46 protein-coding genes and 1 tRNA gene (1 of these 47 running past the window's edge) are annotated in these 57,671 nt (G+C 63.8%); 12 read left to right on the forward strand and 35 right to left on the reverse strand.

Annotated elements, in window-relative coordinates; genetic code table 11:
* Positions 1-636 precede the first annotated feature (636 nt).
* From Q4G22_RS08885 to trpS, 11 genes are all read right to left on the reverse strand, one after another.
* Positions 637-713, reverse strand: a tRNA-Arg gene (locus Q4G22_RS08885).
* 52 nt (positions 714-765) lie between these two features.
* Positions 766-1,977 carry an aminotransferase class V-fold PLP-dependent enzyme gene (locus tag Q4G22_RS08890; protein WP_303385551.1) on the reverse strand — a complete coding sequence of 404 codons (1,212 nt, stop codon included), beginning with the start codon at positions 1,975-1,977 and terminating at the stop codon, positions 766-768.
* Positions 1,974-2,558: a Yip1 family protein gene (locus Q4G22_RS08895; RefSeq protein ID WP_303385552.1), complete on the reverse strand. Its 585-nt coding sequence runs from the start codon at positions 2,556-2,558 to the stop codon at positions 1,974-1,976. The genes Q4G22_RS08890 and Q4G22_RS08895 overlap by 4 nt, the downstream gene beginning before the upstream one ends.
* A complete protein-coding gene (locus tag Q4G22_RS08900; protein WP_303385553.1) occupies positions 2,548-3,093 on the reverse strand; it encodes a hypothetical protein in 546 nt (181 codons plus the stop codon). The genes Q4G22_RS08895 and Q4G22_RS08900 overlap by 11 nt, the downstream gene beginning before the upstream one ends.
* Positions 3,063-4,400: a SufD family Fe-S cluster assembly protein gene (locus tag Q4G22_RS08905; protein WP_303385554.1), complete on the reverse strand. Its 1,338-nt coding sequence runs from the start codon at positions 4,398-4,400 to the stop codon at positions 3,063-3,065. Before Q4G22_RS08905 ends, Q4G22_RS08900 begins: the two co-directional genes overlap by 31 nt.
* Positions 4,400-5,155: a Fe-S cluster assembly ATPase SufC gene (gene sufC, locus Q4G22_RS08910; RefSeq protein ID WP_303385646.1), complete on the reverse strand. Its 756-nt coding sequence runs from the start codon at positions 5,153-5,155 to the stop codon at positions 4,400-4,402. Before sufC ends, Q4G22_RS08905 begins: the two co-directional genes overlap by 1 nt.
* Positions 5,156-5,170: 15 nt before the next feature.
* A complete protein-coding gene (locus tag Q4G22_RS08915) occupies positions 5,171-5,548 on the reverse strand; it encodes a hypothetical protein (RefSeq protein ID WP_303385555.1) in 378 nt (125 codons plus the stop codon).
* On the reverse strand, positions 5,545-7,062 hold the full coding sequence (gene sufB / locus Q4G22_RS08920) for a Fe-S cluster assembly protein SufB (protein WP_303385556.1): 1,518 nt from the start codon (positions 7,060-7,062) through the stop codon (positions 5,545-5,547). Before sufB ends, Q4G22_RS08915 begins: the two co-directional genes overlap by 4 nt.
* 25 nt (positions 7,063-7,087) lie before the next feature.
* Entirely contained in the window at positions 7,088-8,134 is a 1,047-nt protein-coding gene (locus tag Q4G22_RS08925; protein ID WP_303385557.1) for a cysteine desulfurase family protein, read from the reverse strand.
* Positions 8,131-9,366, reverse strand: a complete 1,236-nt coding sequence (gene coaBC, locus Q4G22_RS08930) for a bifunctional phosphopantothenoylcysteine decarboxylase/phosphopantothenate--cysteine ligase CoaBC (protein ID WP_303385558.1) — start codon at positions 9,364-9,366, stop codon at positions 8,131-8,133. Before coaBC ends, Q4G22_RS08925 begins: the two co-directional genes overlap by 4 nt.
* Before the next feature lie 310 nt (positions 9,367-9,676).
* A complete protein-coding gene (gene trpS / locus Q4G22_RS08935; protein ID WP_303385559.1) occupies positions 9,677-10,699 on the reverse strand; it encodes a tryptophan--tRNA ligase in 1,023 nt (340 codons plus the stop codon).
* 74 nt (positions 10,700-10,773) lie between these two features.
* Between trpS and Q4G22_RS08940 the strand changes: the two genes are divergently transcribed.
* Positions 10,774-11,469, forward strand: a complete 696-nt coding sequence (locus Q4G22_RS08940) for a rhomboid family intramembrane serine protease (protein ID WP_303385560.1) — start codon at positions 10,774-10,776, stop codon at positions 11,467-11,469.
* On the opposite strand, the gene murJ is transcribed toward Q4G22_RS08940, so the two are convergent.
* Genes murJ through Q4G22_RS08955 form a run of 3 tightly spaced genes read right to left on the reverse strand, consistent with a single transcriptional unit; the run spans position 11,470 to position 17,018 of the window.
* Positions 11,470-13,002, reverse strand: coding sequence for a murein biosynthesis integral membrane protein MurJ (gene murJ, locus Q4G22_RS08945; RefSeq protein ID WP_303385561.1), 1,533 nt, complete (start codon positions 13,000-13,002; stop codon positions 11,470-11,472).
* A gap of 21 nt (positions 13,003-13,023) precedes the next feature.
* Positions 13,024-15,780 carry a [protein-PII] uridylyltransferase gene (locus tag Q4G22_RS08950; RefSeq protein WP_303385562.1) on the reverse strand — a complete coding sequence of 919 codons (2,757 nt, stop codon included), beginning with the start codon at positions 15,778-15,780 and terminating at the stop codon, positions 13,024-13,026.
* Between the two features lie 32 nt (positions 15,781-15,812).
* Positions 15,813-17,018 carry a penicillin-binding protein activator gene (locus tag Q4G22_RS08955; RefSeq protein WP_303385563.1) on the reverse strand — a complete coding sequence of 402 codons (1,206 nt, stop codon included), beginning with the start codon at positions 17,016-17,018 and terminating at the stop codon, positions 15,813-15,815.
* Between the two features lie 107 nt (positions 17,019-17,125).
* Here Q4G22_RS08955 and rsmI point away from each other — a divergent pair, with 107 nt between their 5' ends.
* The 3 genes from rsmI (at position 17,126) to gshB (ending at position 19,446) form a co-directional block, all read left to right on the forward strand.
* Entirely contained in the window at positions 17,126-18,025 is a 900-nt protein-coding gene (rsmI, locus tag Q4G22_RS08960; RefSeq protein ID WP_303385564.1) for a 16S rRNA (cytidine(1402)-2'-O)-methyltransferase, read from the forward strand.
* Positions 18,022-18,432, forward strand: a complete 411-nt coding sequence (locus tag Q4G22_RS08965; RefSeq protein ID WP_303385565.1) for a YraN family protein — start codon at positions 18,022-18,024, stop codon at positions 18,430-18,432. The genes rsmI and Q4G22_RS08965 overlap by 4 nt, the downstream gene beginning before the upstream one ends.
* A 66-nt stretch (positions 18,433-18,498) precedes the next feature.
* Positions 18,499-19,446, forward strand: a complete 948-nt coding sequence (gene gshB, locus Q4G22_RS08970) for a glutathione synthase (protein ID WP_303385566.1) — start codon at positions 18,499-18,501, stop codon at positions 19,444-19,446.
* 183 nt (positions 19,447-19,629) lie between these two features.
* Here the strand turns inward: gshB and Q4G22_RS08975 are convergent, their stop codons facing one another.
* From Q4G22_RS08975 to Q4G22_RS09000, 6 genes are all read right to left on the reverse strand, one after another.
* Positions 19,630-21,144 (reverse strand): YifB family Mg chelatase-like AAA ATPase, encoded by a 1,515-nt coding sequence (locus Q4G22_RS08975; RefSeq protein ID WP_303385567.1) that lies wholly within the window; start codon positions 21,142-21,144, stop codon positions 19,630-19,632.
* Positions 21,145-21,277: 133 nt separating this feature from the next.
* Positions 21,278-21,862: a d(CMP) kinase gene (locus Q4G22_RS08980; protein ID WP_303385568.1), complete on the reverse strand. Its 585-nt coding sequence runs from the start codon at positions 21,860-21,862 to the stop codon at positions 21,278-21,280.
* 1 nt (position 21,863) lies between these two features.
* The gene (locus Q4G22_RS08985) at positions 21,864-23,036 is read right to left on the reverse strand and encodes an FAD-binding oxidoreductase (RefSeq protein ID WP_303385569.1); all 1,173 of its coding nucleotides are present in this window, start codon (positions 23,034-23,036) and stop codon (positions 21,864-21,866) included.
* A gap of 121 nt (positions 23,037-23,157) precedes the next feature.
* Positions 23,158-24,036, reverse strand: a complete 879-nt coding sequence (gene tsf / locus Q4G22_RS08990) for a translation elongation factor Ts (RefSeq protein ID WP_303385570.1) — start codon at positions 24,034-24,036, stop codon at positions 23,158-23,160.
* 85 nt (positions 24,037-24,121) lie between these two features.
* Positions 24,122-24,901 carry a 30S ribosomal protein S2 gene (gene rpsB, locus Q4G22_RS08995; RefSeq protein WP_303385571.1) on the reverse strand — a complete coding sequence of 260 codons (780 nt, stop codon included), beginning with the start codon at positions 24,899-24,901 and terminating at the stop codon, positions 24,122-24,124.
* A gap of 155 nt (positions 24,902-25,056) precedes the next feature.
* Positions 25,057-25,716, reverse strand: a complete 660-nt coding sequence (locus tag Q4G22_RS09000; protein ID WP_303385572.1) for a class I SAM-dependent methyltransferase — start codon at positions 25,714-25,716, stop codon at positions 25,057-25,059.
* 83 nt (positions 25,717-25,799) lie between these two features.
* Here Q4G22_RS09000 and Q4G22_RS09005 point away from each other — a divergent pair, with 83 nt between their 5' ends.
* Complete coding sequence (locus Q4G22_RS09005; protein WP_303385573.1) at positions 25,800-26,690, forward strand: LysR family transcriptional regulator; 891 nt, start codon at positions 25,800-25,802, stop codon at positions 26,688-26,690.
* Positions 26,691-26,711: 21 nt separating this feature from the next.
* Here Q4G22_RS09005 and Q4G22_RS09010 read toward each other — a convergent pair whose 3' ends face one another.
* The gene (locus Q4G22_RS09010) at positions 26,712-28,256 is read right to left on the reverse strand and encodes a trimethylamine methyltransferase family protein (RefSeq protein WP_303385574.1); all 1,545 of its coding nucleotides are present in this window, start codon (positions 28,254-28,256) and stop codon (positions 26,712-26,714) included.
* Between the two features lie 156 nt (positions 28,257-28,412).
* Between Q4G22_RS09010 and Q4G22_RS09015 the strand changes: the two genes are divergently transcribed.
* Both Q4G22_RS09015 and Q4G22_RS09020 read left to right on the forward strand, forming a co-directional pair.
* Positions 28,413-29,054 carry a bifunctional 4-hydroxy-2-oxoglutarate aldolase/2-dehydro-3-deoxy-phosphogluconate aldolase gene (locus Q4G22_RS09015; protein WP_303364551.1) on the forward strand — a complete coding sequence of 214 codons (642 nt, stop codon included), beginning with the start codon at positions 28,413-28,415 and terminating at the stop codon, positions 29,052-29,054.
* 1 nt (position 29,055) lies between these two features.
* Positions 29,056-30,246, forward strand: a complete 1,191-nt coding sequence (locus Q4G22_RS09020; protein WP_303385575.1) for an MFS transporter — start codon at positions 29,056-29,058, stop codon at positions 30,244-30,246.
* 85 nt (positions 30,247-30,331) lie between these two features.
* Here Q4G22_RS09020 and Q4G22_RS09025 read toward each other — a convergent pair whose 3' ends face one another.
* Positions 30,332-33,433: an efflux RND transporter permease subunit gene (locus tag Q4G22_RS09025; RefSeq protein ID WP_303385576.1), complete on the reverse strand. Its 3,102-nt coding sequence runs from the start codon at positions 33,431-33,433 to the stop codon at positions 30,332-30,334.
* Positions 33,430-34,635 carry an efflux RND transporter periplasmic adaptor subunit gene (locus tag Q4G22_RS09030; protein ID WP_303385577.1) on the reverse strand — a complete coding sequence of 402 codons (1,206 nt, stop codon included), beginning with the start codon at positions 34,633-34,635 and terminating at the stop codon, positions 33,430-33,432. The genes Q4G22_RS09025 and Q4G22_RS09030 overlap by 4 nt, the downstream gene beginning before the upstream one ends.
* Before the next feature lie 111 nt (positions 34,636-34,746).
* On the opposite strand from Q4G22_RS09030, the gene Q4G22_RS09035 reads away from it, so the two are divergent.
* On the forward strand, positions 34,747-35,274 hold the full coding sequence (locus Q4G22_RS09035) for a TetR/AcrR family transcriptional regulator (protein WP_303385578.1): 528 nt from the start codon (positions 34,747-34,749) through the stop codon (positions 35,272-35,274).
* A gap of 105 nt (positions 35,275-35,379) precedes the next feature.
* Here Q4G22_RS09035 and pcaF read toward each other — a convergent pair whose 3' ends face one another.
* The 6 genes from pcaF to Q4G22_RS09065 are packed head-to-tail and all read right to left on the reverse strand — an operon-like array spanning position 35,380 to position 43,069.
* A complete protein-coding gene (pcaF, locus tag Q4G22_RS09040; protein WP_303385579.1) occupies positions 35,380-36,582 on the reverse strand; it encodes a 3-oxoadipyl-CoA thiolase in 1,203 nt (400 codons plus the stop codon).
* The gene (locus tag Q4G22_RS09045) at positions 36,579-38,642 is read right to left on the reverse strand and encodes a 3-hydroxyacyl-CoA dehydrogenase NAD-binding domain-containing protein (RefSeq protein WP_303385580.1); all 2,064 of its coding nucleotides are present in this window, start codon (positions 38,640-38,642) and stop codon (positions 36,579-36,581) included. The genes pcaF and Q4G22_RS09045 overlap by 4 nt, the downstream gene beginning before the upstream one ends.
* Entirely contained in the window at positions 38,639-40,288 is a 1,650-nt protein-coding gene (aliA, locus tag Q4G22_RS09050) for a cyclohexanecarboxylate-CoA ligase (RefSeq protein ID WP_303385581.1), read from the reverse strand. The genes Q4G22_RS09045 and aliA overlap by 4 nt, the downstream gene beginning before the upstream one ends.
* Positions 40,289-40,317: 29 nt before the next feature.
* Positions 40,318-41,475: an acyl-CoA dehydrogenase family protein gene (locus Q4G22_RS09055; RefSeq protein WP_303385582.1), complete on the reverse strand. Its 1,158-nt coding sequence runs from the start codon at positions 41,473-41,475 to the stop codon at positions 40,318-40,320.
* A 31-nt stretch (positions 41,476-41,506) separates the two neighbouring features.
* Positions 41,507-42,289, reverse strand: a complete 783-nt coding sequence (badI, locus tag Q4G22_RS09060; RefSeq protein WP_303385583.1) for a 2-ketocyclohexanecarboxyl-CoA hydrolase — start codon at positions 42,287-42,289, stop codon at positions 41,507-41,509.
* 9 nt (positions 42,290-42,298) lie between these two features.
* On the reverse strand, positions 42,299-43,069 hold the full coding sequence (locus Q4G22_RS09065; protein ID WP_303385584.1) for an SDR family NAD(P)-dependent oxidoreductase: 771 nt from the start codon (positions 43,067-43,069) through the stop codon (positions 42,299-42,301).
* Between the two features lie 173 nt (positions 43,070-43,242).
* Between Q4G22_RS09065 and Q4G22_RS09070 the strand changes: the two genes are divergently transcribed.
* Complete coding sequence (locus Q4G22_RS09070) at positions 43,243-43,737, forward strand: MarR family winged helix-turn-helix transcriptional regulator (RefSeq protein ID WP_303385585.1); 495 nt, start codon at positions 43,243-43,245, stop codon at positions 43,735-43,737.
* Positions 43,738-43,756: 19 nt separating this feature from the next.
* On the opposite strand, the gene Q4G22_RS09075 is transcribed toward Q4G22_RS09070, so the two are convergent.
* Entirely contained in the window at positions 43,757-44,917 is a 1,161-nt protein-coding gene (locus Q4G22_RS09075) for an acyl-CoA dehydrogenase family protein (RefSeq protein ID WP_303385586.1), read from the reverse strand.
* Between the two features lie 424 nt (positions 44,918-45,341).
* Here Q4G22_RS09075 and Q4G22_RS09080 point away from each other — a divergent pair, with 424 nt between their 5' ends.
* From Q4G22_RS09080 to Q4G22_RS09090, 3 genes are read left to right on the forward strand one after another with little or no spacing between them, the layout of a single operon-like run.
* Positions 45,342-46,487, forward strand: coding sequence for a DUF563 domain-containing protein (locus tag Q4G22_RS09080; RefSeq protein WP_303385587.1), 1,146 nt, complete (start codon positions 45,342-45,344; stop codon positions 46,485-46,487).
* A gap of 42 nt (positions 46,488-46,529) precedes the next feature.
* Complete coding sequence (locus Q4G22_RS09085; protein WP_303385588.1) at positions 46,530-48,500, forward strand: glycosyltransferase family 2 protein; 1,971 nt, start codon at positions 46,530-46,532, stop codon at positions 48,498-48,500.
* Positions 48,497-50,305: a glycosyltransferase family 32 protein gene (locus Q4G22_RS09090; RefSeq protein ID WP_303385589.1), complete on the forward strand. Its 1,809-nt coding sequence runs from the start codon at positions 48,497-48,499 to the stop codon at positions 50,303-50,305. The genes Q4G22_RS09085 and Q4G22_RS09090 overlap by 4 nt, the downstream gene beginning before the upstream one ends.
* 39 nt (positions 50,306-50,344) lie before the next feature.
* On the opposite strand, the gene Q4G22_RS09095 is transcribed toward Q4G22_RS09090, so the two are convergent.
* The 5 genes from Q4G22_RS09095 to Q4G22_RS09115 all read right to left on the reverse strand — a co-directional run.
* Positions 50,345-54,205 carry a G8 domain-containing protein gene (locus Q4G22_RS09095; protein ID WP_303385590.1) on the reverse strand — a complete coding sequence of 1,287 codons (3,861 nt, stop codon included), beginning with the start codon at positions 54,203-54,205 and terminating at the stop codon, positions 50,345-50,347.
* A gap of 336 nt (positions 54,206-54,541) precedes the next feature.
* Positions 54,542-54,871, reverse strand: coding sequence for a thiosulfate oxidation carrier complex protein SoxZ (gene soxZ, locus Q4G22_RS09100; protein WP_303385591.1), 330 nt, complete (start codon positions 54,869-54,871; stop codon positions 54,542-54,544).
* A 9-nt stretch (positions 54,872-54,880) separates the two neighbouring features.
* A complete protein-coding gene (locus Q4G22_RS09105; protein WP_303385592.1) occupies positions 54,881-55,375 on the reverse strand; it encodes a thiosulfate oxidation carrier protein SoxY in 495 nt (164 codons plus the stop codon).
* Complete coding sequence (locus Q4G22_RS09110; protein ID WP_303385593.1) at positions 55,359-56,687, reverse strand: FAD-dependent oxidoreductase; 1,329 nt, start codon at positions 56,685-56,687, stop codon at positions 55,359-55,361. Before Q4G22_RS09110 ends, Q4G22_RS09105 begins: the two co-directional genes overlap by 17 nt.
* A gap of 1 nt (position 56,688) precedes the next feature.
* On the reverse strand, positions 56,689-57,671 hold the 3' portion of the coding sequence (locus Q4G22_RS09115; protein WP_303385594.1) for a YeeE/YedE family protein. 19 nt of this gene lie beyond the right edge of the window; the window shows 983 of its 1,002 coding nt (coding positions 20-1,002); the start codon falls outside the window, past its right edge; it ends in the stop codon at positions 56,689-56,691.

A 57,671-nucleotide genomic window follows, 5' to 3' on the forward strand; every position in this document is an offset into this window, starting at 1 on the left:
ATCGGCAAAACCGCCCGCATATCCCTTCAATAAAAACATCAATGTCAAAAAGCAGCGGAAAAACCTAACCGTCTCGCCAACTTCTTGGCGAAAACAGCCGCATCCCTCCTGATTGTTTGCCCGACGATCTCTCATCGAAGCGGAAGCCCTACCTAAGACCCTTGCAACGTTTCGTCAAGAACTAATCTCAACTTTTTTGCTGCGCCGCGTTTTTTAACTTGGCAGGTCCTTCAGAGCACCGTTCCCGCAGTCTCAGGCTTGCCTGACTTCCGGTTCCGAACCTTGACTGCGTTGCCGCCGTCTCGGTGGAGGGGTATCTAGGCCCGGCGAACCGCCCCGGCAAGAGGAAATTCCCCAAAGCCCTGAAATTTTCGTGCAACCATATATTAAATAACGATTTTTTTGTGACGCCGCCAGCGGGGAATAGCACTGCAAAGCCAGCCATCCTTAGAATCGGGCCGAATCTGCGCTGAGCCTACGAAAAAGGTAGCTGCGATTCTCGATCCAACTCACTGTTAGGCGTTCGAATCGACCGCCGGGACAATTCGGCCTCGTCATGCCGCAGTTATCCCGTCAAACGGGTCACAACCCCTGCGCCCGAAACAGGTCACGACACAAATTGGCAAAAAGGGAATTTGGCGCACCCGACACGATTCGAACGTGTGGCCTTTGCCTTCGGAGGGCAACGCTCTATCCAGCTGAGCTACGGGTGCGTGGCCGTCCAGATAGCAGCCGCAGGACGATTTCGCAATGGTGAAACCGTCCTCAGGCAAAGAGTTCGCGGCAAAAGGTCAGGCCGTCGATCAGCGCGTCTACCTCGGACCGGGTGTTATACATCGCAAAAGAGGCGCGGGCCGATGCGGTGACGCCATAGAACTCCATCAGCGGCATGGCGCAATGGCTGCCGGCGCGCACGGCAATGCCGCGCTTGTCCAGAATCGTGGACAGGTCATGCGCATGGGCACCCTGCATGGTCATGGAAAAGATCGCACCCTTGTCGGGGGCATCGCCCTGAACCGTCAGCCAGTTCAGCGACCGCAGCCGGTTGCGGGCGTAATCGCGCAGATCGCGTTCATGCGCGGCGATCCGATCCATCCCGATGCCCATCAGATAGTCCAGTGCCGCCCCCAGACCGATCTGATTGACGATACCCGGTGTCCCCGCCTCGAATCGCAGCGGCGGATCGGCATAATCCACCGCCTCGCGCGTCACGGTGCGAATCATGTCGCCGCCCCCCAGAAAGGGCCGCATCTCGGCCTGACGGTCGCGGCTGATCCACATCGCGCCGGACCCCGAAGGCCCATACAGCTTGTGCCCGGTGATCGCATAGAAATCGACGCCAAGCGCGGCCACATCCACCGGCATATGCACCGCCGCCTGACTGCCGTCGGCCAGCACCGGCACATCCGTGCCGCGTGCGATCGCCGCCACATCGACCACGGTTCCGGTGACATTCGACATATGCGTGACCGCGATCAGCCGGGTCTTGGGGCCGACCGCCGCCAGCACCTTTTCGGGCGGCAGGCTGCCATCGGGTTCAGGCTCGACCCATTTCAGCACCCCCCCCTGACGTTCGCGCAGGAAATGCCAGGGCACGATATTGGCGTGATGTTCCAGCACCGACAGGACGATCTCGTCCCCCGCCTGCAACCGCGGCGCGGCCCAGGCATAGGACACCAGATTGATCCCCTCGGTCGCGCCCGAGGTCATGATGATCTCATCCTCATGCGCGGCGTTCAGAAAACGCGCGATGATGCCGCGCACCCGTTCGTAATTTTCGGTCGCAAGGTTCGACAGAAAATGCAGCCCGCGATGGACGTTGGCGTATTCGCCCTCATAAGCGCGGGTGATGGCATCGATCACCACCCTCGGCTTTTGCGCGCTGGCGCCGTTGTCCAGATACACCAGAGGCCGCCCGTTCACCTGCCGCGACAGGATCGGGAAATCGGCGCGGATACGTTCGATGTCATAGCTCATGCGGGAACCGGAAGAAGACCAAGCGAGGACAGAACGACGGCCATCACCATGCCCGCCGCCAGAAACGTCATAATCATGCCAAGCGCCACCTTGGCTGCACTGTCGAATCCGTGCAGCGCCTTGGTGAACTGCACCATCAGCCAGACAAATATCCCCGCCGCCACCAGCCACATCAGCGAGGCGATGATCGGGAACAGCAACATCAGCACGACCTGCGCGGTCTGGACCACCAGCAGGATGAACTCGATCCAGGTCATCAGCAGCAGCGCATCAGGGAATGTGCCGGTGCCGCCGAACGACCGGCCGACCGCCGCCATCAGAAACGCGGCCAGACTCAGCACCGCGAATTGCACCCCGGCCACCATCAGCGGCTGCGCCACCGCGTCGTTCATGCCGGTATCGACCGACACCGGAAACAGCATCGAGGCGCCCCAGGTCAGCAGCGCCGACAGACTGACCACCAGCGCCAGCGCCATCCAGCGCGCAGGCATCGGCAGGTTCAGCGACCGCAGCGCCTGCACCGCGCGCGCCGGGTTACGAAAGGTCAGCAGCGCCAGCGCCTGAAGATCGTCAAATCTCATTGTCCACACGTCCACCAAGGGCGGAAAGACCAGCCCCCCAGATCACCAGAAAACCGATGCCCGCAACGGCATGGGCGATGCTCAGCGCCGGGCCGGGGCCGACGAACCCCTGCACCAGCCCGGCCAGCAGCATGGCAGGCACAACCGCCAGCAGCGCCCAGAACAAGGCCAGCCGCGAATGGCGGCCATCAACGGGACAACGGGTCATCCGCGACAGCAGCGCCACCAGCGCCGCCAGCCCATAGGCCAACAGCGGCATGATGAACATGACCCCCATCAAGGCCCCGCCCATCCGCGCCTCGAACGAAACCGACGGGTCCAGAAACGCATCGCGCGCCCGTGCGGGCGCCTGCGCGATCAGAAAAAACAGCAGCGCCACCATCAGCACGCCCAGCAGGGTGCGGTCGGGCATATCGGCAAGGCCCCGCACCACACGGCGCGGCGCCCACCAGCTTTGCACCACACGCGGCACGATGCCGCGCGGTGCCGGGGATGTGCTGGCTGTCACCGGGTGGCGGCGTGCTGCGTCAGCCACGCCTCCAGCCGGTCGCTGATCTGGCCGCGCAGGGTGTCGTCCTCGATCTCGTCCAGCGCATCGGCAAGGAAAGACAGCACCAGAAACACAATGGCCCGGTCACGCGGCACCCCGCGCGAGCGGAGATAGAACATCGCATCCTCATCCAGCGCGCCGGTGGTGGACCCATGGCTGCATTTCACGTCATCGGCATAGATTTCCAGTTCCGGCTTGGCCAGAAACTGACTGTCCTCGTCCAGCAGCAGGGCTTGGCTGATCTGATAGCCATCGGTCTTTTGCGCGCCGGGGCGCACCAGAATCTTGCCCTGAAACACGCCGCGCGCGCCGTTCTTCAGCACCTTCTTGAATACCTGACGGCTTTCGCAACGTTCGGCGGCATGGGTGATGAACACGGTGTCGTCGTGGTGAAAATTCCCCGTCGCCCCATCGCCAAGGGCCGCGCCGGCGATATGGGCCACCGCATCATCGCCCTGAATGTCGATCACGCCTTCCTGCCGCATCAGATCGCCATTGACCGACAAGGCAAAGCTTTTGAACACGGCTTCACGGGCGACGCGGGCGAACAGATGGCTGATGCCCAGCTTGTGCTGCGCCGCTCGTTTAGAGGAAATCAGATGCAGCCGCCCGGTTTCGGCCAGATCGGCCTCGATCACGCCATTGCTGCGCGCCCCGGTCTCGCCGGTTTCCAGCAGGGTCAGCTCGGCCCCCGGTTCGACCCGCACGACATGGTGCCACATCACATCGGCGCCGGGATCGCGGCGGCGGTGCAGAATGTGGATCGGGCGGGCGGGGCGACCAGTGACGCGGATCAGCACGCCTTCGGTCGCGCAGGCCGTGTTCAGCGCCGCAAAGGGCCGCGCCACCGGCACCTGCCCGGCCTGTTCCAGCGTGCCGAACAGCCCCGCCGCCCAGTGACCGGCATCATCCGCCACGGCTGACAGCAGATCGATCTGCACCCCGTCCAGTTCCGGCGCATCCGATGCCGCCGCATCAAAGACGCCATCGACAAAGACCAGCCGCAGCCGGTCCAGATCAGAAAACAGCGGTGCATCCGCGCCGTCAGCGTTCGTCGCCAGCGGCGCAGGCACCGCCGAATTGAACCGCGCCGGATCGGTATAGCGCCAGTATTCATCGCGTGGTTTCGGCAGACCCATGGCGCGCAGCCGGGTCAGCGCATCGGCCCGCGCAGCCGCGGCCAGACGGCCCGCCGCCGGCACCAGCCCGGCCAGCCGGTCGCCCGATGCCGCCCCGCCCTGCCCCTGCACGGCGGGCGCAACCTCGGCCGTTTTGACGGACACCCCGGCCATTACTGCGCCTCCGCCAGCAGGTCGGCGTAACCGTTCTGCTCCACCTCAAGCGCCAGTTCGGGACCGCCGGTCTTGATGATCCGGCCATCGGCCATGATATGCACGACATCGGGTTTGATGTGATCCAGCAGGCGCTGATAATGGGTGATGACCAGAAACGCGCGATCGGGCGAACGCAGCGCGTTCACGCCATCAGACACCAGCCGCATCGCATCGACATCAAGCCCGGAATCCGTTTCATCCATGATGCACATGCGCGGTTCCAGCATGGCCATCTGCAAGATTTCGTTGCGTTTTTTCTCGCCGCCGGAAAAGCCGACATTGACCGGGCGTTTCAGCATATCCGCGTCGATCTGCAAATCCTTGGCCTTGGCCCGCACGATTTTCAGAAACTCGCCCGCCGACAATTCATCCTGCCCCCGCGCCTTGCGCTGCGCGTTCACAGCCGTGCGCAGAAAGGTCATATTGCCGACGCCGGGAATTTCGACCGGATATTGAAACGCCAGAAACAGCCCGGCGGCGGCGCGCTCTTCGGGGTCCATCTCCAGCAGGTCGGTGCCGTCCATCGTGGCGCTGCCTTCGGTCACTTCATAACCATCGCGGCCCGACAGCACATAGGACAACGTGGACTTGCCCGAGCCGTTCGGCCCCATGATCGCATGGACCTCACCAGCGGGCACCTCAAGCGTCAGACCTTTCAGGATCTGCTTGTCCTCGTCTTCCAGCTTGACGTGCAGGTTGTTGATTTTCAGCATGTTTGTCATCTCACATCAGCAGCTAGTCGTGCGTGTTTCAGAAAGTAGGAATTGATCATCAGGTAGGAAGCGTTCTTCTGTCTCCTGATCGATCCCACAAAAGACGCGCCCTTCGTCCCATCCCGTTACCAAATCAGTGTTCGTACTAATTTGTACGCGAACCGGTGCGCACGGCGTGTTTCGCCATATCCATTCCTCAATGGGATCATCTGCTAGTTCGCTGTCTTCGCCTTGCTTGTAAATCCAGCCTGGATCGCCAAGGAGAGATACTACCTCACAGCGAGTAGTGTTCAGGGAGAGCCATCCAGCCTGTTTGGAAAGGTCGGTTTGCGGCTCCAACGCGAGGCCTGCTCCCGGAAGCAAAATGCCAGCAAAGAAGATACTGCGCATCATCCCACCGATCCTTCCAGCGAGATGGCCACTAAAGACTGGGCCTCCATCGCAAATTCCATCGGCAGGGCCTGCAAAACCTCGCGGCAGAAGCCGTTGACGACCAAGGCCACGGCCTCTTCCTCGTCCATGCCGCGCTGGCGGCAATAGAACAGTTGGTCGTCATCGACCTTGCTTGTCGTCGCCTCGTGTTCGACGCGGCTGGAGGTGTTCTTGACCTCGATATAAGGCACGGTATGCGCGCCGCATTTGTCGCCGATCAGCAGGCTGTCGCATTGGGTATAGTTACGGCTGTTCTTGGCGCGCGGGTGCATGGTCACCAGCCCGCGATAGGTGTTCTGCGCAAAGCCCGCCGAAATCCCCTTGGACACGATCCGCGACCGGGTGTTCTTGCCCAGATGGATCATCTTGGTGCCGGTATCGGCCTGCTGGTGATTGTTGGCGATGGCGATGGAATAGAACTCGCCGCTGCTGTCGTCACCGCGCAGGATGCAGGACGGGTATTTCCACGTGATCGCGCTGCCGGTTTCGACCTGAGTCCACATCACCTTGGCCCGCGCCTCGCGGCAATCGGCGCGTTTGGTGACAAAGTTATAGACGCCGCCCTTGCCATCCTCGTCGCCGGGGAACCAGTTCTGGACGGTGGAATATTTTACCTCGGCATCCTCAAGGATGACGATTTCCACCACTGCGGCGTGCAGCTGATTGGTGTCGCGTTTCGGCGCGGTGCAGCCTTCCAGATAGGACACATAGGCGCCGCGATCGCAGATAATCAGCGTGCGTTCAAACTGCCCGGTGTTTTCGGCGTTGATGCGGAAATAGGTGGACAGTTCCATCGGGCAGCGCACGCCGGGCGGGACGTAAACGAACGACCCGTCACTGAACACGGCGCTGTTCAGCGTGGCAAAGAAATTGTCCGACTGCGGCACCACCGAACCCAGATATTTCTGCACCAGTTCGGGATGCTCGCGGATCGCCTCGGAGATGGAACAAAAGATCACCCCGGCCTTGGCCAGTTCATCCTTGAAAGTCGTGCCAACGCTGACCGAATCGAACACCGCATCGACGGCGACCTTGCGCCCTTCGGCGGGCGCGCCCTCGGCCCCCTCGACGCCCGCCAGGATCATCTGTTCCTTCAGCGGGATGCCCAGCTTTTCATAGGTGGCCAGCAGTTTGGGGTCCACCTCGTCCAGCGATTTCGGCTTGACTTCCATCGACTTGGGACGGGCATAATAATACTGATCCTGATAGTCGATTTCAGGATAGTTCAGCATCGCCCATTTCGGTTCCACCATCGTGACCCAGCGGCGGAACGCGGCCAGACGCCAGTCCAGCATCCATTCCGGTTCGCCATTCTTTTCCGAGATCAGCCGGACGATGTCTTCGTTAATGCCCTTGGGGGCATATTCCATCTCGATCTCGGTATCCCAGCCGTATTTATAGCTGCCCATATTGGCAACGGTTTCGACCGTTTCACGGTCAACGCCCTCGCGCACATCCAGATCGGTATCAGCCATCGTATCGTTTCCTTTCGGCGGGCTGTTACCCCCGGCCATTCCTGTCGCGCCAGCGTGAATACGCTTTTTCCCAGGCATCGGCAAATCGGTTCACCTGATCCGCCGCCAAAGCCGGACTTATCGAAACGCGGATCGCCGATGAGGCGGTCTGATCGTCAAACCCCATCGCCTGCAAGCTGCCGCTGGCGCGAACCTTGCCCGATGAACAGGCCGACCCCGCCGACACGGCAAAACCCGCAAGATCCATCTGCATGACCTGCGTTTCGCCCTTCCAGCCTGATGTAAGAAGGCAGGACGTGTTCGGCAAGCGCGGACTGCCCTTTCCGGCCACGATCAGTTCAGGCGCGACCGCCGTCAGCCGCGATTCCAGCGCATCGCGCAGGGCGGCGACCTGATCCCAGACACCGGCGGCCAGATCGCGCTGCGCGGCCTCGGCGGCGGCGGCGAATCCCATGATGCCGATCAGGTTTTCGGTGCCTGCACGCCGCCCCTGTTCCTGCCCACCGCCGCGCAGAATCGCCGGCAGGTCGGTGCCTTTCTTCAGGATCAGCGCGCCAACCCCCCTTGGCCCGCCCAGCTTATGCGCACTGACAAAGCCGCAGGTGACGCCCAGCCAGTTAAAGGCCATCGGAATCTTGCCAAACGCCTGCGTCAGATCGCTGGCCCACAGCCCGTCCGGCAGATCCTGAATCACCCCGGTTTCATTGCTGGCCAGTTGCAGCGTCGATTGCGCCGGATCATCCACCGTCACACGGCCGTCGCGATCCACTGTCAGCCGTTGATCGCACCAGACCTTGACCGCCGAATGCTCCACCGGCGCACAGGCAATGCCGCGCCCGGCCAAGGCCATCGCCGCCGCCTCGGTCGTGCCGGATGTAAAGACCACATCCGCCCCCTCGGCCCCAAGTGCTGCGGCCAGCCGTTCCCGCGCGCCTTCCAGCGCCATCTTGGCCGCCCGCCCCTCGGCATGGACCGAGGACGGGTTCCCCGCCACATCCATCGCCGCGATCATCGCCGCCCGCGCCTCGTCCCGCAGCGGGGTGGTGGCGTTCCAATCCAGATAGGCCCTCATGCCAGCGCCTCGGCGATGCGGCTGGCCAGAATGCGCGCGACCGCATCCTTGCCCATGCGCGGCCATTCCTCGGCCTCGTCGGCGGTAATCAGCGTCACGCTGTTTTCCGTCCCGCCCATGATACCGGTGGCCGGGCTGACATCATTGGCCACGATCCAGTCACAGCCCTTGCGCGCCCGCTTGGCGGTGGCATGGGCGATCACGTCATGCGTTTCGGCGGCAAAGCCCACCACCAGACGCGGCCGCCCGGCCCCCAATTGACTGACCCAGGCCAGAATGTCAGGGTTTTCGGTAAATTCCAGCACCGGCAACTGGCCCGAGCCGTCCTTCTTGATCTTTTGCCCGCTGGCATTGGCTACGCGCCAATCGGCCACTGCCGCCGCCATCACTGCCGCATCGGCGGGCAGCGCCGTCTCGACCGCCTCGCGCATCTGCATCGCCGTTTCCACTCGGATCACCTCAACCCCATCCGGCGGCGGCACATCGGCGGGGCCGGTGACAAAGCTGACCTTCGCCCCCAGATCGCGCAGCGCCATCGCAATCGCCGTCCCCTGCGCCCCGCTGGACCGATTGGCGATATAGCGCACCGGGTCAATCGGCTCATGCGTGGGGCCAGAGGTGACGATGACATGCCGCCCGGCCAAAGGTCCCGCCGCGACCTTGGCTTCGGGCAACAGTTTCAGCGGGCCATCGCCCAGATGATCGCGGATCGCGCCCATAATGGCCTCTGGCTCGGCCATGCGGCCGGTGCCGAACTCGCCACAGGCCATCTCGCCATCGTCAGGACCAGCCATCAGCACACCGTCACGGCGCAGCATCGCCAGATTGCGCTGCGTCGCCGGGTGGTGCCACATCCGCACATTCATCGCAGGCGCGATCAGCACCGGCTTGTCGGTGGCCAGCAGCAGGGTCGAGGCCAGATCATCCGCCGCCCCCGTGGCCATCTTGGCCATCAGATCGGCGGTGGCCGGGGCGACCACCACCAGATCGGCATTGCGCGACAACTGGATATGGCCGATCTCGGCCTCGCGGCTGGCGTCGAACAGATCGGTCTGACATGCCTCGCCCGCCAGCACCGAAAGGGTCATCGGCGTGATGAATTCCGCCCCCGCCCGCGTCAGAACCGGGCTGACGGCCACACCCGCCTTGCGCAGCAACCGGATCAGCGCCGGAGCCTTGGCCGCGGCAATCCCGCCGCCCACGATCAAAAGCACACGCCGCCCGTTCATCACCGCCTCCGCTTGCCTGCCCGACAGATAGCCATCCCCGCGCGCCGGGGCAAGGAAACCCGCTGCTCCCGGACCACAGCCCTCGCTTGCTGTTCGCCCAAATCCGCATTTTTGGGGGCACATGGCCGGATCGCAGCCACCGTTATCCCGCGCGAACATCCCGCGTGCGGCATGTTCTGTGCACAGCCTGTGTACAGGTTGTGCACAACCTGTGCACGGGTGGTGCAGCCAAAACCCCTGCAATTACTGGCTGCATCAGGCATGGCGTTGCAAAATCACGGCGCGCAACGCCCGGCGGCGTTGCGCAACGGCTTTACCGGCGCGAGCGGATCATCCCCATGATCTCTTTCGTGCGCTCGACGATGGGCCGGGCGATGGCCTCGGCCCGCTCGGCGCCGTCGCCCAGAATGCGGTCGATCTCGGCGGGGTCGGATTTCAGCTCGGTCATCTTCGCCGTGATCGGCGACAGCACCGAAACCGCCACTTCGGCCAGCGCGGGTTTAAAAGCGCCAAAGCCCTGCCCCTCGAACCGCGCCAGCACCTGATCGCCGGTCTCACCCGACAGCGCCGCATAGATATTGACCAGATTGCGCGCCTCGGGCCGGTCTTGCAGCCCTTCCATGCTGCCAGGCAGCGGATCGGCATCGGTGCGGGCCTTGCGGATTTTCTGCGCGATGGTGTCGGCATCATCGGTCAGGTTGATGCGGCTGGCGTCCGAAGGGTCTGATTTCGACATCTTTTTCGACCCGTCGCGCAGCGACATGACGCGGGTGGCCACGCCCTCGATCAAGGGGTTCGTCATCGGAAAGAAATCGACGCCGTAATCATGGTTGAACTTGGCGGCGATGTCGCGGGTCAGCTCCAGATGCTGTTTCTGATCCTCGCCCACCGGCACGGCGGTGGCGTGATAGGTCAGAATATCGGCCGCCATCAACGCCGGATAGGCCAGCAACCCCAGCGAGGCATTCTCGCTGTTCTTGCCCGCCTTGTCCTTGAACTGGGTCATCCGATACATCCAGCCGACCCGCGCCACGGTGTTGAAAAGCCACGCCATTTCGGCATGGGCTGGCACCTGGCTTTGATTGAACAGCACCGATTGCACCGGATCGACACCCGCCGCCATGAACGCCGCCGCCGCCTCGCGCGTCTGCGCGCGCAGTGCCTCGGGGTCTTGCCAGACGGTGATGGCGTGCAGGTCGACGACGCAATAGATCGTTTCCGCCGCGCCGCCCTGATATTCGGCGAACCGTTTCAGCGCGCCCAGATAGTTGCCAAGCGTCAACCCGCCCGAGGGCTGGATGCCGGAAAAGATACGGGGGGTATGGGTCGCGCTCATGTCAGCCTGCCTTGGAATTACCGTGCCGCTGGCTTATCCGCTGCACAAAGGCTGCGCAACCAAAGGACGGCAGGATGCGTCACGAAATAAATGAATCACCCATCAACCCGTTGCCGCTGGTGGTCTGGGCACTGGTGCTGCCCATGATCGCGGCGGAACTGGTGTTCGGGCTGGCCGGGGCCGGACTGCTGGGCGGATCGGGCGGCATCGGGATGCGCAACAGCGCCATCCAGCAAACCGCCTTTATCCCCGAACTGTTTCAGCGCATGTGGGCGGTGGGGGCGGTGGACGGCAATGTCTACCGGCTGTTCAGCTATCCCTTTGTGCATGTCTCGCCGGTTCATGCGATGTTCGTGATCGTGTTCACGCTGGCGCTTGGCAATATGATCGCGGCGCAGTTCCGGCCTGCGGCGCTGATCGCGCTGTTCTTTGGCTCGGGCGCGGTGGCGGCGCTGATCTATACCGGCTTTTCCATGGCATGGCGCGGCCGGGTCGAGCCGCTGATCGGCGGTTATCCCGCCGTTTACGGGCTGGTGGGCGCGTTCACCTTTCTGATCTGGACGCGACTGGCTGAAACGGGCGGCAACCGGCTGCGCGCCTTTACCCTGATCGGGATGCTGCTGCTGTTCCAGCTTGTCTTTGGTGTGATGTTTGGCGCGGGGACGGCTTGGATCGCCGACATCACCGGGTTCTTTGTCGGGTTCGGGCTGTCATTTCTGCTGATCCACGGCGGGCTGGCCCGCGCCATGGCACTGATCCGGCAGCGATAATCAGCGCCGCCGCCGCACCGCCATGCGCAGATCGGTCAGCCGATAGGCGCCGGTGACGAAGGCCAGCGTGAAATAGATCGCCGCCCCCCCAAACACCAGCACCGCAAGGCCGGGAATGCGCCCCACGCCCTGCGCATCCAGCCAGCCGCGCATGACCCACAGCGCCGCCGCCATCAAGGCCGAGGCCAGCACGATCCGTGGCACGGTGCGCGACAGCCGCGCATCATATTGCGCCGCCTGCCCCATGGCGCGCGTTCCCCACCACAGCTGCGCCACCATCACCCAGGCGGCAATCGTGGTGCCCAGAGCGGCGGCCAGAAAGCCGAACAGCGGGATCAGCCCAAATGCGGCGACCGCATTCACCAACATCGACATCAGCGCGAAACGGAACGGCGTGCGCGTATCCTCGCGCGCGAAATACAGCGGTTGCAGGATCTTTTGCAGCACAAAGGCCGGCAAACCCAGCGCATAGACGACCAGCGCCCGTGCGGTCTGGGTGGTGTCATGGGCGGTGAACTCGCCACGCTCGAACAGGGTGCGGACCATGGGTTCGGCGATCACTGCGATGGCAAAGGCGGCGGGCAGCGTCAGGAACAGCCCGAATTCCGTCGCGCGGGAATAGGCATGCTGACCGCCCGCATCATCGCCCGCCCGCAGCCGCCGCGCCAGTTCCGGCAACAGCACCACCGCCACCGCCGCGCCGACGACGCCCAGCGGCAGTTGATACAGCCGATCGGAATAGGCCAGCCAGGCGATCGCACCGTCAAACAGGCTGCCCACCTGACGCCCGACCAGCAGGTTTATCTGCACCACCCCGCCCGCAAAGGCGGCGGGCAGGGCCACGGCGATCAGGCGGCGCATATCAGGCGTCAGCCGGGGCCTGCGCGGCACAAAGCGCCAGCCGATGCGCCGCGCCGCCCACCACACAAGGCCAAGCTGCGCCAACCCGGTCAGCGGCGTGGCCCATGCCAGCGTCAGCCCCATATCCCAGCCCTGCCAGTGACCCAGCAACATTCCGGCGATGAACAGCAGGTTCAACATCACCGGCGCCGCCGCAGCCGCCGTAAACCGGCCATGCGCGTTCAGCACACCCGAAATCATCGAGGCCAGCGAGATCAGCAGGATATAGGGAAAGGTGATCCGGCCATATTCCACAGCCAGATCAAACCGTTCGCTGCCCCAAAACCCCGCCGCCATCGCCATGACCAGCAGCGGCATCAGGATCATCGCGACAGCCGAAATCACCGCGACGACAAAGAACAGCCCTGAAAACGCGTCGCGGGCGAATGTCTGCGGGTCTTCACTCGATTCCAGCTTTTTGGCGAACAGCGGCACAAAGGCGGTGTTGAACGCCCCTTCGGCAAAAAAGCGGCGGAACATGTTGGGCAGCGAAAAGGCCACCAGAAACGCCTGCGCCACCGGGCCGGTGCCCAGCCATGCCGCCATCAGAATATCGCGCACGAAACCCGAAACCCGCGACACGAAGGTCCAGAGTCCCACCGACAGGAAACCGCGGATCAGGCCCTTGCTCATCTTATGCTCCGAAAGGGTGGGTCACTGTTCGGCCCGCTTTGCGCCGTCGGTAATGGCCTGACGCAACTTGCGTTCCAGCATCTCGCGCTTGGGGGCGCTGTGCAGTTTCAACCCGAACATGTCCTTGACATAGAAACTGTCCACAACCTGCGCGCCAAAGGTGGCAATCACCGCACTGACGATCTGAATATGGTTCGCCGCCAGCGCGCGCGTCAGATCGAACAGCAGGCCGGGCCGGTCGCGGGTATCCACCTCGATGATAGTATAAATGTCGCTGCCTTCGTTATCAAAGGTGATATGGGTCGGAAAACGGAACTCTCGTTCGCGCTTTTTCACCTTGTCTCGGCTGGCGAACACGTCGCGGGCGACGATTTCACCTTTCAGCGTGCGGTCGATGGTCTGGCGCAGACGCGGCAGGCGTTCTTCGGCAAAGGGGCGGCCCTCGGTGTCCTGCACCCAGAACACGGCGGTCGCAAAGCCGTCTTTGGTGGTATAGGTGCGCGCATCGACGATATTGGCCCCCATCAGCGACAAGGCGCCGCACAAGCGCGAAAAGATGCCCGGATGATCGGCCAGCACAAAGGCCGCGCGGGTAGCGTCGCGATCATGGTCGGGATGCAGGTCGATGCGGATCTCGTCGCTGCCGATCCCTTGCAACAGCCCGGCAAACACCGCCTGGGTTTCGGTCGGCAAACCCGGCCAATAGCTGTCGTAATGCCGCGCCAGTTCGGCGCGGATCACCTTGGGTTCCCAGCCTTTGGCGATCAGCAGGTGGCGCAGGGCGCGCTTGGCCTCGGTCTGGCGCTTGTCGCGGTTCAGTTCCTCAAGCCCGCTTTCCAGCACGATGACGGTCTGCTGATGCAGACGGCGCAGCAGATCGGCCTTCCAGTTGTTCCACGTGCCGGGACCAACACCGCGAATGTCGCAGACCGTCAGCACCAGCAGCAGATCCAGCCGCCGCCGGGTTTTCACCACCTTGGCGAAATCGCGCAATGTGCGCGGGTCGGAAATATCGCGTTTTTGCGCCACATCCGACATCAGCAAATGGTTGCGCACCAGCCATTCGACCGTCTCGACCTCTTCGGCGCTCAGACCCAGACGGGTGACGATGCGCCGGGCGATGCGGGCCCCGATGATCGAGTGATCCTCGGGGCGGCCCTTGCCGATGTCATGCAGCAGCACCGCCAGATACAGAACGCGACGGTTCACGTCGGCCTGCATGATTTCCGACGACAGCGGCAGATCGTCAGGATGTTCGCCCCGCTCGATCTCGGCCAGCGCGGCAACGCATTGGATCAAATGCTCATCGACGGTGAAGTGATGATACATGTTGAACTGCATCATCGCCACGACCGGCTCGAATTCGGGAATAAAGGCGGCCAGAACGCCCAGCTCGTTCATCCGCCGCAGGGCGCGTTCCGGGTTGCCGTGTTTCAGCAGCAGGTCGATAAAGATATGCGCCGCCTCGGGGTCGTTGCGCACCTGATCGTCGATCAGGTCCAGCCGGGCGGCAACGGCGCGCATCGCGTCGGGGTGGATCAGCAGGCCGGTGCGCAATGCCTCTTGAAACAGGCGCAGGATGTTGACCGGATCGGCAAAAAAGTTGCCCTCGTCGGCGATGGTCAGCCGTCCCATATCATCGCGGAACCCGTCGTGCAGCTTGCGGCGGCGACGGAACAGGCGGCCAAGGAAGGGGGCCTTGCGGACGTGGCTTGCCTCCAGCGCGGTCAGGAACACGCGGGTCAGTTCGCCCACCTTGGTGGCATGGCGAAAGTAATCCTGCATAAAATGTTCAACACCACGCCGCCCACCCGCATCGTGATAGCCCATGCGCCGCGCCACCTCGACCTGCATGTCGAACGACAGCACATCGACGGCCCGCCCGGCGATCAGATGCAGATGACAGCGCACAGCCCACAGAAAATCCTCGGCCTGCCAAAAGGCGCTGTGTTCGTCGCGGGTGAAAAAACCAAGATCCACCAGTTCCACGGCGCGATCAACACGGTGGATGTATTTGGCGATCCAATACAGCGTTTGCAGGTCGCGCAGCCCGCCCTTGCCCTCTTTGACATTGGGTTCCAGCACGTAACGCTGGCCGCCCTGACGGCGATGGCGTTCGGTCCGCTCGGTCAGCTTGGCCTCGACAAATTCGGGGACCGAATTGGCGAACAGCTCTGACCACAGCCGGTCGCGCAGATCTTCGGCCAGGGGGGCGAAACCCGTCACCAGCCGGTGTTCCAGCAGGGCGGTGCGAATGGTCATATCGGCCTGCCCCAGCCGCAGGCAATCATCCACGGTGCGGATCGAATGTCCGACCTTCAGCTTCATGTCCCACAACATGTAAAGCATGGATTCCACCACGCTTTCGACCCAGCCGGTCACTTTGTAGGGGGTCAGCAACAACAGGTCGATGTCCGAGGCCGGCGCCATCTCGGCCCGACCATAGCCGCCGACAGCCAGCACCGCCAGCCGCTCGGCATCCGAGGGGTTGACCTGCGGGTGCAGATGCTGCGTGGCAACGTGATGCACCGCCGTCACGATCCCGTCGGTCATGCTGGCAATGGCGCGCACGGTTTCACGCGCCGCGCGGGGATGGGTGTCGAACCCGGCGGTGATGTCGGCCATCGCATCGGCGCGCATCCGGGTCAGGAATTCAACCGTCGCGGCCCTGATCTCGCGCGCGGCGGAAATACCGGCCAGATGCGCATCCAGCCGGGGCAGCAAAACCTCGGGCGAGAACAGAGAATGCGCGCCGGGCAGGGCCGGCGCGCTTTGCACAAGGTCATTCCGTTGCAGCGGCTCAGACAAGATCAGGAACCCGAGCGTCCAAAGCCGCGCGGTGCCGGTTCAAGGATCACCACCTGCCCGCCCCGGATCGTGGCCACCGCCAGCGCACGCTGGTTGCTGCCATCGGGCAGCAGCCGGAACACGCCGTTGACACCGTTGAACCCGGCGCTGCTGGTCAGGCCGCGCGTGGTCAGCGCATCGCGGCGACCGGCCCGGACCAGTGCCGCAACCGCCGAAACGCCGTCATAGGCCAGACTGCCCAAGGCATGGGAGGGTTCGCCATACGCGGCACGGTAGCGGTTGTTGAACTGCCCCGACAGCGAGGTGTCGGGGATCGCGAACCAGCCGTTTTCCAGCGTGGGCAGCTGTAGACGCGAGGCGGGTTCATCCCAGCGGGTCAGGCCCATGAACTGCGTCACCTGCCCGGTCACACCGGCGGCGACCAGCTTTTCGGTCAGATAGGGCAGCACGGCCTGGTTGTTCGCCGTCATGAACACCGCATCCACCCGGCCCGACTGCACGGCCTGCGCGATCTGCGGCGTGACGCCATCGATCCCCTGCTGCGAGACCGGATGTGTCACCCGCCCGGCCAGCGTGGCACCGTTGCGGGCCACGGCGCGTTCGATGGCATGGGCACCGACACGCCCGGCCACGTCATTTTCCGCGACCATCAGCACCCGGCGCTTGTTCTGGCGCACGCCATAGCCGACCAGCCGGTCGGCCACATTGGCGAAGGTATTGCCCAGAACAAAGACGTTGCCACCTGCGATATCGGCATTGTTGGAAAAGCTGAGCACATTCACATCGCGGCCCTGCATGGCATTGCCGACCGCATTGGCGGATTCGGCAAACAGTGGGCCAATGATGATCTTGGCCCCCGCATCTGCGGCCTCGTTCGCGCGGGCGACGGCGGTGGCGGGATTATCGCCGTTGGTTTCATAGATGCGCAGGTCGATGGTGGCCCCCTGCGCATCATTGACCGCCATCCGGGCCGAGTTGGTCAGGCTGCGCGACAGCCAGTTCAGATCGGCATTGGCCGACCCACCCGGCACCAGCAACGCCACCGGCACCGGCTGGCGCGGGTCGATCATCTGCCCGGTGGACGGGCCGGTCAACGCCCCGGCACCCGGTTCGCAGGCGGCAAGGACAAAGGCAGAAAGCACGGCGGCACCGCGCAGAACGATCCCGCGCAGGCGTGACGCGGCGCGGTGGGGGGCAATGGCTGTCATCGCGCTGTTTTCCCTGTATGTCGGTGACTTGGAATTGGGTGTTACCCGATGCAACTTATTGCGATACCCCCGCCAAGGCAACGCGCCTCAAAGACAGGACACCCGCCATGAGCGACGATCTTTCCCCCGCCGCCACGCCGTTGGCCGCACGAATCGAAGCACCCCGGCTGGAACCGGGGCTGTATCTGGTCGCGACCCCCATCGGCGCCGCCCGCGACATGACCCTGCGGGCGCTGGATGTGCTGAACAGCGCCGATCTTCTGGCGGCCGAAGATACACGGGTGCTGCGCCATCTGATGGACATCCACGGCGTGCCGCTGCGCGGACGGCGGATTGTCGCCTATCACGACCACAACGCCGACCGGCAACGCCCGGCGATCCTGTCTGCGCTGGCCGAAGGGCGCTCGGTCGCCTACACTTCGGACGCGGGAACGCCGCTGGTGGCCGATCCGGGCTATCGCCTTGGCCGCGATGCCACCGGGGCAGGACACCGCGTCCACGCCGTCCCCGGCGCCTCGGCGGCACTGGCGGCGCTGACCGTATCGGCACTGCCATCAGATCGTTTTCTGTTCGCGGGCTTCCCCCCCACCGCCAAAGGCGCCCGCCGCGACTGGCTGGCCAGATGGGCCAGCGTGGATGCCACCATCATCCTGTTCGAAAGCCCGAGGCGCGTTAAGGAAACATTGGGAATTTTGTGCGAATCTGAACCGGATCGGGTTATGGTGATTTGCAGGGAACTGACCAAGAAATTCGAACAGGTGATGCATGGCACCGTCACGGAACTGGTGCAAATGATCCCCGACGAAGGGTTGCGCGGGGAAATCGTGCTGGTGCTGGACCGGCCTGCCCCGGTGATCGCGGGCGATGATGACATACAGGCCGCCCTGCTGGCGCGTCTGGACCGGATGTCGGTCAAGGACGCCGCCCGCGAGGTGGCCGAAGAACTGAATATGCCGCGGCGCGATGTCTATCAGATCGCGCTGTCGATCGAAAGGAACGAGGAATGACGGTTCATGTGCGCGAATTTCGGGGTGCTGGCCCGACGGTCACGCGGTCGCGGCGCGGGGCACTGGCCTGCCTGTCCGGGGCCATGGCCGAAGACAACGTAGCCACCCGATATCAGGCTGCGGGCGCCGAAATTCTGGCGCGTCGCTGGCGCGGGCGCGCGGGTGAAATCGACCTGATCGTGCAGCAGGGCGACTGCGTGATCTTTGTCGAGGTCAAGAAATCGCGCACCCACGAACTGGCTGCGCTGCGTCTGGATCGCCGCCAGATGGATCGCATCTGCGGCGCGGCGCTGGAATATTGCGGCACCCTGTCTTCAGGTTCACTGACCGAAATGCGATTTGATGTGGCGCTGGTCGATGACAGCGGGCGCATCGACGTGATCGAAAACGCCTTTGGCGAAAATTGACCCCAACGGGTGACTTGCATCGGGCGTCGCCCCGCGCGACAACCGGCCCAAACCCCGGAGGACCGCATGAGCCTTTACGTCGCCCTGCAAATGGACCCGGTCGAGCATGTCTCGATCCACGCTGACAGCACTTTCCGTATCGGGCTTGAGGCACAGGCACGCGGGCATCGGCTGTTTCAATATACTGTTGACCGGCTGATTTACGATCAGGGCCGTGTTCTGGCGCAGGGTCGCCCCGTCACCTTGCAACGCGAACGGGGCAATCACGCCCTTTTCGGCGATTGGGCCGAGGTGGACCTGACCGAATTCGATGTGGTCTGGCTGCGGCAGGACCCCCCCTTTGACATGGCCTATGTCACCTCGACCCATCTGCTGGACCGGGTGCACGGGCAAACATTGGTGGTGAACGATCCGTTCTGGGTCCGCAATTGCCCCGAAAAGCTGATGGTGCTGGATTTCCCCGATCTGACGCCGCCCACCATGATCGCCCGCGATCCCGCCGCGATCCGCCGGTTCCGCGACCGCCACGGTGACATCATCGTCAAGCCGCTTTACGGCAACGGCGGTGCCGGGGTCTTTCATCTGCGCCCCGACGACCCGAACCTTGCCGCGCTGCTGGAAACATTCGCCGGCATCAACCGTGAACCGATGATCGCCCAGAAATACCTGCCCGCCGTGGTCAAGGGCGACAAGCGCATTATTCTTGTCGATGGCGAACCCGTAGGTGCGATCAATCGCGTGCCACAAAAAGGCGAGGCACGGTCGAACATGCATGTCGGCGGCCGCGCCGAAAAAGTCGGCCTGACCGAGCGCGAACGCGAGATCTGCGCCCGCATCGGCCCGGTTCTGCGCGAAAAGGGCCTGATCTTCACCGGCATCGACGTGATCGACGGCTGGCTGACCGAAATCAACGTCACCTCGCCCACCGGCTTGCAGGAACTGGAACGCTTTGACGGCACCAACGCCTCAGCCCTGATCTGGGAGGCAATCGAACGCCGCCTTGCCAAAGGCTGAAGCGTTATCACACCGCCCAACACACGCGTCACCGCCGGCAATCACCGCAACGCATCAGCCTGCGGCCCGTGATTAAGCACACTGGTGTCCACCGCTCACACCAGCGCGCCACAGCACGAAGCATCGCAAAACGGCCACATCAACCACGCACAGCGCAGCTTGACGGCCTGTGCGTCAGACCACCTACCCCCCTGCCACGAAAGGCAGGCGATAGCTGATCGCCTCGGCCAGATGGTTGACACGCACCGCCCCGGAGCCGTCCAGATCGGCAATCGTGCGCGCTGCCCGTAAAATACGGTGATAGCCGCGCGCTGTCAGCCCCAGCTTTTCCGATGCCTTCACGATCAGATCGCGCCCCTGCGAATCGGGTTGCGCGATCTCATCCAGAATGGCGCTGCCCGCCTCGGCATTGGTGTGGATGCGCGGATTGTCCGCAAACCGCCGCGCCTGCACCGCGCGCGCCACCGCCACCCGTTCGGCCACGATGGCCGAAGTCTCTCCCCCGGACGGCAATTCCAGTTCCAGAAAACTGACCGCTGGCACCTCGATACGCAGATCAAAGCGATCCAGCAGCGGCCCCGAGATACGCCCCAAATAATCGCCGCCACAGACCGGCGCACGATTACAGGCCCGCGCCGCATCGGCCAGATAGCCGCAGCGGCAAGGGTTGGCTGCCGCCACCAGCAAAAACCGACAAGGATAGCGGATATGCGCATTGGCCCGCGCCACCACCACTTCGCCGGTCTCGATCGGCTGGCGCAGCGTTTCCAGCACCGGGCGGGCGAATTCGGGAAATTCGTCCAGAAACAGCACCCCGTTATGCGCAAGACTGATCTCACCCGGCCTGGCCCCGCGCCCGCCGCCAACAATCGCCGCCATCGAGGCCGTGTGATGCGGCTCGCGCAGGGGCGGACGGCGCGAAATCCCGCCCTCTTCCAGCACCCCGGCCAGCGAATGAATCATCGAGGTTTCCAGCGCGCCGGCAGGGTCCAACGGCGGCAACAGCCCCGGCAGACAGGCCGCCAGCATGGATTTCCCCGCGCCCGGCGGCCCGACCATCAGCAGATGGTGACGGCCAGCGGCGGCGATTTCCAGCGCGCGCTTGGCCCGCTCCTGCCCCTTGACATGCGACAAGCAGGTGCCCGAAGGGCGCTCCGCGATCATGCCCGGCTGCGCCCGCGCCAAGGGGCTGCGATCGGTCAGATGATCCACCGCCTCGCGCAGCGTCGCAGGGGCCAGAACCGGAACCGACCCGACCCATGCCGCTTCGGCCCCACAAGGCCGGGGGCAGATCAGCGCCCGGTCATCCTCGGCGGCAGCCATGGCGGCGGGCAAGGCACCGGCCACCGCCACCAGCCGCCCGTCCAGCGCCAGTTCGCCCAGGCAGACACAGCGCGCCAGTTCGTCGGCCGGAATAACCTCAAGCGCGGCCAGAACCGCCAGCGCAATCGGCAAATCGAAATGCGATCCTTCCTTGGGCAGATCGGCAGGCGACAGGTTCACCGTCACCCGCTTGTTCGGCAAGGCCACCGACAGCGCGCCAAAGGCGGCGCGCACCCGCTCGCGCGCTTCGCTGACGGCTTTGTCGGGCAGACCGACAATGGCAAAACCCGGCATCCCCGGCGAAACCGAACACTGAACCTCGACCAGACGCGCCTCGACCCCTTCGAAGGCGACGGAATAGGCGATGGCAACCATCCGCAAATCCTTTTTACGGTAATGGTTAACGCAACCCGGCTTAAAGAAAGGTTAACAACCCCGGCCCAAACCCGTCTTTCGTTGATAAATATCCCGCGGGGGTGCGGGGGCGCGAAGCCCCCGCTGCGACGCTTCAACCCAAAACAGCTCTGACGATGCGCACCGCCTGAGCCACAGCAGCCTCAATATCCATTGCGGTGGTATCCAGCACCACCGCATCAGCCGCCGGTTTCAGCGGCGCGGTGGCACGGCTGGCATCACGGGCATCGCGTTCGCGCAATTCCACCAGCATACGATCCACATCCACACCCAGTTCCACCGCCCGGCGTTCAGCGCGCACATGGTCATCGGCAACCACATACAACTTGACCGCCGCATCGGGGCAAATCACCGTGCCGATGTCGCGCCCGTCCAGCACCGCCCCCGGTTCCCGCAGGGCAAAGCGGCGCTGAAAATCAGTCAGTGCGGCGCGCACCTCGGGGATGGCAGCCACACGGCTGGCAGCCTGACCGGCGGTCGCTGAGCGCAGATCGCCGCGCGCCAGATCATCCGCGCCCAACCCCTGCGCAGCCGCAACCGGGTTACCGCCTTTGGCCCCGACCGCACGATACAGCAGCCCGGTGTCCAGATGATGAAACCCGAAATGCGCCGCAAGCGCGCGGGCGATGGTGCCCTTGCCCGATGCGGCAGGCCCGTCGATGGCGATGGTGAACGGCATGTCAGACGATATGAGCTTCAGCGAATGGTTGGCGATCCACAACCCTTTGCACACCCAGCGGCGAAAGGTCCAGCGTCTGCCAGTCGCCATGCAGAATCTGTTCGGCAATCCCGCGCCCCACCGCCGGGGCCTGTTGCAGCCCGTGCCCGGAAAAGCCGTTGGCGTGATACAGGTTCGGCACCAGCGGATTCCGCCCCAGAATCGCATTCTGATCCAGCGTATTAAAGGCATAATGCCCCACCCACCAACGCACCACCTTGGCCGCGGCAAAGCCCTCGGCACGATGATACAGCGCGGGCCAGACCTGATCTTCGAACAGATCGTGACGCGGCTCGAAATCATCGGCGGCGCAGGGGCCATCATCGGCGGGAACGGTCGCTGCGATCCAGCAGTCGTGTTCAGGCCGGGCATAGATGCCGGAATGGTCGATGAACAGCGGCGCATCAGGGTGCCGCGCGGCGGGCGCATCGACGACAAAAACCGTGCGCTTGCGCGGCTCGACCGGCAGGCGCAGCGGCAGCCCTTGCATCAGCGCGTCACAGCGGGTGCCAGCGGCGTTGACGAAATGGCTGGCCTCCAGCCGCTGGCCATCCTCCAGATGCGCCGCGGTGATCCGGTCGCCCTCGGTTTCAAACCGCACCACGCGCCCGGTGACAAAGCGCGCGCCCGCCGCCCGCGCTGCATTCCGCAACCCCGACAGCAGGCCCATATTGTCAAACCAGCCTTCATCACGAGGACCAAAGCTGGCCGCGACCACATCATCGGTGTTCATCCAGGGAAATCGCCGGGCCAGCATGGCGGCATCCCAGACCTCGGTCCCCGCCCCAAGGCTGCGCTGCATGTCGGCCAATGCAGTCAGTTGCGCCGCCCCGGTCTCGGTTCCGGTCAGAAACAGATAGCCGTTTTCACGCAACCCCAGATCGGGCACCCCGCCCTCAGGTCCGGTGCGCCCGACGAAATCGCGGATGAAATCAATGCCAAAACGGCTGATCTGCACATTCACCGGATTGGTGAACTGCGACCGGATCGAAGCGACCGACAGCGCCGTTGAGCTGAACTGATAGCTCGGGTCAGGTTCCACCACCACCACCCGCAGACCGGGCGACATCCGCGTCAGCCAAAACGCACAAGAGGCGCCCATCACCGCCCCGCCCGCAATCAGAACATCACTCATGCCATGCCTCCTTGACCGGCCATAGCAAGCCGATTCCGTCGCAGCACGCAAGCGTCCCCGACAAATAAAAAACGCCGGCCCCCAAGGGACCGGCGTCTGCATGTCAGACAGGCAAAAAGGATCAGTTGCCGCTCAGGGTCTTGGCGACCTCGGCTGCAAAATCTTCCTCTTTCTTTTCGATACCTTCGCCAACGGCCACGCGGGCAAAACCGGTGATGGTCGCGCCCGCATCCTTGGCGGCCTGTTCGACCGTCACATCGGGGTTGATGACGAATTTCTGGCCCAGCAGGGTCACTTCTTCAAAGAACTTCGCCATCCGGCCGACGATCATCTTTTCGATCACGGCATCGGGCTTGCCCGATTCGCGGGCCTGTTCGGTCAGAACCTGCTTTTCACGCTCGACCAGCGCCGGGTCCAGATCGGCCTCACCCAGCGAGGCGGGCGAGGTGGCGGCAACGTGCATGGCGATCTGCTTGCCAATGGCTTCGTCGCCACCGTCCAGGCCAACCAGCACGCCGATCTTGCCCATACCTTCGGCAGCCGCGTTGTGGACATAAGCCACAACCAGCGGCGCCTCGACCTTGGTCATGCGGCGCAGGGTCATGTTTTCGCCGATTTTGGCAATGGCGTCGGTCAGCACTTCGCTGACAGGCTTGCCGTCAACCGGCGCATTGGCCAGTTCCTCGACCGTATCCACCGACAGGGCAGCCTGCGCGATGGCACGAACCATGTTTTGGAATTCTTCGTTCTTGGCCACGAAGTCGGTTTCCGAGTTCACCTCGACCGCGACACCCTTGCCATTGGCAACGGCGACAGCCACCAGACCTTCGGCGGCGATGCGGCCCGATTTCTTGGCGGCCTTGGCCAGACCCTTGGTGCGCAGCCAGTCAACAGCGGCTTCCATGTCGCCATCGGTTTCGGTCAGCGCCTTTTTGGCGTCCATCATCCCTGCGCCGGTCGTTTCGCGCAGTTCCTTCACCATCGCAGCGGTGATAGCCATCGGTTTTCTCCTTCGGATCAAAGCGTCAGGCGGGGCTTATCCCCGCCTGATGACAATTCGGTAACGATGCGGGCGCCGGGCCGGATCAGGCTTCGGCGGTCTCGGCTTCGGCAGCGTCGTCCAGTTCCTCGACCGGGGCTTCGGCCAGCGCCCCCAGATCGACACCGGCGGCACCCATCTGCGCCGACATGCCGTCCAGCGCGGCGCGGGCGGCCAGATCGCAATATAGCGCGATGGCACGGGCGGCGTCATCGTTGCCAGGAATGATGTAATCCACACCATCGGGCGAGCAGTTGGTATCAACCACGGCCACAACCGGAATGCCCAGCTTTTTGGCTTCCAGAATGGCGAGATCTTCCTTGTTCACGTCGATGACGAACAGCAGATCCGGCAGGCCGCCCATATCGCGGATCCCGCCCAGCGAGGCTTGCAGCTTGGCCTGCTCGCGCTCAAGGCCCAGACGCTCTTTCTTGGTCAGACCCTCGGCGCCCTGCTCCATCGTTTCGTCGATGGCTTTCAGGCGGTTGATCGACTGCGACACGGTTTTCCAGTTGGTCAGCGTGCCGCCAAGCCAGCGGTGGTTCATATAGAACTGCGCCGATTTTTCGGCGGCATCAGCCACGGCTTTGGACGCCTGACGCTTGGTGCCGACGAACAGCACGCGGCCACCCTTGGCCACGGTGTCGCGGATGACCTTCAGCGCCTGATCCAGCATCGGAACGGTCTGCGTCAGGTCAAGAATGTGAATGCCGTTGCGGTCGCCATAGATATACTGACCCATGCGGGGGTTCCACCGCTGGGTCTGGTGACCGTAGTGAACGCCAGCTTCCAAAAGCTGACGCATGGAGAAATCAGGAAGCGCCATATCCATGTCCTTTCCGGTTTGCGCCTTGGCAGGGGATTCAGAGCAAACGCCCCAACCGGTGGACCATAACGGGATGTCTCCCCGTCAAGCCCGCCCCTGCCTGTGAAGTGACCGCGCCTTACACCGCCCTCGCCGCCGTGGCAAGCGAAAAACCACTAGCGCCGTCGGGCCAGAATAAAGGGGCGTATGTCACGCCCGCGAGTGCCATGCCGGGCCATCTCGATCACGTCGAATCCGGCGGCGGTGATGTCGGATCGCAAGGTATCGGCCGAAAAGAAGGTCACATGCGGCGCCTTGCCGATAGCCCGCATCAGCGGCACAGCCAGCCGGATCAGCGGGGTCATCTCGGTCAGGCACGGGGTCTTGGACATGAACAGCCCGCCCGGACGCAGCGCCCGGCGCACCGCCGCCAGAACCGCCCCCCTGTCCCGGACCAGATGCAGCACATTCATGCCATAGGCGACGTCGAACGCGCCCTCGGGCCAGCCTGCCGTCTCGGGGGCGGCCACCGCAAAAGAGACATTGCGGCAGCCTTGCATCGCGGCCTTTTCAACCGCGATGGCGATCATCTCGGCCGAGATGTCGCTGGCCTCGATCCGCCTGGCCGCATCCGCCAGCGCCAGCGCGGTGCTGCCGGTGCCACAGCCGAATTCCAGCACCCGGCCTGCGCCTGCGCCCTGCACCAGCAATTCCCGCATCCGGTCCAGCGTGCGTTCATAGCCAGCCAGATCGGCAATCGGATCGGTGGCATATTTCCGTGCCGTGCGGTCCCAAAAGCGGGTGTCGGCGCTCGTCGGGGCAAGGGAATGGGTCATCGCGGTCTCCTGTCCCGCCACAGCTAGCATATGCTGAAGAACGAGGAATTGCCGCAAATTGCAGATTTGATATTCATATACGCATGAAGAACCTGGACTGGAATCATGCCCGCGCCCTGCTGGCCACGACCGAGACCGGCTCGCTGTCAGCGGCGGCGCGAAAATTGGGGCTAAGCCAGCCCACGCTGTCGCGCCAGATCGCGGCGCTTGAGACCGATCTTGACACAACGCTTTTTGAACGGCTGGGCAAGCGGCTGGTGCTGACCGACGCCGGGACCAGCCTGTTGCCGCATCTGCATGCCATGGGCGCGGCGGCCGAGACGCTGGCGCTGGCGGCCTCCGGCCGGTCCGAGGATGTGGCGGGCCGCGTCACCATCTCGGCATCCGATGGCTATGCCGCCCATGTCCTGCCCGGCATTCTCGCCCGCATCCGGGCCGAGGCCCCGCAGATCACCATCAGCATCATTTCCAGCGACGGTCTTAGCGATCTGCGTCGGCGCGAGGCCGACATCGCCATCCGCCACCTGCGGCCACAGGGCGACGGGCTGATCGCGCGCCTGGTGCGCGACAGCACGGCGCGCTTTTATGCAGCGTCGGACTGGCTGGCGCGGCATCCGTATGTCCGCAGCCTGTCAGATCTGCGCCCCGATCATCTGGTCGGCTTCGAGGATGTCGCCGAATTCACCACCTATCTGCGCGATCTTGGCGTGGTGGCCGATGCCGCCGATCTGCGGCTGGTCTCGAAAAGCTCGGTCGTGGTCTGGGAAATGGTGCGGCGCGGGCTGGGCGTGTCGCTGATGATGGACGAAATCGCCCGCACCAGCCCCGGCATGGTGGCGATCTTTCCCGATTTCGCGCCGATCCCGGTCCCGGTCTGGCTGGTGACGCATCGCGAATTGCGCACCAGCCGCCGGATCCGTCTGGTCTTTGACATTCTGGCCGAGGAACTGCCACGCGCCGGACGCGGGACTTGACCCGACCGGATCGCCGCAACCTCACATGAACGCGTCCGGCTCTGCCGCCTTCTTGCGCGCCACGTAATCCGCCAGCGATTCCGCGACAGCCGCATCCAGATCGGGGGCCTGATATTCGCCCAGCATCCGCTGCACCTTGGTGGCGGCCAGCGTTGCGGTGTCGCGCGCGCCCTCTTCCTCCCAGGTCTCGAACGGCTTGTAATCCAGAACCCCGGTGCGCCAGAAGGCATCCTTGTAATTGGCCTGCGTATGGGCGCAGCCAAGATAATGCCCGCCCGGCCCAACCTCGCGGATGGCGTCCATTGCCAGACCGTTCTCTGATATGTCCACACCCAAAGCCAGTTTGTGCAGCGCGCCAAGCTGGTCGGCGTCCATGACATATTTCTCATAAGACGAAACCAACCCGCCCTCCAGCCAGCCGCAGGCGTGCAGCATAAAGTTCACCCCCGCCAGCAGACCGATGTTCAGCGTATTCGCCGTCTCATAGGCGGCCTGCGCATCCGGCAGCTTGGACCCGCAGAACGAGCCTGCCGACCGATACGGCAGCCCCAGCCGCCGCGCCAATTGCCCCGCGCCAAGGGTGATCTGCGCCGCTTCGGGCGTGCCAAAGGTCGGCGCGCCAGAGTTCATGTCGATGCTGGTCACAAACGCGCCAAAGATCACCGGCGCGCCGGGGCGGATCAGCTGGCTATAGGCGACGCCTGCCAGAACCTCGGCCAGAACTTGCGTCAGCGTGCCGGCCACCGTAACCGGGGCCATCGCGCCGCCGACGATAAACGGGCTGATGATCGCCGCCTGATTGGCCTTGGCATAAACCTCCAGCGCGCCCATCATCACCGCGTCAAAGGTCAACGGGCTGTTGATGTTGATCAGGCTGGTCATCACTGTGTTCTGATCGACGAAATCTGCCCCGAACAGCAGCTTGGACATCTCGACCGAATCCGCCGCCCGTTCCGGCAGCGTGACCGACCCCATATAGGGCTTGTCCGAAAGGGTCATATGAGCGTGCAGCATATCCAGATGCCGCTTGTTCACGGCCACATCGGTCGGCTCGCACACCGTGCCGCCGGAATGGTGAACCCATTTCGACATCTGCCCCAGCTTCACGAAATTGCGGAAATCGGCGATGGTGGCGTAACGCCGCCCGCCCGCCTGATCGCGCACGAAGGGCGGGCCATAGACCGGGGCCAGCACCAGATTGCGGCCGCCGATCTCGACATTCCGTTCGGGGTTGCGGGCGTGCTGGGTAAAGCTGCGCGGCGCGGTGCCGCACAGCTGACGCGCCAGCCCGCGCGGAATACGAACACGGTCGCCCTGCACATCGGCCCCAGCCTCGCGCCAGCGTTCCAGCGCCTCGGGCTGTTCGGGGAAATTCACGCCGATTTCCTGCAAGACGGTATCGGCATTCGCCTCGATAATCTCGATCGCCTCGGCGTTCAGGATGTCAAGGTTGGGGATATTGCGGCTGATAAAGCGCGCGAATTCCTGCCGCGTCGCGGTGCGTTCTGCCCGCCGTGCCGCGCCGCCGCCACCGCGCCGTGACCGGCGTTCACCCTCATCGCTCATCTGCGGTCTCCCTGTCTGCTGCCTGATCCATAGGCCGCGCGCCCTGCCCCAACCCGCGCGTTTGCGTCAAAACACCGCCACAAAACGACATCGCGCACCCTTGCACCTTTCGCCGCCTGCGTTACCCTGCCCGCGACGCAAGGAAAAGGTGGCATCATGACCCCACAAGAACAGTCGCGGAAATCCCGCGCCCTGTGCCAGATCGCGCCGGTGATCCCGGTGATCGTCATCCGCGACGCCGCCCGCGCCGAAGGTCTGGCCCGTGCGCTGGTCGCAGGCGGCACCCCCGTGCTCGAAGTGACGCTGAGATCTGATGCCGCGCTGGATGCGATCCGCGCCATGGCGGCGGTTCAGGGCGGCTATGTCGGCGCGGGCACCGTGCTGACGCCCGATGATGCAAAACGGGCGAAAGACGCAGGGGCCAGCTTTGCCGTATCGCCCGGCCTGACCGACCGGCTGATCGACGCCTGCACCGACATCGGCCTGCCGCTGCTGCCCGGCACCGCCACCGCGTCCGAGGTGATGCGCGCGATGGAGGCCGGTTACGACATGCTGAAATTCTTTCCCGCCGAAGCCATCGGCGGCGCGCCGGCGCTGAAATCCCTGGGCGGGCCGCTGCCACAGGTCAGCTTTTGCCCGACGGGCGGTATCTCGCCCAAAAATGCGGGCGATTATCTGGCGCTGCCCAATGTCATCTGCTGCGGCGGAAGCTGGCTGGCAAGCGATGCCGACATCGGCGCCGGGAACTGGGACCAGATCGAACAACGCGCCCGCGACGCCGCCGCGCTGAGAGGCTAAGATGGATCGCGCCCGCCGGAATGTCGCGGTGCTGGTCGCCGCGCAGGCGATCCTTGGCGCGCAGATGTCGATGATCTTTATCGTCGGCGGGCTGGCGGGGCAGATGCTGACGCCGAACCCCTGCATTTCCACCCTGCCGCTGTCGATGATTATTCTGGGGTCGGCCCTATCGGCGCGGCCCTTGGCGGGGTTCATGCAGCGATACGGGCGGCGCGCGGGATTCAGCCTTGCGGTTCTGGCCGGAGCCATCGGCGCGGGCATATCCGCCGCCGGGCTGTGGCTGGGATCGTTCTGGCTGTTCATGGCCGGATCGCTGTTTACCGGCATCTATATGGCGGCGCAGGGGTTTTACCGCTTTGCCGCGACCGATACCGCCTCGCCCGAATTCGCGCCCAAGGCGATTTCATGGGTGATGGCGGGCGGTCTGGCCGCCGCGATCACCGGCCCGGCGCTGGTGCGGATGACCAATGACATCACCGCCGTGCCGTTTCTGGCCACCTATGGCGCGATTATCGTGCTGAACCTGCTTGGCCCGCTGCTGTTTTCCTTTCTCGACATTCCACGCCCGCCAGCCCGAACCGCAGCCACCCCGTCGGGCCGCCCGCTGCGCGACATCCTGCGCGACCCCACCATTATCGTCGCCATGATCTGTGGCATGGTCGCCTATGCGCTGATGAATCTGGTGATGACCTCGGCCCCGCTGGCCGTCGTTGGCTGCGGCTTTGCGCCCAATGATGCCGCCAGCATCGTCAGCGTGCATGTGCTGGCGATGTTCGCGCCCAGCTTTTTCACCGGGCACCTGATCGCCCGCTTTGGCGCGCCGATGATCGTCGGGGCCGGGCTGGTGATTCTGGCCGGATCGGGCGCGGTGGCGCTGTCGGGGGTCGAGCTGTCGCATTTCTACGGATCGCTGCTGCTGCTGGGGTTGGGCTGGAACTTTGGCTATATCGGGGCCACCGCCATGCTGACCGCCGCCCACAAGCCCGAAGAACGGGCGCGAGTGCAGGGCATCAACGACTTCTTTGTCTTTGGCGGGGTGTTTCTGGCCTCGCTGTCCTCGGGTGGGCTGATGAACTGCCTTGGCGGCGATGCCCAGACGGGGTGGAGCGCGGTGAACATGGCCATGCTGCCGTTTCTGATCCTTGCCGGCGGGGCGCTGATCTGGCTGGCGCTGCGCCCGAAAGACATCTGAGCATCCCACCGCGGGCCGACCGGATATGACACCGCCGGGGCAACTGATCGCGCCCCGGCGTTGTTGCTGTTGGCGATGGCACGGGTTACTGCGCCGGGTGTTCTGCCGCCGCCTGCACCCGCTTGTGCACCTGTTCGTCGGGTTCCTCGGGCGCGGGCTTGGTGTCTTTGGGGGCGATCAGCGTGTAAACGGTCGGCACCACGAACAGCGTGAACAGCGTCCCCACGGAAATTCCGGCAAAGATCACCAGCCCCATGGCAAAGCGCGCCGCCGCACCTGCGCCATCGGCGGTCATCAACGGCACCACCCCCACCGCCGTGGCGATGGTGGTCATCAGGATCGGGCGCAGACGCAGGCGGGCCGCCTCGATCATGCCTTCCTCGCGCGACAGGCCACGTGTTTCCCGCTGCTGATTGGCGAATTCCACCAACAGGATACCATGTTTCGAGATGATGCCGATCAGCGCCAGCATGGCGATCTGGGTATAGATGTTCAGCGTTCCCAGCCCCAGATTCAGCGGCACGATCACGCCAAAGATCGCCAGCGGCACCGAGGTCAGGATGATGAACGGATCGCGCCAGCTTTCGAACTGCGCTGCCAGCACCAGATAGATCACCACCAGCGCCAGCCCAAAGGCCGCCAGAATGCCGGCACCTTCGGTTTTTTCGGTGCGCGACTGGCCGGAATAGTCGATGAAGAACCCGTCGGGCAGAATTTCAGCGGCGATGGTCTCGATCTCGGCCAGGCCGTCGCCGGTGGTGACGCCGGGCAGCGGCAGCGCCGAAATGGTGGCGGCGTTCAACTGGTTGAACTGTTCGATACTGGCGGGCGCGGCGCGGGTGGTGACCTCGATCACCGCCGACAGCGGCACCATTTCCCCGGTCAGCGACCGTATACGGAATTCGCCCAGCCGTTCAGGATTTTCCCGGTATTCGCGCGGCACCTGCATGATGACGTCATAACTGTTGCTGTCGCGGTCGAACTGGCCGATCGCCCCGCCCCCCACCAACAGCGACAGAGTTGCGCCGATCTGGCTGGCCGGGATATTCAGCGCCGCCGCCCGGTCACGGTCGATGGTGACGACAACCTGCGTGGTGTCAAAGCTCATCGAGTTCTGCACGATGATGAACCGCCCCGACGCCTGCGCGCGATTCTTGATTTCCTCGGCTATTTCATAGACCTGCGCGGCATCCGACGTGGACTGGATCACCATGGTGATCGGCAGCCCGCCCCCCGTGCCCGGCAGCGAGGGCGGGGCAAAGACAAACGCCTGCACCCCGGCCAGCGGCTCGATCCGGGCTTGCAGATCCTGCTGCACCTCGGCCTGACTGCGGTCACGCTCGGCCCAGTCCTTCAGCGCCCACAGGGCAAAGCCCGAATTGGTGCCGCCACCAAAGCCGACCACGGAAAAGCTGGCCTCGACCTCGGGCAAGCCGGTGGTCAGGTCGTTGATCTGATCCATGTAACGCGAGGTATATTCGGTCGTCGCATAAGACGGCCCCGCCACCATCGCCAACAGCGCGCCCGCGTCTTCCTCGGGGGCCAGTTCGGTCGAGGTCTTGGTGAACAGATAAGCGGTCACACCCATCAGCACGACCATAATCATGATCGTCACTGGCCGGTAATCGAACGAGCTTGCCACCCGGCGCGCATACCAGCCCTCGACCTTCAGGAAATTGCGGTCGATCCATTTCTGAAACCGCGAATGCCCGCCCGCCTTCAGGATACGCGCTGACATCATCGGTGAAATAGTCAGCGCGACGACGCTGGACAGGAACACCGCCCCGGCCAGAGCCAGCGCGAATTCCTGAAACAGCGCCCCGGTCAGCCCGCCGGTAAAGAACAGCGGCATGAACACCGCCATCAACGCCAGCGTGGTTGCGACGATGGCGGTGAACAGTTCCTTCATCGACAGAAAGCTGGCCTGCATCGGCGTCATGCCGTCATCAATATGCCGCTGGACGTTTTCCACCACCACGATGGCATCGTCCACCACAATCCCGATGGCCAGCACCAGCGCCAGCAGCGTCAGCAGGTTGATGGAATAGCCCGCCACGAACAGCAAAAACAGCGCCCCCACCAGCGACAGCGGGATGGCGGCCACTGGCATGGCCACCGACCGGATCGACCCCATGAACAGCAAGATCACCACCGAGACGATGGCGGTCGCCTCGGCGATGGTGCGCAGCACCTCGCGGATCGAGGCGGAAATCGCGTCGGTGGCGTCATACATCAGCGTCATCGTCATGCCCTGCGGCAGCGATGCCTGGATCACCGGCAACTGCGCGCGGACATTTGCCGTGGTGTCCAGCGGGTTGGCCCCCGGCGTCGGAAAGATACCGATAAAGGTGCCGGGTTCGCCGTTGAATTCGACCACCGTATCGGTGTCCTTGGCTGCCAGTTCGACGCGGGCCACATCGCGCAGCCGCACCACGCTGTCGCCGCTGCCGGTCAGCGGCATCGCCCCGAACGCATCGGGCGTTTGCAGCGTCGATTCCATGGTGATGGGATAGCTGACCAGCTCACCCTCGGTCTTGCCGGGCGCAGCCAGAAAGTTGGAACTGTTGATCGCCTGCATCACCTCGGCGGCGGTCAGGCCACGGCTGGCCAGCAGCACCGGGTCGATCCAGACCCGCATGGCATAGTTGGCGCCGCCCAGAATTTGCACCTCGGCCACGCCCTCGATGGTGGACATGCGGGGGCGGATCACCCGTTCGATATACTCCGTCAATTGCTCGGGCGTCATATGCGGGTTTTGCAGCGCCAGATACATGGTGGCGAACTGCATGCCCGTGCCCTTGACGATCGAGGGGTCTTCGGCATCCGATGGCAGTTCGCTGCGCACCTCTTGCACCTTGGACATGACCTCGGTCAGCGCCACGTCGGGATCGGCCCCCAGCCGCATGTTCACCGACACCACCGAGGCCGAGGGCCGCGACTGTGTGCTGACGTAATCCACCCCTTCGGCGGTCGAAACCGCCGCCGCGATGGGCGAGGTGACAAAGCCCTGTATCAGATCCGCCGAAGCGCCGGGATAAACCGTGGTGACAGTGACAACGGTTTCGTCCACCTCGGGGTATTCGCGGATTTGCAGGTTCGCCGCACCCATCGCGCCCAAGAGCAGCATGAACAGCGCCACCACGGTCGCCAGAACCGGCCGCTTGATAAAGATGTCGGACATGCTCATGGCGCGTCATCCCCGGCGGGCTGATCCTGCGCCGGTGTCGCGGACGGGGCGGCGGTATCTTCCGCAGAGGGGGCGGCAGGTTGGGGCGGGGTCTGGCCCTGCCCGTCGGGGGTGACAGTGTTGTCCACCCTGACCCCAGCCCCGTTCGACAGCCGGTTCTGGCCCGATGTCACCACCTGCTGCCCCACCGAAACGGCATCGCCCCTGAGCTCGATCATCCCACCCGAGCGGCGCCCCGGCTGCACAAAGATCTGCGCCACCTCTTGCGTGGCGCCACCCTCGGGCGGGTTGTCGCGGTCGCGCAGCACATAAACGTAATCGCCATAAAGGCTGGACATCACCGCCGTCTGCGGCAGCGCGATCACCCCGTCTTCGGAAGGCAGCACCACCGACACGCGCACGAACTGCCCCGGTGTCAGCGCACCATCCGCCCCGTCGATCTGCGCGCGGATCGAGACCATGCGGCTGGCGGAATCAATGCGCGGGTCGATGCCGGTGATTTCCCCGGCCAGGGGCTGCGCGTCTTCGGCGATCCGCGCCTCGATCCGCTGGCCCATGCGCAGATTTGGCAGTTCCTGTTCGGGCAGACTGAAATCGACATGCACATTGTCGATGTCCTGCAAGGTCGCTACCACCGTGCCGGGGCTGATATAGGCCCCCGGATCGACCTGTGGCAGACCGATGATGCCATCAAAGGGCGCGACCAGACGGCGTTGCTGAACCACCGCTTCGGCGCGCGCGACCTGCGCCTCTGCGGCGCGGGCATTCGCCTCGGAGGTTTCCAGGTTCGCATCCGCCGCCACACCGCGCTGCTGCAACTGCCGCGAGCGGCGCAACGTGGTCTGCGCCAGATCCAGCTGGCTGCGGCTGGCGGCCAGATCGGCGGTCTGCATCACGTCATCCAGTTGCAGCAGCAATTGCCCCTGTTCCACCCGGTCATTGGCGGCAAAGGCGACCTGCGTCACGATACCAGCGGTTTCCACTGTCAGATCAATACCTTGCGCCGCCTTGACCGTGCCGGTCGCGTCGATGCCCGGATTCCATGTCACAGGTTCGACGGTGACGGCCGTCACCGGCATCACCTGTTCGGGCAGATTGGCAAAGATATTGGTAATCATCTGATCGCGGAACATGTTGAACCAGATCAGACCACCCCCGACCAAGGCCAGCATGACAGCGGCAATGATGAATCGCAGGATCATCGGATGTCTCTCTCGTTGCGGCGCAGGCTGAAGAGTAGCTGTATCGCGCGGATTGTGCTATCGCCGGAATAACTTTACCGTCCAGACGGTATTGTCAATGCCGAGGACAAGATGGCCCGCGACCCCCGTCAGACCCGCCTGCGTATCCTGATTGCGGCCGAGGACTTGACCGGGGCGCAGGGGCCAAAGGCGGTTTCGCTGGATGCGGTGGCCGAACGCGCAGGGGTGTCCAAGGGCGGGCTGCTGTATCATTTTCCGACCAAGGCGGCGCTGATGCAGGGTCTGGTGCAGCATTATCTGGATCAGGCCGAAGCGCGGTTGGAAACCTGCACATCAGACCAACCTAATGCCATACTAGTGCAATATCTCGATAATTTCGAACAGGACTGGCAAGAGGCGCCATCAGCCAGCGGCCTGCTGGCGGCGGTGACGGAACATCCCGGCATTCTGGCCCCCGTGGCCGAATTCAACGACCGCACACTGATCCGACTGCGCGCCGGGGCCACCGATCCGCTGCTGGCGGAACTGGTCTTTCACAGCCTGAACGGGCTGTGGTCGGCGCGAATGCTGGGAATCCATTCCCCCGATGACAACCACGTGATGGCGCTGATCGCCGCGCTGCGTCAAAGGCTGATCTAGGGCCCGGCGGTCGTCTTTCGATCCCATTCATTGTGCGGCCGCAGCGGGGTCTTATGGACGATCCCCCCAGACTCCGCTGCGACGGGGAATGAACGGGTTCATAACCTACGCGCGCTCGATCAGCAGCGCCGCCCCCTGCCCCACGCCAATGCACATGGTCGCCAGCGCATATCGTCCGCCGGTTCGCACCAGTTCCAGCGCCGCGGTGCCCGCGATGCGCGCGCCCGACATGCCCAGCGGATGCCCCAGCGCAATGGCCCCGCCATTGGGGTTCACGCGCGGATCATCATCGGCCAGCCCCAACCCCCGCATCACGGCAAGGGCCTGCGCGGCGAAAGCCTCGTTCAGTTCGATCACCGACAGATCGTCCAGCGTGATCCCGGTCAGCGTCAGCAGCTTGCGCACAGCGGGCACCGGACCATAGCCCATCACGCGCGGTGCCACCCCGGCACTGGCCGCCGCCACGATGCGGGCCAAGGGGCGCAGACCATGGCGCTGCGCCGCCGCCGCGCTGGCAATCACCAGCGCCGCCGCGCCGTCATTGACCCCCGAGGCGTTGCCCGCCGTAACCGACCCGTCAGGCCGGGCAATCGGGCGCAACCCCGCCAGTTGTTCCAGCGTGGTTTCGCGCGGATGTTCGTCTTGAGTAACGATAACGGTCTGGCCCCGCCCCTGCGGGACGCGCACCTGTGTCATCTCGGCCGTCAACCGCCCGCTGACCTGCGCCGCCGCCGCCCGCAACTGCGAGCGCAGGGCGAAAGCATCCTGATCTGCCCGGCTGATCCCCAGATCATCGGCCAGATTTTGCGCCGTCTCCGGCATGGAATCGGTGCCATAGGCGGCCTGCATCCGGGGATTGACGAAACGCCAGCCGATGGTGGTGTCATAAATCTCGCTGCTCCGCGACCATGCCGCCCCGGCCTTGGGCATGACAAAGGGCGCGCGAGTCATGCTTTCGACGCCACCCGCCATGGCCAGTTCCAGATCGCCCGCCCGGATCGCGCGGGCCGCCGCCGCCACGGCCTCCAGCCCGGAACCGCACAGCCGGTTCACCGTCACCCCCGGCACGCTGTCGGGCAACCCGGCCAACAGCGCGGCCATGCGGGCGACGTTGCGGTTATCCTCGCCCGCCTGATTGGCGCAGCCCAGCCAGACCTCCTCGACCGCCGCCGGGTCCAGCGCCGGGTTACGCCGCAGCAGTTCGGCCAGCGGCAGAGCGGCCAGATCATCGGTCCGCACCTGCGCCAATGCGCCGCCATAGCGCCCGATGGGCGTGCGGATGTAATCGCAGATGAAGGCGTCGCTCATCCCGGTGCCCCCGTCAGTTCGTCCAGCCCGACACCCGTTTCCACCGCGCGGCGCAGGATTGCGGGCACCTGCCATGACAGCGGGTCCGCCGCCGCATACCCCTCGATCCGGGCCAGCACCCCGGTCAACCCGGCCCGCCCGGCATAATGCAACGGCCCGCCGCGCCAGCGCGGAAAGCCATAGCCATGCACCAGCACCAGATCGACATCGGACGGTGCGGTGGCAATGCCCTCATCCAGAATTTGCAAGCCTTCCGCGATCATGGCGGTGGTGGCGCGGGCCACGATTTCCTCATCAGAAAAGGCGCGGCGGGTGATGCCCGCCTCGGCGCTGGCCTGCGTCACAATCGCGTCGATCATGGCCGAGGGCGTCGCCGTGCCACCGTCGTAATCATACCAGCCCGCCCCGGTCTTGCGCCCCAGCCGCCCCGTTTCCACGATCCGGTCGGCAATCGGCACATAACGCACACCGGGCTGACTGGCCCAGTTCAGCCGTTTGCGGTTGGCATAGGCAATGTCCAGCCCCGACAGGTCTTGCACCTCATACGGACCCATCGCCATGCCCCAGCCGCGCATCGCCGCGTCCACCTGGGCAGGCAACGCGCCCTGGATCAGCATCACATCGCAGATCTGCCGGTATCGAGTCAGAATCCGGTTGCCGATAAATCCGTCGCAGACCCCCGCCAGCACCGGGATTTTTCCCAGCCGCGCGGTCAGACGCAGGGCGGTGGTCAAAGCCTTGGGCGCGGTGGCGCGGGCGCGGATCACCTCGACCAGCTTCATCACATGCGCGGGGCTGAAGAAATGCAGCCCCAGAAAACGCGATGGGTCACGCAGCGGCTGCGCGATGGCGTCGGGGTTCAGATAGGATGTGTTGGTGGCCAGAATTGCATCGGCAGGCAGGGCCGCATCCAGCGCGGCAAAGACCTGCTGCTTGGCGGCCAGATCCTCAGGCACGGCCTCGATGGCGATCTGCGCCGGGGGCAGGTCGCCATAACCGCTGTGAAAGCTGTGCCGCGCGGCCTGATCGGCGGCCGCCTGCTGCGCCGTCGCCTTGCCGCGTGTCACCGCATCGGCGTAAAGCCGGGCCAGATTGCCGCGCGCCCGCTCCACCGCAGCCGCATCGGCTTCGACAGTCGCCACCTGAATGCCCGCCTGCGCCAAGACATAGGCGATCCCCGCGCCCATGGTGCCGCCGCCGACCACAACGGCGCGTTCAATCGGATCACCGCCCTTGCGGCCCAGACCCATGGCGGCGCGTTCGGCGAAAAAGACGTGCCGCAGCGCCGCCGCCTGATCGCCGGTTTTCAGATCCAGAAATGCCGCGCGTTCCAGCGCCAGCCCCTGATCCAGCGGCAGCCGGGCCGAGGCCGCGACCAGATCAATCGCCCGCTGCGGCGCGATCTGCCGGGGACTGCGTTTCGCCGCCCGCGCCCGCGCCGCATTCAGCGCCGCATCATCCGTCGCCGGGTTGGGCCGTGCGCCGGTGGCAGGCCGGTCGGGCAACACCATCTGCGCCGCATGGGTCAACGGATCATCATCAAGCGCATCGACCAGACCGATGGCCTGCGCCGCATCGGCCTTGATAACCCGGCCTTCGGACAGCATTGCCACCGCCTGCGCCAGCCCGATCAGACGCGGCAGGCGCTGCGTGCCGCCCGCACCGGGCACGACACCCAGCGTGACTTCGGACAGGCCCAGCATCGCACCGGGCGCGGCCACCCGCGCGACACAGGCCAGCGCCAGTTCCAGCCCGCCACCCAGCGCCGCGCCATTGATCGCCACCACCACCGGCACCGGGCTGGCTTCGATCCGCGCCACCACATCGGGCAAAGCGGGCGGCTGCGGTGGGGCGTCGAATTCACGCACATCGGCACCCGCGACAAAAGCCCGCCCCGCGCCGGTCAGCACGATCCGCGCCGCACCTGACTGCGCGGCGGCATCCAGCGCCGCCATCAGACCGGCCCGCACCGGCTGTGAGGTGACATTCACCGGCGGGTTGTCGATGGTGATAACCACAACATCGCCGTCATGGTGCAGCCGCACCGGATCAGCCGTCATCCCCACCCATCCTGATTTTCCGTGCGCAAACGGTTGCGCAGCACGAATTTTTGCACCTTGCCCGAGGCGGTGGCCGGCAGGGCATCGACGATTTCCAGCCGCTCGGGCCAGTATTGCGTGGCGAAATGGCAGGACCGAAGATGCGCTGTCATCTGTTCCAAGCTGATTGTCTGGCCCGGCTTGGGCACGATAAAGGCACAGGCCCGTTCACCCAGACGTTCGTCGGGATAGCCGACCACGGCGACAGATTGCACAGCGGGGTGGCGAAACAGCGCCGCCTCGACCTCGACCACGGGGATATTTTCGGCGCCGCGGATGATGATGTCCTTGGACCGGCCGCAGATGCGGATATAGCCGTCGGCATCCATCCGGGCGATGTCGCCGGTGTCGAACCAGCCCTCGGCATCGGTGCTGTTCCACTGCGGACGTTTCAGATAACCGCCAAAGTTGGAACAACCGCGCACATACAATTCGCCCTCATGCCCCGGCGGGACGGGCTGGCCGTCCGCGCCGCGAACGCACAGCTCCATCCCCGGCAGAGGCACACCGTCGGAACTGGCTGATTTATCCGCCGCGTCATCAAGGCGCACCGTGGTCACGGCCCCGTTTTCCGTCATCCCCCAGGCCGAAACCACCCGCGCGCCCATCACCTGCTGTGCCCGTTCGACCACCGGACCGGGGATCGCCGTGCCCGCGCATAAAAAGATGCGCAGCGCGCTGGTGTCGATGGCGTCTTGTTCGACAGCCGTGGTCAGGTCGATCAGAAACGGCGTTGACGCCATGGTCCATGTCACCCGTTCATCCCTAAGGATCTGAGCGGCACGCGTCTTGTCCCATGTGTTCAGCAGCACGGACCGCGCGCCCAGCATCAAGGGCAGCAGCAGACCATACATGAACCCGGTCTGATGGGCCATCGGCGAAAACATCATGATGACATCATCGCCCCCCATCCCCAGCCGTTCGGCAAAGGGGGAAAGGTTGGCAAACATGGTGTTGGCCGTGTGCATCACCCCCTTGGGTTCGCCGGTGGTGCCGGATGTATAGATCAACTGACACACCTCGTTCGGGCCAAGCCGGTCGGCAGGGTCCAGCCCGGCGGCACTGGCATCAAAGGCCGGATCGCTCAGCACGGTATCAAAGCTGCCGGGACCATCACCGCCCAGCACGATGATATGGCGCAGGTCGGGCAGATCGGGACGCATCCGTTCCGCCATGGCCTGATGGTCAAAGCCGCGAAACACCTGTGGCACGATAAACACCTTGGCCTGACCATGGGCCAGCATAAAGGCCAGTTCGTGTTCGCGGAAAATCGGCATCACCGGGTTGAACACCGCGCCGATCCGCGAACAGCCCAGATAGGTGACGGCGAACTGCCAGCCATTGGGCAACTGACAGGTCACAACATCGCCGCGCCCGACCCCCAGACGCCGCAGCCCCACCGCCACACGGCTGGCCAGACGGTCAAGTTCGGCCCATGTCAGATCGCGGCGCGTATCCGCCACCAGATCGAAGGCCGACAGCGCCAGCCCGTCCGCATCAGTGACAAGACGGGCAGCAAGGTAATCATCCGCAGTGCGGTCGTGCCACAGCCCTGCCTGCGTCATCGCCTGACGGCGCGGCTCGATCAGAACGGCGTCAAATTCCATGCTGTCCTCCCTTTGGTCAAGGCCGCGGCTCAGGCGGTTGTGGCATCCCGCCCGGCGCGTTCACGGGCGATGATGTTTTTCATGATATGCGCTGTTCCGTCGCCGATTTGCAGCCCCAGCACATCGCGCAGCCGCTGCTGAAACGGCAGCGTGTCGGAATAGCCGGCATGGCCGTGGATCAGCAGACAGGCATGGATCGTCTCATAGGCCAGCAGCGGCGGCCACCATTTGGTCATCGCCGCCTCGACTGTGTGCGGCAGGCCCTGATCCTTGAGCCACAGCGCGTTCAGCGACATCAGCCGCGCCGCCTCTACCCTGGTGTCGAAATCGGCCAACTGGTGGGTAATGCCCTGAAACGCGCCCAGCGGTTTTCCAAAAGCCCGCCGTTCACCGATATAGGCCCATGTCTCGTCCAGACTGGCGCGGGCCGCACCCAGACATTGCAGCCCGATCAGGCTGCGGGAAAAGTCGAACCCCTGCATCACCTGCCCAAAGCCGCGCCCTTCGTCGCCCAGCAGATAGTCGGCAGGCACCCGGACATTATCGAACCAGATCGAGCCATGCCCGACAGAGTTTTGCCCCATGTTGGAAAACTTTGACGTGGTGATGCCGGGCAGATCCAGCGGGATCAGAATGGCCGATACGCCACGCGCGCGGTCCTTGGGCTGGCCGGTGCGGGCAAATGTCACCACGCCACGCGCGATCTGGTTGGCGGAAATCGAGGTTTTCTCGCCGTTGATGATATAGTCGGCCCCGTCGCGTTCCATCCGCAAACCCAGATTGGCGGCATCCGAGCCGCCCCTGGGTTCGGTCAGCGCAATGGCCAGCATGATCTGCCCGGCGGTCAGTTGCGGCAGCCATTCGGCGGCGATGTGCGGTTTCGCGAATGTCGCAAGGATATGCCCGTTCAGCGAAGCCAGCAGCGGCGCATAGCCAAAGGTAAAATCCGCCTTGCCAATTTCCTCGATAATGACGCCGGAATACAGGTAATCGGCCCCCATCCCGCCAAATTCCGGCGGCAGCTCCGGGGCGATCAGGCCCAGTTCACCCATATCGCGCAACAGCGACATGTCGAATGTGCCCGCCTTTTCCCGCGCCAGATAGCCGGGGGCGACGCGCTCTTGCGCGAATTTGCGCGCCAGGTCGCGAATCTGATCCAGTTCCGGGCTGTCGAAAACGGTTTTCATGCGGTTTCACCTGCTGCGGATGGGCGGGGCCTTATTTGCCGAACTTGCGGAAATCTGGCTTGCGCTTTTCGCGGAACGCGATGCCGCCCTCTTTGCTTTCGTCGGTATCATAATACAGTGACAGCGCCCGCATCCCCATGGCGGAAATGCCCCGGATGTTTTCGCTGTCGGCGTTGAACGACAGCTTGGCCAGCGCCAGCGCGGTGGGCGACCGCTCCATCAGTTCGGCGGTCCAGCGGCCCACCTCGGCATCCAGCTCGGCGGCGGGCACGACGGCGTTCACCAGCCCCATGGCCAGCGCCTCGGCGGCGGTATAGCGCTTGTTCAGATACCAGATTTCGCGGGCGCGTTTCTCGCCCACGACGCGGGCCAGATAGGCGGTGCCAAAGCCCGGATCGACCGAGCCGACCTTTGGGCCGACCTGCCCGAACTGCGCGGTGTCTGACGCGATGGTCAGATCGCAGATCGTCGCCAGCACATTGCCGCCGCCGATGGCAAAGCCGTTGACACGGGCGATGACGGGTTTGGGCACGTCGCGGATCAGCGATTGCAATTCGTCAATAGGCAAGCCGATGACGCCGCGCCCATCATACTGACCATCATGCGCCGACTGATCGCCGCCGGTGCAGAACGCCTTGTCGCCCGCGCCGGTCAAAACGATCACGCCGATGTCGCGATCCCAACCCGCCTTTTGAAAGGCGTGGATCAGCTCGTCCACGGTCTGCCCGCGAAAGGCGTTGTATTTCTCGGGGCGATTGATGGTGATCCAGGCCGCGCCGCCGCGTGTGTCATAGGTAATATCGGTATAATCCATGATGCCCCCTCAGCCGTGCATGGTCAGGCCGCCCGATACGGAAATCACCTGCCCGGTGATGAACGCCGCATCATCGCTGGCCAGAAACAGAATCGCGCCCGGCAGATCGTCGGGGCGACCAAGGCGGCCCATCGGAACGGCCTTGGCAAAGGCGCCGCGCAGCTTGTCCTTGTCGCCCGCGGTTTCCAGAAAGGAATCCAGCATCGCCGTTTCGGTCACACCGGGGCAGACAGTGTTGAAGGTGATCTGATGGCGCGCATGTTCGCGGGCCAGTGTCTTCATAAAGGCGATGATCCCCGCCTTGCACGCCGCATAGACGGATTCGCCCGACGACCCCACCCGGCCCGCATCAGACCCGATGGAGACGATCCGCCCCCCCTGACCGCGCGCCACCATCGAGGCCAGCACCGGCTGAGTGATATTCAGCACCGAGCGCAGGTTGATGTCGATGATTTTGGTCCAGAAGGTGGGGTCTTGTTTCAGGAACGGCACGAACAGATCCCAGCCCGCGTTGTTCACCAGCACGTCGATCGGGCCAAGTTCCGCCTGAATCCGCTCCACTGCGGCGCTGGTCGCGGTATGATCGGTCAAATCGACGATCATCGCCGCCGCCGCGCCGCCCGATGCGGTGATCTGGTCCACCACCGCCTGCGCCGCATCGGCGCTGATGTCGGCGACCACCACCCGCGCACCTTCCTGCGCAAAACGCAGGCAGGTGGCCGAGCCGATCCCACCACCGCCGCCCGTTACGACAACCAGTTTATCCTTCAGACCTCTCAAGGCATCCTCCTGCCGATAATCGCGCCCGTTCGGATCGGGACCGGCATCCGGTCATGCAGATCGCGCGCCTTGCCGGGCAGTCTGCGGCGGGGGTGGCATTATGTCAACTAGTTTACGTAAAAATTCCCTCGCCCCATCTTGCACCGCATCCGGTTTCGCGTAACCCTGCGGGGATGAGCGACACGACCCGGCACACCGATACCTTTGGCGCGGACCTGTCTAACAGGCTGGCCTTCCGGCTGTATCAATGCGCCAATCAGTTGAACAAGACCGGCACCAAATGGATGGAGCGGCACGAGGTGACGACCCAGCAATGGGCCATCATCGGCGCACTGGTCAACCCACGCTGGCGCGACGGCATTGCGGTGCGCCATCTGGCCGGGGTGCTGATGGTCAGCCGCCAGAACCTGACCGGCGTGCTGTCGCGGCTGGAATCGCGCGGCTGGGTCGAACGCACCATGGACGAACAGGACAACCGCTCGCGCCTGATCCGCCTGACACCCGAAGGCTGGCAGCGGTGGGCCGATATGCAGGCCGACATCCTGTCCTTTTACGACGCCGCGATGAAGGGCATGTCCAACAGCGACAAGATCCACCTGCTGCACCATCTGGACACCTTACGCCATAATTTCCGCGACATAGATCAGGCGCAGGGCGGCGAGGGCTGACGCTCGGCGGCTGCCCCGCCTAGATCGCCGCACGGGCCTGTTCGGCCATGGCGCGGGCGATGATGCCCTGCTGAATCTGTGTCGTGCCTTCGTAAATGCGGAACAGGCGGGCGTCGCGGAACAACTGTTCGGCCCGGTATTCGCGGATATAGCCGTTGCCGCCATGCACCTGCACATTGCGGTCGGCAACCCGGCCGACCATTTCGGATGCGAACATCTTGGCGCAGGACGCCTCGACCGCGACATCCTGCCCGGCATCGCGGCGGCGGGCAGCGTCCAGCACCATGCAACGCGCGGCATAGGCCTCGGCCCGGCTGTCAGCAAACATCGCCTGCAACAGCTGAAATTCCGCGATGGGCCTGCCAAACTGCCAGCGCGTCACGGCATAGGCCATCATGTCGTCGATGATCCGTTCGGCCAGCCCGGTGCAGGCGGCGGCGATATGCAGGCGCCCCTTGTCCAGCACTTTCATCGCGGTCTTGAAACCCCGCCCCTCGACCCCGCCGATCAGCGCATCTGCCGCGACACGGCAATCCTCAAAGATCACGTCACAGACATGCGCGCCCTGCTGGCCCATCTTATGTTCCGGCTTGCCGGTGGACAGGCCCGGTGTGCCCGCCTCGACCGCAAAGGCCGACACACCGCGCGGGCCGGGCTGGGCCGGATCGGTGCGCGCCATCACCGTGAACAGGCCGGCATGGGGCGCGTTGGTGATAAAGCGTTTGGTGCCGTTCAGAACGTAATGATCGCCGTCACGCCGCGCCGTTGTGCGCACCGAACCGGCATCCGACCCCACATCCGGTTCGGTCAGCGCAAACGCCCCGATGATCTGCCCCGAGGCCAGCCCCGGCAGGTATCTGGCCTTTTGTTCCGGCGTGCCGTCAATCGCGATCCCCTGCGACCCGATGCCGACATTGGTGCCAAACATCGACCGAAAGGCGGGCGCCGCGCGACCCAGTTCCAGGGTCAGCAGCACTTCTTCCTCCATGTTCAGGCCAAGACCGCCGTAATCGGGGTTGATCGACAGGCCAAACAGGCCCAGATCGCGCATCGCGTCCAGCAGATCGTCGGGAATGGCATCGGTTTGCGCGACGACGGCCTCGGCGGGAATCAGACGCTCATCCACAAAGCGGCGGATCGTTGAAATCAGATGGTCGCGGGTGTCAGGGTCCAGTGCCATATCGCCCTCAATCGGAATATATGGAAATATATTGTCATGATTTGCCCTGAGCGCAAGGCCCTCACGCGATGCGCTCCCTACCTTGGATGACCCGACACGGGGCGCTGCCGCCGCCACAGGTTCACGGAAATACATTTACTTTAATGACGCCACCATGCGCCGCATCCTCCGGCCCGATCACCTTATCGCGCCCAGCGACCCGCCCACAGAGATCACAGTATGGAACCACCATGCGCCGACACAGCCACGGCACACGCCGGATGCAAAGATTATCCTCTGCGCAGAATGGTATAACCGCCCCTGGCCGGACCCGGCGGGCCGGGCGAATACCTTGTGATGCGGGCATTTTTGTGCAATGCCTGCACCCTGAATTTCTCTGCCCGTGTCCCCGGTCGATACGGCAGTCAGCCAGGGTGAACGCGGCATGTTCGTAGACGAATCCTTTGAACCAAGCCCCGATCATGGCTGGTCGCGCGAGGTCAGGCCCGTTGACGGTGCCACAATCATTCCGCCCACCAACATGCTGGCCTTTCCGACCTGCGGCGTTCTGGACAGCACCGGCACCGATCTGCCCGAAGCCGCGATCTATCGCACCTCCGACGTCGGGCGTCTGCGCCGCATGATGTTGCCGCCCAAGCCCGCCGAGGGACCTGTGGCGCATCTGCCCGGCACCCATCTGTGGGGCGGGCAGATCTTTAACCACTTTGGCCATTTCCTGACCGAATCCATCTCGCGGCTGTGGGCGGCTGCCGATCATCCGGCCGACAGCCTTGTCTTTGTCGGCCGTCACAAAGAAATGGCCGATCTTCAGCAATGGCACCGCAATTTCCTGACCATGGCGGGGATCGACCTGCCGGTGCAGCTGATAACCGAACCGACGCAGGTCGAACGCCTGCTGGTGCCGGGGCAAGGCTTTGGCCTTGGTCCCATTGCGCGCGGCACGCCAGAATTCCGTGCCTTTGGCCACCGTCTTGCCGAACAGATCGAACCCAAGGGTCACGACAGGATCTATATCTCGCGCACCCGGCAGGGCAAAAAGGGTCGCGCCCTGAACGAGGTTCAGATCGAAGACAATATGCACCGCAACGGTTATGGTATCTATTACCCCGAACGGCATTCGCTGACCGAACAACTGGCGCAATACCGCAAGGCCAGTCATATCGTCGGGCTGGACAGTTCAGCCTTTCATCTGGCCGGTCTGATCGCCCGCCCCGGCCAAAAAATCGCCATCATCCTGCGCCGCAACATGTCGGCCTATTACAACATTCAGCGCCAGTTCGAGGGGATGACCGGCACCAGCCCCGACATTCTGAACGTGCTGGAAGGCGACTGGATGCCCGAAAAGCACAAGGGCGCATCGCGGTTAAGCTGGGGGCAACTGGATCACGCGGCACTGGCGCGGGCACTGGCCGAACGCGGCTATATCGACAGCGCCGGCGATTGGCGGTTACCGACCGAAACCCAGAAAGAGGGCGCAATGCAGGGGCTGGCCAAGCATATGGGCAACGCGCCGCTGAAATTCGTGCCCGCCGACAAGCCGATAGATCAACAGATGGCCGGCAGGCACTGACAGGCCCGCCGTGACCCCAGACGCAGCGCAGGGCCGAACCCGATGACCTCGATACCGACTGACACGACCAAAGCCGGGCTGGCCCCTATCGGTTCGCTGTGGATCGACGGGCCGCTGTCCTGGCTGGAAATCGCCTCGGTCCGCAGCTTTGTCGAACTGGGTCATGATTATGTGCTGTATAGCTATGGCACGGTGCCCAACCTGCCCCAAGGCGCGCAACTGCGCGACGCGCGCGAGGTCTGGGCCAATGACGACATCATCACCCATGCCAAGGCGGGCAGCCCGGCCATCCATGCCGATGTCTTCCGCGCCATCATGGTGCGCGATACCGGCCGGGTCTGGGTCGATACAGACATCATCGCGCTGAAGCCCTTTCCTGCGGCGATGGAATGGTTCATCGGCCATGAACGCGATGACAAGCTGTTGCTGGGCAATGCTGTCATGGGCGCGCCGCGCGGGTCGGAAACCATCCGGCTGCTGGCCGATTTCCTGACGACCCCCAACGCAATCCCGCCGTGGCTGTCACAAGGTCAGCGCAAGCGGATGCAAACGGCACTGGACACGGGCGAAACGTTGAATCTGGGCGATCTGCCCTGGGGGGCCACCGGGCCGGTCGCGCTGACCCATTTCGCCAAGGAAACCGGCGAGCTGGCCCATGCACAACCAACCCATGTGTTTTTCCCGATCAGCTTTCAGCAACGCAAATTGCTGACCGAAAATGCCAGTCTCGACCGGGCCACTCAACTGATCGGGCAGGATAAGGTGCTGGCCGTGCATCTTTATTCCCGCTGGATGCGGAAATACACCAAGGGGATGCGTGGCGGCGTGCCCGCGCGGCGGTCGTGGATCGGCGCATGGCTGGATCAGCGCCAGCAGGTCGATTACGACGCCTTGGAACAAAAAACGCAGGTCAAGGCAGCCCAGCAGGAACGCAGCAAGGACAAGCTGGACCGCATTGATCCGGTGGCCTTTCTGACCGATCTGGATGAACGCAAGGCGCACATTCCCGGCGGGGCCAATATCTCGCCGCATGGGCATGTGATGCTGACCACCATGGCCAAGGACGAAGGGCCATATATTCTGGAATGGGTGGCCTATCACCACCTGTTGGGTTTTACCGATATTCTGGTGCTGACGAACGATTGCACAGATGGCACCGACGAAATGCTGGCTGCTCTGGCCGCGCTTGGGCTGGTATCGCGGCTGGATAACGGCCCGTGGCGCGACAAGCCGCCACAATCGCGCGGCATCGCCCGCGTGGGCGGCCATCCGCTGTTTACCCGTGCAGATTGGCATATGCTGATCGACCTTGACGAATTCTTGCAGATCAAGGCCGGTGATGGGTCCGTCAATGCGCTGATCGACGAAATCGTGGCGAACAAGGCCACAGCCATGCCGGTGGCGTGGCGCTTTTTCGGGTCGGGCGGCAACCGGCTGTATCGCGATGAACCTGTGGTGTCGCGCTTTATCTCGGCGGCGGCGGATCAGTTTGTCAAAGGCCATGGCGTCAAGACGATCTATCGGCCCGAACCGTTCATGAAACTGGCCATCCATCGTCCGCATCTGAAACCCAAATTTCTGCGCACCGATGAAAAGCAACTGCGCTGGATCAACGGATCAGGTCAGGTGCTGGATGGCCGCAAGGTCGCGTGGAAATACAAACTGGGCGAAGCGGGCTATGATCTGGCGCAGGTCAACCATTACGGCGTGAAATCGGGCGAAGAATATCTGATGCGCCGTCTGCGCGGCGATGTTCTGAACAATCACAGCAAATATGACGCCAAGTATTTCCGCACCTTCGACCGGAACGACATTCTGGATACCGGCGCTGCGGCGCTGACCGATAAGGTGACGAAACTCTGCACCCGCCTGCTGCGCGACAAGGGTGTGAAACAGGCGCAGGCGCTGATCCGCGAACGATATGCCGCCAAGCTGGCGCGGCTGCGCGCGTCAGACGGCTATGACGAACAACTGGCGGAACTGGGCTTTGCCGAACCGGGCACCGAACGATGAGGGTTGTCGTCCATCCGGGCCTGCACCAATGCGGCACGGCATTTCTGCACGAAACACTGCGCACCATCCCCGAACCTTTGCCGAAAGGCTGGATCAACGCGCGCCATGACGCCCGGCTGCGCCCGGTCTTTCGCAGGCTGGCCGACGATCTGGCGAATTTTGCCACGACCGGCAGGCCCCGCAAACGCGCCGGGGCGCAGGCGGCGCTGCGCGATTTGCTGCAACAGGCGGGTGATCTGGGCGCGCAGGTGCTGTTTCTGTCGGATGACGGCTTTCTGGGCTGTCCGCCCGCCGCATATATCGCCACAGGTCAACCGCCGCGGTTCTATCCCCGCGCGGCCGAGGTAGCCGAAATCTTTGACGCCGCGCTGTCCGGGCATGAAAGGTGCTATCTGTTTACTCTGCGGTCGCATCAGGACGTATTGCGCCGCCAGTATCTGGATGCCATCGGGCAGATCCGCTTTGACATGTCGCTGCCGGATTATATCGACCGGCTGGCCGGACAGGGGCTGGCGGAATACCGCTTTGACCGGGTGATCGCCGATTGGGCGCGCTACAGCGGCACCGGGCGCATCGCCCTGCTGCATCACGACCTGCTGGACAGGAACCCCGACGCCTATCTGCGCACACTGGAACGGTTTCTGACCCTGCCCGCGCGACTGTTGCGGGTGCCGGATGGCTGGGCCGAAGCCAGGCTGACGCCGGGTCAGATCGCCCTGGCCCGGTCGCTGTTCGAACCGGGCCAAAGCAATCAGGACATTCGCCGCAAGCGTGAACAGGTCGCCGCCTGCCCGACCGGCCCGACCGCTCCGCCACAGGAAAAGCCGACCGCCGCGCAGATGCGGCAGATGCGCGACAGCTTTGCCGGTGATCTGGGCAATGGCGCGGGGCCTTACCGGCACCTGACCCCGCCAGGCGACATTCCACCCGACCTGCGCGAGTTGAACGCCCATTTCCGCATCGGCGGGCTGGCGGATGCACGGGCCGACGGGCGCAATATCGTCTATTTCTGGGACGCCGCGCTGAAAATGCCGCGCGCGTTTTACAATAACGTCGCCCATTGCGCCGCGCAACAACCCGACTGGCAGGTGATGCTGTTGCATGATGCCGACGCCCCGGCGCTGCTGGATGGGCTGGACCCGGTGCTGGCGCAGACCTATCCGCAGATCCGCCCGCCTGCCGCCCGCAGCGACATTCTGCGGCTGGCGTTTCTGTTCAAACACGGCGGCTGGTATATCGACGCCGATTCATCGCCGGTGATACCGCTGGATGATTTCAACCTGTCCGGTCCGGTGATGTTTCACCGCGATGACATGTCACGCGGCCCGCGATTTTGCGCCAATCATTGTCTGTATTTCGATGCTGGACACCAGATCCCCGGCCTGTGCCTGCAACGGATTGCCGAAAACATTGCCTGCAAAACCCATCTTTACGATGTCGAGGCTTTTTCCGGCCCGGCGCTGCTGACGCAGGTTCTGACCGAGCTGGATTATCCGGCGGACGCGCTTTACCCTTATTCGCGCTATTTCGTGCAGAAAGAGCCACTGTATTTCCGTTCGCTGCGCCTGCCCGGTTCCACATCCTGGTCGATGGAGCAGTTCTTTGGCGTGCTGGATGACCTGCCCCCCGATTTCGGCGGCTTGCCGCTGCGGCTGTCGCCGCGCACCTCGGCTCAGTTGATGGTCATGCTGGACCGCCATCCCGACCCCGGCATTCTGGCCGAAATCGCCCGGATCAGGCCACGTTTCCTGAAAGACGGGCCGTTCCGGCAGCGTTACGAAACCGTGTTCGGCCCGATCGGGTAATCAGCGCGAGACCGGCAGCCACCGGCCCCGCAGCATGGGTCAAAAGACAAAGAAATCGTCACCATCCAGATTCAGCCCGCGCGTCAGGGTGGCGAAATGCACCCGCGCGCCCGAACCGCTGCCGTCCTCGTCGTAATACAACCGACCCGAGCGTGTATCGTAGATGATCCGGTCTGCGGCAGTTTGCGCAACGCCAGTGGTGTTCGCGCGAAAGCCCACGCTCAGCGCGCCGCCCCGCAGCCCGGTGAAGATCGCCTGATCCAGCCAGATCGTATCCTGATTCACGGCAAAGTCGCGGATCGAATCGACGCTGCCATCCAGCCGGGTATCCATGACAAAGACATCCGCGCCCGCACCACCGAACAGCACATCGCTGCCAGCACCGCCATACAGCGTGTCATTGCCGCCGCCACCGCGCAGCGTATCGTTACCCGCATCGCCATACAGCCGGTCGTTACCCGCATCGCCGCTGATCGCGTCATGACCCGCACCACCATACATCAGGTCGTTGCCTGCCCCGCCAAACAGCGAGTCATTGCCATTGCCACCATACAGCGTGTCATCACCAAGCCCGCCCCAAAGACGGTCATCGCCATCATCGCCATGCAGCAGATCGTTACCCGCATCGCCATACAGGCTGTCATTGCCGGTGCCGCCATACAGCGTATCATTCCCGCCACCGCCGCGCAGCGTATCATTGCCGGAATCGCCATAAAGCCAGTCGTTGCCGCCGCCGCCGAACAGGGTGTCATTACCAGCGTCGCCGCGCAGCGTGTCGTTGCCATCGTCACCCCACAGGCCATCGTCACCCGCGCCGCCCCGCAAAAGATCGTTGCCCTGATTGCCATACAGCCTGTCGTTACCGGCTCCGCCGTCCAGCGTATCGTTGCCGCCACCGCCATGCAGCGAGTCATTGCCCGCATCCCCATACAGCAGATCATGGCCCGCTTCGCCGTTCAGCTGATCGTTGCCGGTGCCGCCGCGCAGCGTGTCGTTACCCGCGCCGCCAAGCAGACGGTCGTCGCCGTCATCGCCATGCAAAAGATCATCGCCAAGGTTGCCATACAAAACATCGTTGCCCGCGCCGCCATACAGGCTGTCATTGCCGTCCCGCCCATTCAGGCTGTCATTGCCCGCATCGCCCCACAGCCGGTCATTACCGGCACCGCCCTCCAGCACATCATTGCCGGAACCGCCATAAAGCCAGTCGTTGCCGGCATCCCCGAACAGCGTGTCATTGCCCGCGCCACCGCGCAGCGTATCATGACCGCCACCACCGCGCAGAATGTTGTTGCCGGAATTGCCGGTCAGCACATTGGCGCGCGCATTGCCGGTGCCATTGATATGGGCCGTTCCGGTCAGCGTCAGATCCTCGACAAAGCGGATGCCGTGATGGGTATCCAGCGAATATGTGACCGCGCTTTCCACCCGGTCGTGCCCGCCCGCGTCAACACGCCCGCCGCGCACCGTCGCTTCGTCCACGATGTCGGTGGATTTGGTCACGACATACACATCGTCACCAGCCCCGCCCATCATGACCAGCGCCCCTTTGGCGTCGATCCAGCGGATCATGTCGGATTCCGGCATCGCACCATCAAAGGCGCCGTTATTGCGCAGGCCATAGCGGGTGATTTCCTGCGCGGTCACGCTGAACCTGACGATGTGATAGATCTCCAGCACCTCGCCGGTGGCGCGGTCGGACACATAGTCCAGAAAGCGGATAACGCGGGTGCCGTCCGGCTGGGTCCAAAAACCGTCGCGCTGGATCATCAGCAGCATCGAATACTTGTCAATCACCTTGGAATCGCTGACCGACAGCCGCTCTTTGGTGCCAATGGAATCGGTCTTGATCCCGGCACGGCTGAAGGACTGGCCCAGCTTATAAACCTCTGGCCCGGTATAGGTCAGCGACAGGCGCCCCGGCTTGAGATCGGCGGAATCCATGGTGGAATGGTATCCGGGCCGGAAATTGACCAGAACCTTCTGCACATTGGTCGCATCAAAATCGATCAGGATATGCGACACATCCGAGGGCAGCACCTTGGGATAATGGTCTGAAAACGACTTGTCCGCCTCGGGGAAATAGACACCGTTCTCGAAACCATCCACCTTGAGACCGTTGAACACCATGTCAAAGACGTTCAGGCTGAACCGGACACCGCTTGCCGCCTCGGCAACCCGCTGGGGGTTGGTCGTGCCGATCAGGTCAAAATCCAGCATCGTATAATGCGAGGTGTAACCAAGCACGACGCCGGTCGAGGTTTCCCAGTTCAGGAAACCGTCAAAAACCGAACGGATGTCATTGTGCTGTTCAGGTGTGGCCTTGATGACCATCAGGCCGATCTGGGTGCCGAACGCCTCGTTGTCGCGGAACCCCTCGATCGGGGTACGGTTAACGGGAACAGTGTCGCGTCCGTAAGAGATGCCGGGATATTCCAGATTGTCCGACAGCGGCTGTTCCGGCGCCACGCGATGGAACCACGTATAGCCGTGGGTCGTATTGATCGCCACGTTTTCATAGGCCTGGACCTGACGTCCGGCAAAAAAGAACCCGTCCCCGGTCTTGGCGATGTCGTTATCGGCGGGGTCGCCCACACGTTTCACGGCCCAGTCGCCGTAATCAACACCGATTGCCTTGATGGCCATGTTCTGGCCCCAGACGCCGGTTTCATTGCCATCCTCGGCCACAAAGGCGGCGCCGAACACGTCAAAGGCCACGTTGCCAATGAAATCGGCGTGGCTGCCGTGATGGACAAAGCCCCAGCCCGGTGATCCGCTGACGGTATTGCCGATGGCGATGGCGGGGTTATCCTGATCCTCGACGCCATTCTTGTGGAAATGGAACGGATAGCGCGCCTTGGCGTTGAAGTCAGGTGTCAGCGTTTCGGCCTTGGAGGCGTCCATCGCCGGTTTGGATTTGTCGGTGCGGCCCAGATCGTCAAAGGCGGCATAGCGCACATCGACATCATTGGAATGCATGAACATCACATGGCCACGGTGATGCGTCTGCGTGGCATCGCCGTCGATACTGGAAAAGGTGATGTTGCGGGTCATATTCGCGACATAGGCCGACAGATCGTCGCGCGGCGTGTCATGGTCATAGGTCAGCGCCCGGTCCAGCGTGACGGTGTTGCCGTCGATGCTGATAATCCGCACCTCTTCGTCCTGGCTTTCCTTGTGAACCACAGCGCGCACGTCGTTATCCCAGCTCCAGCCGGTCTTGTGCGTGCCGCTGAGAACAAGGCGGTCACCGACCTGCCAGCCCGTGGGAATTTCGGCCAGCTTCAGCACGGTGTCGCCCGCCATGGCATCGGTGGCGACCTTGACGAAGGCGGTCTTTTCCGCCCCGTGGATTTCCGCCGCCCCGTGCGAGATGACCCCGCGCGACAACAGCGCCGGATCCCAGCCGATGTCGATGTCGCCATTGTTGGCGATCTTGATCTCGGCCTTGACGCCTGCCTGCACCGGATCGTCCGCCGTGCCGATTTCCAGCCGTCCCTGCGGGCTGACCACCAGCGTATCCACCACCATGCGGGTGTCCGACGCCGTGGCAAAGGACAGTTCGCCATCGACACGCACCGTGAACAGCGATGTATCGCTGACGCCATTATAGTGGACCGAAATACCTTCGGGGATCAGGGCCTTGGCCCCTGCATCGGGGATACGGCCCTGATACCAGGTGCCCGGATCGAACCAGTCGCCGTTCTTGATGGCGACATGCGTCGCCTCGGCGCGGGGCACCAGCGCCAACAGCCGGGCATGATCCGCAGCCATGCCGCTATTCGCCATATCATGCGTATGTTCGGGCGCGGCTTTAACCGCCTGAACAAAAGCACCAGCATCGCCCGTGTTTACAGGATAAATCGGATGATCCACTGAATGGTCATCGGTCGTCAGCATGATGCACCTTTAATTCCGCATAAGTCAGCGTCCTGCGATAGCCTGTGATCGCGGGCGCTATCAATACGGTCTTGCATGCAAAATGCGACGCATTTGTAATCTTGGCCGAAAGATAGGCACAAAATCGCCGCGATTCGGCAGAAACCCCTGAAATTTACCAAAAATTAACCTTTTATCGGTAACTTTTCGCTCATTTTCAACGCAGGGTTGCGGCATTTGCGTAATACGCTAATTTGCACATGCTGCATATGTCTGCGTTTTTACGTCAGGTAAACGGACATATAGAATCAGCACGAACAGCTGCGGCGCAGATTGCCCCGCGCCGCAAAAACCATGTCAGCCCTGAACCGTAATCTCGCGCTCGGCCTCGGCGAAATCGCCGCGGTCATCTGTCCAGATCATGCGCAAGGTGCCGCTGTCACGGGCGGCAAAGGTGAACTCGATATAGGGGTTCTGCGACACGGCAGGCTCCGGCTGCCAGTCCAGCACGACGGCATCAGCCAGCAGCGCGCGGAAGCCGGTCAGGATATTGCGCGGCATGGGCGTGCCATCGGCCTGATGACGAAACCCGGTTTCCATCGGATGCGCGATCTGGGCGCGGACGCGGACGATTTCGTCTTTGGCGGGGGTTTCGGTGCTGATCCAGATGCGGGGGGGTCTGCTCATGGTCGGTCCTCACATACCACAGCCGCCAGCGGCAACGGTGGTTTCGGCGCTGGCTTGCAGAAAACGGCCATCGCTCATCCGGGCGATGGCACGGACGCGCATGCTTTCGATCAGGCGCAGCCGTAGGGCGACATCCACCGGACCCGTCGCAGGGCCAAAGCGGAACACGCTGGCCAGCGGCAGCGGGTTGCGGTTGGCCAGCACGATCAGTTCCTCGCAATAGATGTCAGAGCCGGAGTCGGCACCGATCTGCACACGAACGGGCACTGCGGCGGGGTTATCGGCCAGTGCGGGCAGTTCCAGCAGCAAGCCCGCGTCTTCCGCAGTGGCGCCGCCCAGAAATTCCGCCGCGATCCGGTCGGCTTCGGCATCGTCAAGCTGCGGAACGGCGCTGGTCAGCACATGATCCTGCGCCATTGCCGCCTGCCCCGCCAGCGCGGCCGCACCAAAGGCTGCCGCGCCGATCAGGATCTGCCGCCGGTCGGGTTCACCGTAAAAAGTCATTGAACATCCCATCAATCCACACAAAATCTTCTTCCAGCAGATCGGGCGTTCGCACGTCAACGTCAATCTGCGTCTGCTGCACGTTCCCGTCGGGACCGATCTCGTAAAAGAACTCGACCGAGATCGCCTCGCGCGGGTCGCCGTTCACCAGCATATAGCACAGGTTGTCGGGCAGTTCCGCCACCACATCCTGCCCACGCACCCGCTGGCCGATGTTGCGCGCGACGATCTTGGCGATGTAGTTCGCCACATGCGCGCTTTTGGGATAATGGCCAAACTGCGGCGAGATGGTGCCCATGCTGTCGCCGACGATATACACACTGTCATCGGCATTGGCATGGAACAGGCGCGGGTGCATATCGGCCCAGCCGGTCGGGCGCCCCTCGGCGTCGCGGGCGATCAGATCGGCATAGAACACCATGTCCGAGGCCTGATGCGGCGGCATGATGATCGCCTCGTCAAAGTCGAAATCGCCCGCCTCGGTCATGATGCGTTTGTTATAGGGGTCCAGCTCGCGCACGCGGGCGTTCGGCACATGGGTGATGATGTCGGGATACAGCTCGTCAAAGGCGGCGCGGTATCCGGCACCGATGGGGGCGATCATCGGTTTGGGGTCAAGAATCAGGATTTTCGCCGGGATGTTGTTCACCTTGAAATGCCACGCCATCACGCAGGCCCGTTCATAGGGCGAGGGCGGGCAGCGGTGCGGCGGCGGCGGCAGCGTCATCACGATGGTGCCGCCTTTGAAATTGTGGATCTTGTTTTTCAGCGCCACATGTTCCGCACTGGGGATATAGGCCGAGGGGAAATGCGTCCGCGTATAATCCGCCGCCGCCTTGTCATCGCCGAACCAGACATCATAGGCGTTGCGGATACCGCCCGCCAGGATCAGGAAATCGTAATCGACGCTGCCCTGCGACGTGCGCACGATCTTGCGGTCGCGTTCGATGCCGATGATCTCGCACTGGATCAGGGTATAGCCGTATTTATTGGCCGGGTGCAGCATGTCTTGCGTCAGAAACGCCGTATCCACCACGTTGATCAGCCATTTGTTCGACATCGGGCAGGACCAGAAGAACGGGTTGCGTTCCAGCAGGATCACTTCGGCATCGGGGACCTCTTGCCGCAGATAGCGTGCGGCGGTCATCCCGCCCCATCCGCCGCCGCAGACGACGATGCGCGGACCGCGCCCCTCGCGCGGTTTCAGTATCGTGTCGGCGGTCAGCGCGGCGGGGGCGGCCAAAAGGCCAGTGGCGGACAGGCCAAGGGCCAGGGCGGGCGCCCCGGTCAGCAAGCTGCGGCGATGGATCATGTCAGATTCCGGTGTTTCGTGTGTGACGGGTTGCGATCAGAGCAACCGCAATCCCGGCCAGAATACCGGCAAACGCGACCAGACTGGCCAGCGACAGCGTAGAAACTCCGCTTAAACCTTGCCCGATCGAACACCCCAAGGCAAGCACTCCGCCAAAGCCCATCAGCACGCCGCCCGCGATAGCTTTGACGGTCTGGCGCGGGGTGGTAAAGCTTTCGATGCGCAGATCGCGCATCAGCACGGTCATGCCAAAGGCCCCCAGAAACGTGCCGCCCACAACCGCCACGCCAAAGACCAGCGCCCGCCCGGTGGACAACATCAGCCACAGCAGCCCGTCGCCCACCGGCCCGACAAAGCTGACCGAGGTCAGGATCACCGGGTCAAACGGATCAGCCGTCGCCGCCGTGATCCACCAGCCTGCCGCGACCGCCAGACCAATGATGGTGGCGGCAACCGCCTCGACCGGGCGGCGGATCAGCGGCCATGCCAGCGCCAGCAACAGCAGCACCGGCCCGCCAATGGCCAGCGGCGCGGGGATCACCTGCGCCAGCGACAGCGCCTGCGGCTGGACCGCGCCCCATGACTGCACCCACAGGCGCAAGGGTGCCAGCACGCCGGTCAGGCTGGCCTGCGCCGTCAGCCCAAGCGCCACCAGCACCACGACAGACCGCAGATTGCCCCCCGCCGCCAGCACAACCGACCGCGCGCCGCAGGCATTGGCCAGCACCATGCCAATGCCAAAGATCGCCCCGCCCGCCAGCATTCCGACCCAGGAAAACCGGGGCCGCATCGGCAGCGATTCCGCCAGATCGGTCAGCCCGGCCATGGCCAGCGCCTGCGTGCCAAGGATCGCCACCGCCAAAGCCAGCGCAAAGGCGCGCAGCGGCGACAGATCGCCGCCCGCCATCAGCCCCTTTATCCCGCGCAGCAGGCAGAACCGGCCAGCCCGCGCCGCCGCACCAAAGGTGATACCCAACAACAGAC

The organism is Paracoccus sp. (in: a-proteobacteria) (assembly GCF_030538655.1).
Lineage (GTDB): Bacteria > Pseudomonadota > Alphaproteobacteria > Rhodobacterales > Rhodobacteraceae > Paracoccus.

What these genes read in the sequence shown, in the direction of transcription:
- Q4G22_RS09095 (WP_303385590.1), bottom strand. Translation starts at nt 54,205, where the DNA reads ATGCTGACGACCGATGACCATTCAGTGGATCATCCGATTTATCCTGTA.
- pcaF (WP_303385579.1), bottom strand. Translation starts at nt 36,582, where the DNA reads ATGAGCGACGCCTTCATCTGCGATTACATCCGCACGCCCATCGGGCGC.
- trpS (WP_303385559.1), bottom strand. Translation starts at nt 10,699, where the DNA reads ATGAGCGCGACCCATACCCCCCGTATCTTTTCCGGCATCCAGCCCTCG.
- sufC (WP_303385646.1), bottom strand. Translation starts at nt 5,155, where the DNA reads ATGCTGAAAATCAACAACCTGCACGTCAAGCTGGAAGACGAGGACAAG.
- Q4G22_RS09045 (WP_303385580.1), bottom strand. Translation starts at nt 38,642, where the DNA reads ATGACGGCTGATCCGGTGCGGCTGCACCATGACGGCGATGTTGTGGTT.
- Q4G22_RS09015 (WP_303364551.1), top strand. Translation starts at nt 28,413, where the DNA reads ATGACCCCACAAGAACAGTCGCGGAAATCCCGCGCCCTGTGCCAGATC.
- Q4G22_RS09080 (WP_303385587.1), top strand. Translation starts at nt 45,342, where the DNA reads ATGTTCGTAGACGAATCCTTTGAACCAAGCCCCGATCATGGCTGGTCG.
- aliA (WP_303385581.1), bottom strand. Translation starts at nt 40,288, where the DNA reads ATGGAATTTGACGCCGTTCTGATCGAGCCGCGCCGTCAGGCGATGACG.
- Q4G22_RS08955 (WP_303385563.1), bottom strand. Translation starts at nt 17,018, where the DNA reads ATGACAGCCATTGCCCCCCACCGCGCCGCGTCACGCCTGCGCGGGATC.
- sufB (WP_303385556.1), bottom strand. Translation starts at nt 7,062, where the DNA reads ATGGCTGATACCGATCTGGATGTGCGCGAGGGCGTTGACCGTGAAACG.
- Q4G22_RS08975 (WP_303385567.1), bottom strand. Translation starts at nt 21,144, where the DNA reads ATGGTTGCCATCGCCTATTCCGTCGCCTTCGAAGGGGTCGAGGCGCGT.
- Q4G22_RS09085 (WP_303385588.1), top strand. Translation starts at nt 46,530, where the DNA reads ATGACCTCGATACCGACTGACACGACCAAAGCCGGGCTGGCCCCTATC.
- badI (WP_303385583.1), bottom strand. Translation starts at nt 42,289, where the DNA reads ATGGATTATACCGATATTACCTATGACACACGCGGCGGCGCGGCCTGG.
- tsf (WP_303385570.1), bottom strand. Translation starts at nt 24,036, where the DNA reads ATGGCTATCACCGCTGCGATGGTGAAGGAACTGCGCGAAACGACCGGC.
- Q4G22_RS08925 (WP_303385557.1), bottom strand. Translation starts at nt 8,134, where the DNA reads ATGAGGGCCTATCTGGATTGGAACGCCACCACCCCGCTGCGGGACGAG.
- Q4G22_RS09020 (WP_303385575.1), top strand. Translation starts at nt 29,056, where the DNA reads ATGGATCGCGCCCGCCGGAATGTCGCGGTGCTGGTCGCCGCGCAGGCG.
- Q4G22_RS09025 (WP_303385576.1), bottom strand. Translation starts at nt 33,433, where the DNA reads ATGAGCATGTCCGACATCTTTATCAAGCGGCCGGTTCTGGCGACCGTG.
- Q4G22_RS08980 (WP_303385568.1), bottom strand. Translation starts at nt 21,862, where the DNA reads ATGCCGTTCACCATCGCCATCGACGGGCCTGCCGCATCGGGCAAGGGC.
- Q4G22_RS08940 (WP_303385560.1), top strand. Translation starts at nt 10,774, where the DNA reads ATGCGTCACGAAATAAATGAATCACCCATCAACCCGTTGCCGCTGGTG.
- Q4G22_RS08985 (WP_303385569.1), bottom strand. Translation starts at nt 23,036, where the DNA reads ATGAGTGATGTTCTGATTGCGGGCGGGGCGGTGATGGGCGCCTCTTGT.
- Q4G22_RS09010 (WP_303385574.1), bottom strand. Translation starts at nt 28,256, where the DNA reads ATGAGCGATGAGGGTGAACGCCGGTCACGGCGCGGTGGCGGCGGCGCG.
- gshB (WP_303385566.1), top strand. Translation starts at nt 18,499, where the DNA reads ATGAGCCTTTACGTCGCCCTGCAAATGGACCCGGTCGAGCATGTCTCG.
- Q4G22_RS09005 (WP_303385573.1), top strand. Translation starts at nt 25,800, where the DNA reads ATGAAGAACCTGGACTGGAATCATGCCCGCGCCCTGCTGGCCACGACC.
- Q4G22_RS08965 (WP_303385565.1), top strand. Translation starts at nt 18,022, where the DNA reads ATGACGGTTCATGTGCGCGAATTTCGGGGTGCTGGCCCGACGGTCACG.
- Q4G22_RS09075 (WP_303385586.1), bottom strand. Translation starts at nt 44,917, where the DNA reads ATGGCACTGGACCCTGACACCCGCGACCATCTGATTTCAACGATCCGC.
- Q4G22_RS09030 (WP_303385577.1), bottom strand. Translation starts at nt 34,635, where the DNA reads ATGATCCTGCGATTCATCATTGCCGCTGTCATGCTGGCCTTGGTCGGG.
- Q4G22_RS09055 (WP_303385582.1), bottom strand. Translation starts at nt 41,475, where the DNA reads ATGAAAACCGTTTTCGACAGCCCGGAACTGGATCAGATTCGCGACCTG.
- soxZ (WP_303385591.1), bottom strand. Translation starts at nt 54,871, where the DNA reads ATGAGCAGACCCCCCCGCATCTGGATCAGCACCGAAACCCCCGCCAAA.
- Q4G22_RS09105 (WP_303385592.1), bottom strand. Translation starts at nt 55,375, where the DNA reads ATGACTTTTTACGGTGAACCCGACCGGCGGCAGATCCTGATCGGCGCG.
- Q4G22_RS08915 (WP_303385555.1), bottom strand. Translation starts at nt 5,548, where the DNA reads ATGATGCGCAGTATCTTCTTTGCTGGCATTTTGCTTCCGGGAGCAGGC.
- Q4G22_RS09110 (WP_303385593.1), bottom strand. Translation starts at nt 56,687, where the DNA reads ATGATCCATCGCCGCAGCTTGCTGACCGGGGCGCCCGCCCTGGCCCTT.
- Q4G22_RS09000 (WP_303385572.1), bottom strand. Translation starts at nt 25,716, where the DNA reads ATGACCCATTCCCTTGCCCCGACGAGCGCCGACACCCGCTTTTGGGAC.
- Q4G22_RS08905 (WP_303385554.1), bottom strand. Translation starts at nt 4,400, where the DNA reads ATGGCCGGGGTGTCCGTCAAAACGGCCGAGGTTGCGCCCGCCGTGCAG.
- Q4G22_RS08895 (WP_303385552.1), bottom strand. Translation starts at nt 2,558, where the DNA reads ATGAGATTTGACGATCTTCAGGCGCTGGCGCTGCTGACCTTTCGTAAC.
- murJ (WP_303385561.1), bottom strand. Translation starts at nt 13,002, where the DNA reads ATGAGCAAGGGCCTGATCCGCGGTTTCCTGTCGGTGGGACTCTGGACC.
- Q4G22_RS09070 (WP_303385585.1), top strand. Translation starts at nt 43,243, where the DNA reads ATGAGCGACACGACCCGGCACACCGATACCTTTGGCGCGGACCTGTCT.
- Q4G22_RS09090 (WP_303385589.1), top strand. Translation starts at nt 48,497, where the DNA reads ATGAGGGTTGTCGTCCATCCGGGCCTGCACCAATGCGGCACGGCATTT.
- Q4G22_RS09035 (WP_303385578.1), top strand. Translation starts at nt 34,747, where the DNA reads ATGGCCCGCGACCCCCGTCAGACCCGCCTGCGTATCCTGATTGCGGCC.
- rpsB (WP_303385571.1), bottom strand. Translation starts at nt 24,901, where the DNA reads ATGGCGCTTCCTGATTTCTCCATGCGTCAGCTTTTGGAAGCTGGCGTT.
- Q4G22_RS08890 (WP_303385551.1), bottom strand. Translation starts at nt 1,977, where the DNA reads ATGAGCTATGACATCGAACGTATCCGCGCCGATTTCCCGATCCTGTCG.
- rsmI (WP_303385564.1), top strand. Translation starts at nt 17,126, where the DNA reads ATGAGCGACGATCTTTCCCCCGCCGCCACGCCGTTGGCCGCACGAATC.